Here is a 56,401-nt window from a genome sequence, read left to right as displayed (position 1 = left end):
GTGGAGCGCGGAGCCGCTGCGCGCCTTCGACCTTGCCGCCTTCAACGCCGGTGATTTCACCGCCGCCGCCGCGCCCGAGGCGCTGGCCCGCACCATCAGCCGCGTGCTCTATCCCGACGACACCACCGCGCAGGGCAAGGAACTGCGGCTGAAGCAGGAATTCTTCTTCACCGCCGCCTCGCTGCGCGACATCCTGCGTCGTTTCTCGGCCGAGAACAGCGACCTCTCCGCCCTGCCCTCGCGCGTCGCCATCCAGATGAACGACACCCATCCGGCCATCGCCGGCCCGGAACTGGTGCGCCTGCTGACCGACGAACGCGGCATGGAGTTCGAAACGGCGGTCGACACCGCCCGCGCCTGCCTTGGCTACACCAACCACACCCTGCTGCCCGAGGCGCTGGAACGCTGGTCGGAAAGCCTGATGGGCGCCGTCCTGCCGCGGCACATGCAGATCATCGAGCGCATCGACGACCTGCACGCCCGCCAGCACCCGACCCGCAAATCCTCGATCGTCGAGAATGGCGAGGTGAAGATGGGCGACCTGAGCTTCATCATGGCGCATCGGGTGAACGGCGTCTCTGCGCTGCACACCGAACTGGTGAAATCCACCGTCTTCGCCGATCTGCACGCCCTGCACCCCGAGCGGATCGTCAACGAGACGAACGGCGTCACCCCGCGGCGCTGGCTGAAGGGCTCGAACCCGGGCCTTTCGACCCTCATCACCGAGACCATCGGCGAGGGCTGGGAGGACGATCTGGAACGTCTGGTCGAGCTGGAACCCGCCATCGAGGACCGCGCCTTCCGCGACCGCTTCGCCGCGGTGAAGGCGAAGAACAAGGCGCATCTGGCGGACTGGGTCAAAGGCGAGATGGGCATCGCGCTGAACCCCGACGCCATGTTCGACGTGCAGATCAAGCGCTTCCACGAATACAAGCGCCAGCACCTGAACATCCTTGAGACCATCGCCCTCTGGCAGGAGATCCGCCAGAACCCGACCGCCGACTGGGCGCCCCGGGTCAAGATCTTCGGCGGCAAGGCGGCCCCGGGCTATGTCATGGCCAAGGAGATCATCCACCTCATCAACAACGTGGCCCGGGTGGTCAACGCCGATCCCCTGACCCGCGACCTGCTGACCGTGGTTTATCCGGCGAACTACAACGTCACCATGGCCGAACGGCTGATCCCGGCCTCGGACCTGTCGGAACAGATCTCGACCGCGGGCAAGGAGGCTTCGGGCACCGGCAACATGAAGTTCAGCCTGAACGGCGCGCTGACCATCGGCACGCTGGACGGTGCCAACGTCGAGATCCGCGAACTGGTCGGGCCCGAGAACTTCTTCCTCTTCGGCATGACCGCCGATGAGGTGGTCGAGCGCCGCCGCCATCCCGACCATGCCTCGAGCGCCATCGCCGCCAGCCCGCGCCTGAGCGGGGCCATCGACGCCATCGAGGCCGGCACCTTCTCGGAGGGTGACCGCGGCATGTACCGGATGATTACCCAGAACCTGCGGGCGCATGATTACTTCACCGTCTGCGCCGATTTCGACAGCTATTGGGACGCCCAGCGCCGCGTCGATCATGCCTGGTTCGACCGCGACCACTGGACCCGGATGGCGGCGCTGAACTGCGCGCGCTCGGGCTGGTTCTCGTCCGACCGGACCATCAAGGGTTACATGAATGACATCTGGAACGTCACCCCGATGATCTGACCGGCCAAGCCGTCGTCAATCCGTCAACAATGCCCCGGGCGCCCCGCGCGACCCGGGGCAAATGTTAACAAATCCATTGCCATTCCCCCGCAGAAGCGCAAAGAATCGCGCATGGTTTCTGCGTCTTCCCCCCTGCTTCGCGGTATCTCCTCCGACGATGTGACCGCTATCGCCGAGGGTCGCATCACCGATCCTTTCGCCGTTTTCGGCCCCCGCCACCGCGGCCGGGCCGGACTGCTGGTGGCCTTCGACCCGCATGCGGTGAGCATGGAGGCGATCACCCCCTCGGGCCCCGTCCCGCTGGCGCCGCAGGGGCATGGCGTCTTCGCCGGAGACCTCGGGCGGCGGCGCAAGTACCGGCTGGCGGCCAGTGACGGGACGCGGCGCTGGGAGTATGACGACGCCTATCGCTTCGGCCCGGTGCTGGGCGATCTGGACCTGCATCTGATCGCCGAGGGCACGCATCGCCGCCTCTGGCAGGCGCTCGGTGCCCATTCGATGAATCATGAGGAAACCCCGGGCGTGCATGTCGCGGTCTGGGCGCCGAATGCGCGCCGCGTCTCGGTCGTCGGCGGCTTCAACGGCTGGGACGGGCGGCGCCACCCGATGCGGCGGCGCGGCGCGGGCGTGTGGGAGATCTTCCTGCCCGGCCTGCAACCGGGCGAGGCCTATAAATACGAGATCGCCCCGCCCGAAGGCGCCCCCTTCCTCAAGGCCGATCCGCTGGCCCGGCTGACCGAACTGCCGCCCGCCACCGCCTCGCGCATCCCCGATCCCGGACACCGGCCCTGGGGCGACGACGCCTGGATGCAGACCCGCGCCGCCCGCAACAACCGCGACGCGCCGATCAGCATCTACGAGGTGCATCTGGGCAGCTGGCGCCACCGCGACGGCCGCGCGCTGACCTATCGGGAGGCGGCGGTCGAACTGGTGGATTACGTCCACGACATGGGCTTCACCCATCTGGAACTGATGCCCATCGCCGAATATCCCTTCGGTGGATCCTGGGGCTATCAGCCGACCGGGATGTACGCGCCGACCAGCCGCTACGGCAGCCCCGACGATTTCCGCGCTCTGGTCGAGGCCGCGCATGCCAAAGGCTTGGGCGTGCTGATGGACTGGGTGCCCGCGCATTTCCCCAACGATGCCCATGGCGTCGCGCATTTCGACGGCACCGCGCTTTACGAACATGCCGACCCGCGCGAGGGGTTCCACCCCGACTGGAACACCCATATCTACAACCTCGGCCGCAACGAGGTGCGCAACTTCCTGACCGCCAACGCCCTCTATTGGCTGGAGGATTTCCACCTCGACGGGCTGAGGGTCGATGCCGTGGCCTCGATGCTCTACCGCGATTACTCGCGCGGCCCCGGCGCCTGGATCCCCAACAAGGACGGCGGGCGCGAGAATTACGAATCCATCGCCTTCCTGCGCGAGATGAACACGCTGGCCTATGGCGAGGCACCGCCCGGGCTGATGACCGTGGCCGAGGAATCGACCGCCTGGCCCGGCGTCACCCAGCCGGCGCATCTGGGCGGGCTCGGCTTCGGCTTCAAGTGGAACATGGGCTGGATGAACGACACGCTGCGGTTCGTCGAACACGACCCGATCCACCGCCGCCACCACCACGACCTGATGACCTTCGGCCTGGTCTACGGGTTCTCCGAAAACTACGTCCTGCCGATCAGCCATGACGAGGTGGTGCACGGCAAGGGCTCGATGCTGGAAAAGATGCCGGGCGATCCGGCGGCGAAACTGGCCAACCTGCGGGCCTATTACGGCTTCATGTGGGGCCATCCCGGCAAGAAGCTCCTGTTCATGGGCTGCGAATTCGGCCAGGGGCACGAGTGGAACCACGATCAGGCGCTTGACTGGGGCGTGCTGGGGATCGAGGGACACGCGGGCCTGCAACGGCTGGTGCGCGACCTCAACACGCTCTACCGGGCCGAGCCCGCGCTCCATGCCCGCGACGCCGATCCCGGCGGCTTCACCTGGATCGACCGCGAGGCGCGGGCGGAATCGCTGTTCTCCTGGCTGCGGCTCGGCCATGACGGCCAGCCCCCCGTCGCCATCATCGCCAATTTCACGCCGGTGGAGCGTCGCTGGCGGCTCGGCCTGCCCCGCCCCGGCCGCTGGCGCGAGGCACTCAACACCGATGCCGGGCTCTATGACGGCGGAAACCGGGGCAATCTGGGCGCGGTCCTCGCCGATGGCCCCGCCACCGCCGGTCAACCGCACAGCGCCGAAATCACCCTGCCGCCGCTTTCAACCTTGTTCCTGATTCCGGAGGAATCGTGATGCCCAGTGCCCCGCAGCGGCTGTCCAGCCGGACCATGGCCTTCATCCTTGCCGGAGGGCGCGGCTCGCGCCTGCACGAGCTGACCGACAACCGCGCCAAGCCCGCGGTCTATTTCGGCGGCAAGACGCGGATCATCGACTTCGCGCTGTCGAACGCGCTGAACTCGGGCATCCGCAAGATGGCCATCGCCACGCAATACAAGGCCCATTCGCTGATCCGCCATTGCCAGCGCGGCTGGAACTTCTTCCGCGCCGAGCGCAACGAATACCTCGACATCCTGCCCGCCAGCCAACGGGTGGACGAGACGCATTGGTACGAGGGCACGGCCGACGCCGTCTATCAGAACATCGATATCGTCGACAGCTATGACATTGATTACGTTATCATTCTGGCGGGCGATCATATCTACAAGATGGATTACGAGGTGATGATCCGCGAGCATGTCGAATCGAACGCCGACGTGACCGTAGGCTGCCTGACCGTGCCGCGCGCTGACGCCCATGCCTTCGGCGTCATGGCCGTCGACCATTCCGGCCGCATCACCGATTTCGTCGAGAAACCCAAGGATCCGCCCGCGCTGCCCGACGATCCCGCGCGCGCGCTCGCCTCGATGGGGATCTATGTCTTCCGCTGGAAATTCCTGCGGCAATTGCTGATGGACGACGCCAACGACCCGGGCTCGAACCGGGATTTCGGCGGCGACATCATCCCCAATGTGGTCCGCAACGGCAAGGCGATGGCGCATCGCTTCGAGGAGAGCTGCGTGCGCCACAAGGCCGAGGCGACGGCCTATTGGCGCGACGTGGGCACCATCGACGCTTTCTGGAAGGCCAATATCGACCTGACCGATTTCGACCCGGAACTCGACCTCTGGGATCATGACTGGCCGATCTGGACCTATTCCGAATCCGTGCCCCCTGCCAAATTCATCCATAACGAGGAAAACCGCCGCGGCGTGGCGCTGAGTTCGCTGATCTCGGGCGGCTGCATCATCTCGGGGACCGAAGTGCGCAATTCGCTCCTGTTCACCGGGGTGCATTCCAATTCCTGGTCCTCGCTCGATCAGGCGGTGGTGCTGCCCTATGTGACGGTGAGCCGCCACGCCCGGCTGACCAAGGTGGTGATCGACCGTGGCGTGATGATCCCCGAGGGGCTGATCGTCGGCGAAGATCCCGCCGAGGACGCGAAATGGTTCCGCGTCAGCCCCGGCGGCGTCACGCTGATAACCCAGGCGATGCTGGACCGGCGCGCGGGCAAGGCATGAGCGCGAGCCCTGCCCGCCCGGTTCTGGCCGTCGCCTCGGAATGCGCGCCGCTGGTCAAGACCGGGGGCCTGGCCGATGTGGTGGGGGCCCTGCCCCAGGCGCTGGCGGCCCAGGGCTGGGCGATCCGCACGCTGATCCCCGGGTTTCCCCGGGTCATGGCGGCGCTGAAAAAGCCCAAGGTCGCGATGGCGCTGCCGGATCTGCTGGGCGTGCCCGCACGGGTGCTGGCGGCGCAGGTGGCGGGGCTGGACCTGCTGATCCTCGACGCGCCCGCGCTCTACGAGCGCGAGGGCTCGCCCTATCTCGACGCCGCGGGCCATGACTGGAGCGACAACGACCTGCGCTTCGCCGCTCTGGGCAAGGCGGCGGCGCTGATCGCGGCGGGGGGCATCCCCGGCTGGCGGCCGGAACTGCTGCATCTGCACGATTGGCAGGCGGGCTTCACGCCGGTCTACCAGAAGCTGCTGGGCGCGACCCAGCCCTCGCTGATGACGATCCACAACATCGCCTTCCATGGGCTGACCGGCGCCCATCGTCTGACCGCGCTGAAACTGCCGGACGAGGCCTTCACCCTCGACGTCGCCGAATTCTACGGCCATCTCTCGGCTCTGAAGGCGGGGCTGACCGGTGCCACGGCGATCAACACCGTCAGCCCGACCTATGCGCAGGAACTCTGCACGCCGGAATTCGGCATGGGGCTGGAGGGGCTGATCCGCGCCCGGGCCGCCGATATGTCGGGGATCCTGAACGGCATCGACACCCAGACCTGGGACCCGACCGCCGACCCGCTGATCGCCCCCTTCGCCACCCCCATCGCCAAGGCCGCCAATACCCGCGCGCTCAGGGCCGAATTCGGCCTTGCCCCCGCCGAGGGGCCGCTGGCCGTGGTCGTCTCGCGGCTTTCCGACCAGAAGGGGCTGGACCTGCTGCTGACCGCCCTGCCGGCGCTGGTCGGGAATGGCGGGCAACTGGCGATGCTGGGTTCGGGCGACCGGCGGCTGGAGAACGCCTGGCTTGCCGCCGCCGCCGCCCATCCCGGCAAGGTCGCGGTCCGCGTCGGCTATGACGAGGCGCTGTCGCACCGGATCTACGCGGGCGCCGATGCGGTGCTGGTGCCGTCCCGGTTCGAGCCCTGCGGTCTGACCCAGATGTATGGCCTGCGCTATGGCGCGGTGCCGGTGGTGGCGCGGACCGGGGGGCTGGCCGACACGGTGATCCACGCCAATGCCGCGGCGCTGGCGGCGGGCTGCGCCACCGGCATCGTCCACGACCCGCACAGCGCCGAGGCCCTGGCCCAGGCGCTGCGACAGCTCTGCGCGCTCTGGGCCGACCGCGCCGTCTTTCGCAAGATCCAGAAGAACGCCATGAAACACCCGGTCGGCTGGCAGGCGAGCGCGCCGCTCTATGCCGCGCTCTACGCCCGTCTCGCCGCCCTCCCGCAGGAGCCCGCATGAACCTGACCATCGAACGCGGCCGCCACGACCGCATCGGCGCCACCTTCGACGGCGACGGCGTGAACTTCGCCGTCTTCTCGGAACATGCCACGGCCGTGGATCTGTGCCTCTTCTCGCCCGACGGCATGCGCGAGACGCACCGCCTGCGGCTGCCCGAACGCACCGGCTATGTCTGGCATGGCCGGGTCTCGGGCCTGTTCCCCGGGCAGCAATACGGCTACCGGGTGCACGGCCCCTACGCCCCCGAGGAAGGCCACCGCTTCAACGCCAACAAGCTGCTCCTTGACCCCTACGCCAAGCGCCTGACCGGGCACCCGCGCTGGTCGGATGCGGTTTTCGGCTACAACCCCGGGGCCAAGACCCAGGATCTGACCTTCTCGACCCGCGATTCCGCGCGCTTCATGCCGAAATGCGTGGTCGAGGACCCGAGCTTTTATTGGGGCAACGACCGCCCGCCCGCCAAACCCGCCAACGAGACGATCATCTACGAGGCGCATGTGAAGGGGCTGACCCAGCTGTCGGGCGCGGTCAATGCGGGCAAGTTCCTCGGCGTCGCCTCGGACCGGGTGCTGGACCATCTGGTCGATCTGGGCATCACGGCGGTTGAACTGCTGCCCGTCCAGAGCTTCCTCAACGACCGCTGGCTGATCGAGAAGAAGCTGACCAATTACTGGGGGTATCAGACCCTTGGCTTCTTCGCGCCCGATCCGCGCTATCTGGTCAACGGCCAGATCAACGAATTCCAGCACATGGTCGCGCGGCTTCACGCGGCAGGGATCGAGGTGATCCTCGATGTGGTCTACAACCATACCTGCGAGGGCTCGGAATTGGGCCCGACGCTCAGCTTCCGCGGCATCGACAACCGCAGCTATTACCGCCTCGCCCCCTATCCGCGCCATTACATCAACGACACCGGCTGCGGGAACACGCTGAACCTCGATCACCCGATGGTGCTCAGGATGGTGATGGACAGCCTGCGTTACTGGGTCGAGGTGATGCATGTCGACGGCTTCCGCTTCGACCTCGCCTCGACGCTGGCGCGCGACGATGCCGGATTCCAGTCGAACTCGGCCTTCTTCGCGGCGATCCGGCAAGACCCGGTCCTGAACCGCGTCAAGCTGATCGCCGAGCCCTGGGACATCGGCCCCGGCGGCTATCAGCTGGGCGCCTTCCCCCATCCCTTCCACGAATGGAACGACAAGTTCCGCGACGGCGTGCGCCGCTTCTGGCGCCGCGATGCGCGCCCGGCGCCGGAACTGGCCGCCCGGATCACGGGGTCCGCCATCCAGTTCGACCATTCCGGCCGCGGCGCCACCAGCTCGATCAACTTCCTGACCGCGCATGACGGCTTCAACCTGACCGATCTGGTCAGCTACAACCAGAAGAACAACATCGCCAATGGCGAGGACAACCGCGACGGCCATTCCGAGAATTACTCGGACAACATGGGGCACGAGGGGCCGACCGACGATCCGCAGATCCTGCAGGCCCGGGCCCTGCGCCGGCGCAACCTGATGGCCACCTTGCTGCTGAGCCAGGGCACGCCGATGATCCTGGCGGGCGACGAGATGGGCCACAGCCAGCAGGGCAACAACAACGCCTATTGCCAGGACAGCCCGATTTCCTGGCTGGACTGGAGCCGGATGGACGGCGACATGCTGGCCTTCACCCGTCGCCTGATCCAGTTCCGCAAGAACCACCCGATCCTGCGCCAGAAGCTGTTCCTGCATTCCAAGGCGCGGTCCTCGGACGGCAAGGCCGATGTCCTCTGGTGGCACCCCGAAGGGCGGCGCATGACCCCCGCCGATTGGGAAGACCCGGCCTTGAGCCATGTCTGCGTTGAATTGCGCACCGCCTCGGGCACGCCCGCCTATGCTGATCTGGAGGATGCGATCTTCCTCGTCTTCAACGCGGGCGGGCAGCTTGACGTGACCCTCACCCCCGCCCCCGATGGCAAGATCTGGTCGCGCCGCCTCAACACCTATGCCCCGACCGCGCCTCATGAGCGGATCGGCTCGGGCAAGCTGGTGGTGCCCGCGCATTCCGTCTCGGCGCTGGTTCTGGAAGACATGCGATGAGCGACCTGGACGATGCCTGCCGTGCCCTTGGCCTGATCTGGGTCTACCGCGACGGCGCGGGCCGGATGCAGGAGGCGCCCGAGGAAAGCCGCCGCGCGGTCCTCGCCGCGCTGGGCCATGGCAATGCCGAAGCCGCGCTGCCGGTCACGCTGCAACGCTCGACCTCGCGGGCCATTCCGGCGGGGGCGCCGACCGATTGGGGCCCCGGCCCCTGGGTGATCCTGACCGAGGACGGCGGCGAGATCCGGGGCGAAGGCCCGCTGCCGCCCCTGCCGATGGGCTATCACCGCATCCTGCATCAGGGCTGGACCGTGCATCTGCTGGCCGAGCCCCCGCGCCTGCCGATGCCGCCGCGCCGCTGGGGCGTGACCCTGCCGCTCTTTGCTCTGTGGGAGGGGGCCGAGGCCGGGATGGGCACCTATCCGCAACTCGGCGCTCTGGCCGAGGGGCTGGCGGGCCACGGCGCCGCCTTCCTCGGCATCAACCCGATCCACGCGGGCTTTCCCGCCGATCCCGGCAATTACTCGCCCTACGCCCCCTCGCACCGCCGCCGCCTGAACACGATGCATGTCGAGACCGGGCTGAAACTGCCCGAAAGCGGGGCGCTGATCGACTATGGCCGCGCGATCCGCGCCCAGCGCGCGGCGCTGGAAGAGGCCTTCGCCCAGTTCCACGGCGACCCCGATTTCGAGGCCTGGCGCGGCGAGGGCGGCGCGGCGCTGGAGGAATTCGTCACCCATCAGGCGCTGAGCGAGGTGCATGGCGCCTATTGGGGCGGCTGGCCGCTGGCCTTCCAGGACCCGCGCAGCGCCGAAGTGCAGGCCTTCGCCCGCGAGCGCTGGCAGCGCCTCAGGTTTCACGCCTGGGCGCAATGGCAGGCCGAGACGCAGCTGCATGACGCGCAGATGCGGGCGCGTTCGGCGGGCATGAACTTCGGCCTTTATCTCGACATCGCGGTCGGCACGCACCCCCACGGGGCCGAGACCTGGGCCGAGCGGGGGTCCTTCGGGCAGGGCGTCAGCCTCGGCGCGCCGCCCGATCTGCTGGGCCCCTCGGGCCAGCGCTGGGGGCTGGCGCCGCTCCGCCCCGACGTGCTGCGCGCCACCGGCTACACCGCCTTCGCCCAGACGCTCCGGGCGCAACTCAAGTTCTGCGGGCTGCTCAGGATCGACCATATCCTCGGGCTTGAGCGCAGCTTCTGGCTGCCCGACGGGTTGCCCGGCCTCTACGTCACCATGCCGCGCGAGGAACTCCTCGCGGTCCTCAGGATCGAGGCCACCCGTGCCGGGGCCTCCGTCATCGGCGAGGATCTGGGCACCATCCCCGAGGGGCTCCGGGCCGCGCTCGACGCCTCGGGCGTGATGGGCTGCCGGGTCGCCATGTTCGAACGCGACTGGGAGGGCACGCGCGATTTCCTGCCGCCCGAGGCCTATACGCCGACCGCGCTCGCCTCGTGGGCGACGCATGACCTGCCGACCTGGGCCGGCTGGCGGCAGGGCCGCGACATCGACTGGCGCGCGCAGCTGGGCGAGGTGCCCGACGAACCCGCCGCGCGCGAGGCCCGCGCCGCCGAGGTCGCGGCCTTTGACACCCTCTCGGGCGGCGAGGACCTCGCCGCCATGCACCGCCACCTCGCCCGGACCGCCAGCCATCTGGTCGCCGTTCAGGGCGAGGATCTGGCCGGAGCTGTCGAACAGGCTAACTTGCCCGGCACGATCTACGAACACCCGAATTGGTGTCGCCGCCTGCCTTTGCCGCTATCGGGCCTCATTTCCGCCCCGACCCTCGACCAGACCGGCGCCATCATGGCCGAAGCCGGAAGGACCTGACGAATGACCGAGATCACCCGCATCGCCACCCAGCCCATCGCCGGCCAGAAACCCGGCACCTCGGGTCTGCGCAAGAAGACCCGTGTCTTCATGCAGGCCGGGTATCTGGAGAATTTCGTGCAGGCGATCTGGGACGGGATCGGCGGCATCCGGGGCCGGGTGCTGGTGGTGGGCGGCGACGGGCGCTTCTTCAACGACCGCGCCATCCAGACCATCCTGAAGATGGCCGCCGCCTCGGGCGCGGCCAAGGTCATCGTTGGCCAGAACGGGTTCCTGTCGACCCCCGCCGCCTCGAACCTGATCCGGGTGCGCGGCGCGGATGGCGGGGTGATCCTGTCGGCCAGCCACAACCCCGGCGGCCCGGACGAGGATTTCGGCATCAAGTACAACATGGCGAACGGCGGCCCGGCGCCCGAAAGCGTCACCGCCGCCATCTTCGCCGCGACCGAGGCGATCGGGCATTATGACATCCTCGAGGCCGGGGATCTGGACCTCTCCGCCATCGGAACGTCCCGTCTGGGCGCGATGGAGGTCGAGATCGTCGATCCGGTCACTGACTACGCCACGCTGATGGAGAAGCTCTTCGACTTCCCGGCCATCAAGGCGCTGCTGGCGGGCGGGTTCCGCCTGCGGTTCGATGCGATGCACGCGATCACCGGGCCCTATGCGGTGGAGATTCTGGAACGCCGGCTGGGCGCCGCGCCGGGCTCGGTGGTGAACGCCGTCCCGTCCCCCGATTTCGGCGGCGGGCACCCCGATCCGAACCCGGTCTGGGCCAAGCCGCTGATGGACGAGATGTACGGCGAGAGCGCCCCCGATTTCGGCGCCGCCTCGGACGGGGACGGCGACCGCAACATGATCGTCGGCCGCGGCGCCTATGTGACGCCCTCGGATTCGCTGGCGGTGCTCGCCGCCAACGCCCATCTGGCGCCGGGCTACGCGGGCGGGCTGAAGGGCGTCGCGCGCTCGATGCCGACCTCGGGCGCGGTGGACCGGGTGGCGGCGGGCATGGGTCTGCCCTGCTTCGCCACGCCGACCGGCTGGAAGTTCTTCGGCAACCTTCTGGACGCCGGGATGGCCACGCTCTGCGGCGAGGAATCGGCCGGGACCGGCAGCGACCATGTGCGCGAGAAAGACGGGCTCTGGGCGGTGCTCCTGTGGCTCAACATCCTGGCGGTGACCGGCAAATCGGTCGCGCAGGTGATGGAGGACCATTGGGCCGAATTCGGCCGCACCTATTATTCCCGCCACGATTACGAGGCCATCGACAGCGAGACCGCCAACCGGCTGGTCGATGACCTGCGCGCGGAACTGGGCGGGCTGATGGGCTGGACCCATGAGGGGCTGGTGATCGAGGAGGCCGAGGATTTCGCCTATACCGACCCGGTGGACGGCTCGGTCTCGGCCCATCAGGGCCTGCAGATCCGCTTCCGGGGCGGCGCCCGGGTGGTGCTGCGGCTCTCGGGCACCGGGACCGAGGGGGCGACGCTGCGGGTCTATCTGGAGCGCTTCGACGACAATGATTTCGGCCAGGACCCGCAGGCGGCGCTGGCCCCGGTGATCGCCGCGACCGAGGCGCTGGCCGGGATCGGCAAGCGGACCGGGCGCAGCGGGCCGGACGTCATCACCTGAAGCCGGGCACCCTGGCCCGGGCATGGGGCAGGCCCCTGCCCTGAGACGTCTCAAGGGCTTGGCGGGCCGCGTCAACCTTTGGGCAAGCCGACCCACGCGCCACGGCCGGTAGAGAGGCCCGCGGGGCTTGCCCCCGCCGGCGCGGCGAGTGGCCCCCCTCGCGGGGGTCCGAGCCGCGCCGCCCCGCCCGCCCCCTCAGACCGCGGGCACCCTGAGGACGATCCCGTCGATCTGCGGCCCCATTTCCAGCTGGCACGAGAGCCGCGAGCAAGCGAGCCGCGGCGCGTCGGTGGCGTCGAGCATCGCCTCCTCGAAATCCGAGGGGGCGCCCGCCGCCTCCTGCCAGCCGTCCGCCACATAGACATGGCAGGTGGCGCAGCTCATCGTGCCGCCGCATTCGCCGATGATGCCGGGCACATTGCCCGCCACGGCGGCCTCCATCAGCGAGAGGCCGGGCTTGACCTCCAGACCGATCTCGCGCCCGTCGGGCAGGATCCAGGTGGCTTTCATCGCGTCCCCCTCAGACGAACCAGATGGCGAAATCACGGGCGCCTTCGGGCGTCATGTCCCGGGTCTTGTCGACCTCGACCCGCTTCATGTGGATGTGGTGGGCGCAATAGGCCTCGCCCATCGCCGCGACCAGCGCGCCATCCGCCTCCAGATCGTCCAGCGCCCCGGTCAGCGTCTCGGCCACGCCGTATTCCGCGCTCTGGCCCATGAAACAATCGCCGGTCTCGGCCGGCGGCAGCGGGTAGCGCTGCTCGTACCCCAGCCGCGCGGCCTGCAGCACGGCGGCCACGGCGGCATAGGGATTGGCCGAGGCATCGGCCATCCGGTGTTCCAGCCGCGCCTTCTTGCCGCCCTCGCCCGAGACGCGTGACGTGACGCCGCGATGATCCTCGCCCCAGTTGCACCAGAAGCCGGACATGGTGGCCGGTTGCAGCCTTGCGTAGGAATTGACCGAGGGGGCGACCAGCCCCGCCAGCCCCTTGTGGTGGCGCATCCAGCCCGCGACACAGCCCTGCATCAGGTCGTTCATCGCCTCGATCCCGCCCGTCTCGCCCCGGGCAAAGGCGTTCTGGCCGTCCTTGCCCGCGAAGCTGAGGTTGATATGCATCCCCGAGCCGCCCCGGTCGAAGAAGGGTTTCGGCAGGAAGGTGAGGATCACCCCCTGGCGGAAGGCCACTTCGCGGGCCAGCTGGCGGAACATCACCATCTCGTCCACCGCATCCAGCGCCTCTTCGAAGGCGAGGGTGAATTCGTATTGCGGGGTATCGTATTCGGTGGTGACCAGTTCCAGCTTGAACCCCGCGGTTTCGGCCGTCTCCCAGATCGCATCGGTGAAGCCCAGCGGATCGTTGAACGGCCCGCCGCCATAGACATGCCCGCCCGGCACGTCATAGGGCTGAAGGCTGCCATCCTCGGCCCGGGTGAAGGCGAAGGCCTCCAGCTCCAGCCCGACTTTGGGCGTCAGCCCGTGCTTTTTCCACCCGGCGATCGCCTCTTTCAGCGTGGCCCGCCCGGCGATGGGGATCATCTGGCCGTGCCGGTCATAGAGATCGCCCGTGACCATATGCACGCCCGGTTCCCAGCCCGGGCGGATGTCATGGGCGTCCCAGCGCAGTTCCATGTCGGGCAGCCCCTCAAGGCAGGCGGTGCCGGGGGCGTCGACGATCAGGTCCTTGTCGTAATGGACCGCGAAACAGGGCTGGGCGAAGCGGGTCGCCCCCGAGCCGATCTTTTCCTGCGGCAGGTATTTGCCCCGCAGGATCGAGAGGTGATCGCACCAGACGGGGCGAAGGCGGTCGCGCATGTCGTTAACTCCCTGGTCTTTTTTGGTGCCGAGGGGCGGGTCGGCTTGGTCTTCGCGCCCCGTTTGACGTCGCGGTGTCAGGCCCTTGTCACATGGACCGGCAATTCCTTGATCCCGCCCACGAAATTCGAGCGCAGGAATTTCTGCGGCCCGGCCGGTTCGATGGACCTGATCCGGCGCGCGAGTTCCTGAAACAGCACCCGCACCTCCAGCCGCGCCAGATGCATGCCCAGGCACAGATGCGGCCCGCCCTGGCCGAAGCTCAGATGCCGGTTCGGCGTGCGGGCCAGATTGACGCGGAACGGGTCGTCAAACACCGCCTCGTCCCGGTTGCCGCTGATGAACCAGTACAGCACCTTGTCCCCCGCCCGGATCGTCTTGCCGTGCATCTCATGGTCGCGCGTCGCCGTGCGGCGGAAATAGAGCGCGGGCGTCGCCCAGCGGATGATCTCGTCGGGCGCGGTGTCCCAGATCGCGCCCTCCTGCATCTGGCCCAGAAGTTCCGGCTGATGCGCCATCGCCTGGATGCCCGCGGCGATGGAATAGCGCGTCGTGTCGTTCCCAGCCGCCACCAGCAGGCAAAAGAAATTGCGGAATTCCGTCTCCGAGATGGTGCTGCCGTCGGGCCCCGGTTGCAAGATCAGATGCAAAACGCCCTCGGTATCGCCGCGCGCCGCCTTGTCGGCCATCAATTGCTTTGCGTAATCATAGAGTTCCGCCCCGGCGGGCGAATTGAAGGGCATCAGCCGGTAGGCATCGGTCGTCATCCGGTCGAGCACGTGATCGGTGAAATCGGGGTCGGTATTGGCGATCAGCGCATCGCCCTTTGCCACCAGCCAGGGCAGGTCCGCGTCGGGCGTGCCGATGATGCGGCCCAGCATCCGCATCGGCAATTGCCGGGCGATGGCCTTGGTCGCGTCGAAGGTGCCTTGCTCCAGCGCCTCGTCCAGGATCTCGTCGCAAAGCTCGCGGATCTGCGCCTCGAACCCGGCGACGACCGGCTTGGAAAAGGCTTTCGCCACCTTGACCCGGGTCATCGAATGCTCGGGCGGGTCGGTCTCCTGAAAGGTGCGCCGCGCCAGGTATTCCTCGTAGCTCTGATCCTCCATCCGAATCCCCCGGGCCGAGGACATGAGATCCGCCTGCCGGTTCAGCGCCAGGATGTCCTCGTTGCGGGTGACCGACCAGAAGCCCTGCCCCTTGTCCCATTCGGTCCAGCTGAGCGGATCCTCGCGGCGCAGGCGGGCGAAAGTGTTGTGCGGCGGGCCGTCCATGAAGGTGTCGTGCGAGGTCAGATCGGCGTGGCCGTCGTCGGTCGGTGTCCAGATGGTCATGCGACTCTCCTTGAATGCCCCGCTCAATATGTATATTATTGGACTTGCAACGTATGCAAATGGAAAATTCATGCATATCGCCTTTCTCGACACCAACATCGACCGCTCCGCGCTGGCTGCCCGCCATGCCAGCGAAGTGGACAAATTCCGGGCGCTGATGGACCCGGTGGCGCCGGGCTGGCGCTATGAGGATTTCCGCGTGACCGAGGGGCATTTCCCCGAGGCGCTGACGGGGGTCGACGGGGTGATGATCTCGGGCAGCCCGGCCTCGGTCAACGATCCGACGCCCTGGATGGCACGGTTGGAGGCGGTGATCCGCGAGGCCGTCGCGGCAGGCGTGCCGGTGTTCGGCGCCTGCCTCGGCCATCAGGCGGTGGCCAAGGCGCTGGGCGGCCGGGTCGGCCGCAACCCGCAAGGCTGGGTTCTGGGCCGGGTCGAAAGCCGGATCGACGCCCCCGCGACCTGGATGGCGGGGGCCGGACCCCGGATCGCCCTGCATGCCGCCCATAACGAGCAGGTACTGGCCCTGCCCCCCGGCGCCCAGGTGCTGGGCGGGACCGAGACCACGCCCTATGGCCATCTCGCCTATGGCGCAGGTGTCTTCACCACCCAGTACCACCCCGAGCTGACCCGGGCCTTCATGCAGGATCTGATCGGGGAAATGACGGCCAGCCTTGAGCCGGCGGTCGCCCGCGCCGCCCGGGACTCCCTCACCGGGCCGGTCGGTGCCGCGCAGATGGCAGGCTGGATCGCCGCCTTCTTCCAACAGGCCCGGACCTGAAGGACGCCGCGCAAGCGCTCGACTCTGCTGGATCCGCTTTTACTCTCCATGATTATCATCATCATGGACAGTATTTCCTTGGACCAGGCCACGTTGGGTTCTCTCGTCTGGCAGCTCTCGACCCGCTGGCGGGTCGAGGCCGACCGCAGCCTTGCGCCGCTGGGCCTGACGCAGGCGCAATATAGCCTGCTGGCCGCGCTCTCGACGCTGCGCCGCAAGGGGGGCGAGCCCAGCCAGCAGGCGCTGGCCCAGGCATTGGGGTTGAGCGCGATCTATGTCTCGAAGCTGCTGCGGGCGCTCGAAGGCGCGGGCCTCGTCACCCGCCTGCCCGATCCCGGCGATGCCCGCGCCCGCCGCCTGTCGCTGACACCGCTCGGCGAGAGCCGCCTCACGGCCGCGCGGAGGACGGTCGCAGCGCTCGACCGGCAGCTCACCGAACCGCTGGGCGAGGCGGGCGGCGGCGCAGCACAGGCCTTTCGCATCATGCTGCGCAGCCTGCTGGCCCATCACGCCCAGATCGCGGACAGCCCCCCTAGCCCAGCGCCGCCAGCAGATCCATCGCCGTGACCTGATCGAATTGCACATGCTGGCGCATCGCCGCCTCGGCGGCCTCGGAATCGCGGGCGAAAATCAGCCCGGCGATGGCCCGATGATCGCGGGCCGAAGCCTCGATCGAGCCGGCATAGCGATAGCGCGCCCGGTAATAGGCCATCAATTTCCGGGCGTTGGTCTTTATCATGTCCAGCAGGAACGGGTTGCCCGCGCTCTCGGCCACCGCGGCATGGAAGCGCAGGTTCAACTGGTAATAGGCGTCGGGCTCGGCCTCGCCCAAGGTGGCGAAATGGGTCTCGCAGGCCTCCGTCGCGGCCTCCAGCGACCGGGCACCCGCCGCCGACAGCCGCCGCGCCGCCAGCCCCGCCGCCTGCCCCTCCAGCTTGGCATGGACCTCGAGGATCGCCAGGAATTCGGTCAGCGTCGGCTTGAAGACCACCGCCCCCTTGCGCGGCAGGCGCCGCACGAGGCCGGTCGCCTCGATCTGCATCAGCGCCTCCCGCACCGGGGTCCGCGAGACGCCGAAATGCTGGACCAGCGCCGCCTCCTCGATCTCGTCACCGGGGTTGAGGCGGCCGGTGTCGATCCAGTCATGCAGCGTCTGCAGGATGGTTTCGGTCTGGTTGGCCATGAAAAACACCCCCGGGTTGAGGCTATCCGTATACACACCGCCACCCCGTTTGTGCAATCCCGGACCCGCTCCTGCCCCCTTGCGCCAGCCTGCGCGCTTGGTTATTGCTGCGCCCACGGACAGTTGGCCGAGTGGTCGAAGGCGCACGCCTGGAAAGTGTGTAGGCGGGGAACCGTCTCGAGGGTTCGAATCCCTCACTGTCCGCCATCCCCCTCTCATCAGCGTTGACCCGGCAGCTTGGCTGTCAGGGTTTGTGATCCCGTTCAAGGGTTTGTCTGCTGGCCTTCAGGCAGACTCACCGACAGGTCACTGCGCGGGCGCGCGATCACGCCCTGCCGTCCAGCCGTTGCGACCAATCCTCGACCCGGCCGCTGGCGAGGCGGCGGCGGGCGTATTTGCGCCAGCCTTCGGCCAGAAGGTCCAGCGCCGCCATCCCCTGCAGCTCGGCCCGGTTCAGTCGGTCGACGTAGAGCGCGCGCCAGAGGCGGTGCAGCGTCCACTCGGGCCCGGGGCGCGGTCGAGGAAGAGGAGTGGACGCCCGGGCTGACCAGACCGGGCTGCAGCACGTGGTAATGCCAACCGGTGCGGCCGGTGGTCTGGACCCGCCGCGCCATGTCGGGCTGGCCGAAACGGTGGTTCGGCTTCCAGCAGGGTTGGCGGCCCTGCGACACCTGCAGGATCGCGGAGCCAAGGCGGCAGATGTCGCCGACCGCGACCTCGGCCTCGGTCAGGCCAAGGGTCGAGAGGTTCTCGCCGAAGGCACCCGGCCGGGCGAGCGGCGGCAGGGGGCCGCGCTCGGCCGCCCAGGTCGCGGAATGGTCGCGCGGGTAATGGTGGACGGCCTTCTCGACCCCGCCATGCACGCGGCGATCGGCCCGTTCGTCGCCCTCGAACCCATCGGCGTCCAGGTGCACAGGGCAGGTGACCGGCGTCTTGGCGATGCCGCTTTCGGCCTGACTGCCGGGCAGAAGCGCCACGCGGCCGGTGACGAGGGTCACGTCCCGCCCCGTCCGGGAGGGGGGTGTGGCGGTGGCGGTGGCGGGCATGCGCTTGTCCTTCGATGGGGAACCGGCCAGCGTCTGCCCGATGTCTGGCGCAGCCGCGGCGGGGGTGCAAGGGCTCGCCGTCCGGCTTACCCGCCGTCGCCCGCCAGGATCACCACCGAATCCGCCCCGGCCTTCCGGTCGCCGGCGATCCCGGCGTAGGCGGGGGAATGGGCGAAGCGCAGGGCCTCGGCCCGCGAGGGGAATTCGAGGATCACCAGCTTGTCGAAGGGCCAGTCGCCCTCGAGCCGGTCGACTGCTTCGTCCTGGGTGACGACGCGGCCCTGAAAGCGGGCGAACACCGCCGGGAAGGCCGCCTGATAACGGCGGTAGCGGACGCGGTCCCGGAACCGCAGCTGGGCGACGATATAGGCGGGCATGGGTTCTCCTGAGCGCCCCGGATCGGGGCCTCGGCCATGGTTTCCGGGTTGGCGGACGGGGGCGATTGAGAAGTTTTCAGGCCGGGCTGAGGGGGATTGCTGGCCCCAGGTCGCGGGGGATCGCCCGGCGCTGCCCGGCCGGGGTCGCGCCGGTCAGGCACCCTGCCAGGACGTCGCCTGTACCCGGCCGAGAGGGCGCTACCGCTGATCGACGTGCAGCGCGGTGTCGAGGATGCCGGTGGGGGGTGCAACAACCACGGGGGCCGAGGCTTGGGCGCTGCGACTCGGCCTCAGGCCACGGCAAGCCCGCCCGCGGCGCTGGCGCCTCGGCACGGGAATATCGCTCAGGGCGCGGGTCCGGCTCAACGGCCAAGGCTGCGCGACCCTCGGCGCGACCCGCAAGGGCTGGGGGGCGGCAAGGCTGCCGCCCCCTGCCGGTCAGAACGGCTCGGTCTGCGGGACCCAGGCGCCGCCCTCGATCCGGTCGATGGAGACCAGTTCGGGCATGGCGTGGTTGTTCTCGAACCCGGCCTCGGCATAGGTGGTGAAGTCCGAATGCCGGGTCTGGCGCGCGCCTTCGGTGAAGCTTTCGGCGGTCAGATCGGCGCCCGCGGCCTCGAGCGAGGCGAGGAACCACTTGGTGTAGGAATAGGCGTTGGCCGCGTTCTCGTCGGGGATGTCGCCATAGGCCGCCTGATAGGCATCCATGAAGGCCCGCGCGCCCGGATCGGTCGTGTCCGCGCTGTGCAGACGCCAGCCGCCGACACCGTAGAGCCCCTCGGTATCCGCCCCGCCCAGCCGCGCCACCACGGTCGAACGGCCCGGAATGGCGGTGAGCACGCGCACATCGTCCCAGCCAAGGCGCTTGACCTCGGCCATGACGCCGACCGTCTCGCGGGTGATGGTCGCGGCGACGATCGTGTCGACATTGGCCGCGCGCATCCGGGCGACCTGGCTGGAGAAGTCGATGTCGCCGGGCCGATAGGCGGCGGTCGCCGCCTCGGTCAGACCGGCAGCCTCCAGCGCCGGGGTGACGCCCGCATGGATCAGGTCGCCGAAGGGCCCTTCCATGTAGATCCCGCCCAGCCGCTCGACGCCCCATTCCGGCAGCATCCGGGTCAGGGCCGAGTTCATCGTGGTGTTGTAGTTCTGCACCGTGGTGAACAGCAGGTCCGATCCGCCCGCGACCTGATGCATGACCGAGGACGCAGCCCAGGGCGCGAAGACCACGGTCCCCGCCTGCACCGCCTGACCGATGGTCGCGGCATTGGTGCCCGAGCCGAAGGGGTTCAGCAGGGCAAACACCTCGTCCGAGCGGATCAGCTTTTGCACCGCGCGCACGGCAAGCTGCGGCTGCGAGCCGTTATCCTCGACGATCAGCCGGATCTGGCGGCCGTGGACGCCGCCCGCGGCATTGGCCTCGGCCAGCGCAAGCTCGGTGGCGTTGCGCAGCGCGGGCATCCCGGCCGCAGCCGGACCCGACAGGTCGAGATGCGTGCCGATGACGATCTCGTCCGAATGGACCCCGGCCGCCCGGGCCGGACGCAGGCTTGCGCCCAAAGCCAGAGCCGCGGCGCTGCCGGCCAGAATCTGCCGTCTGTTCAGTGTCATGAGAACCTCCCTGTTCAACTGGCGGAATGACATTCGGCCTTCTCCCTTCCCCGTCCTGCCGCCTCAGGAGGGGTACATGCCGTCGATAAGCGGTCGGTATTTCTGCGCGATGACCTTGCGTTTCAGCTTCATGGTCGGCGTCAGTTCCTCGTCCTCGGCCGTCAGCAACTGGTCGATGATGCGGAAATCCTTGATCTGTTCGACCCGGGCGAGGCGGGGATTGACCGCCTCGATCTCGGCCCGGATCAGCTGCACCACGCCCTCGGCCCGGGTCAGGCTGGCGAAATCCGTGTAGGGGATCGCCTGTTCCTGCGCGTAGCGGCTGACGTGTTCGAGGTCGATCATCACCAGCGCGGTCAGGAACCGCCGCCCCTCGCCGATCACCACCGCATCGGTGATGAAGGGGCTGAATTTCAGCTGGCTCTCGATCTGGGTCGGCGTGATGTTCTTGCCGCCCGCGGTGATGATGATGTCCTTGATCCGGTCGCGGATCGCCAGATAGCCGTCCGGGCTGACCTCGCCGCAATCGCCGGTCCTGAGCCAGCCGTCGGGCAGGATCGTCTCGGCGGTCTTGTCGGCCTGCCGCCAGTACCCGGCAAAGACATTGGGGCCGCGGATCTGGATCTCGCCCTCCTCGGCGATGCGGATCTCGGTGCCCCCGGCGGCGGTGCCGGCCCAGCCCAGCCGGATCCCGCCCGAAGGGGTGGAGGCGGCGAAACCGGCGGTTTCGGTCATCCCGAACGCCTCGCGCAGTTCAATCCCGATGGACAGGAACCAGCGGATCAGCTCGGGTGGCACCGGGGCGGCGCCGGTCAGCGCGCTGCGGCAGTTCTGAAGCCCCAGGAACACCTTGATGTTGCGGAAGGCCAGCCGGTTCAGCAGCGCGTCGAGCGGCCCGGGCCGCGGCGGCGCCGCCCCCGTGAGCCGGGCCTCGACCCCGGCGCGACCGCGTTTCAGCGCCGTGCGATAGGTCCAGCGGGCCGGGCCGGTGGCGTCACGCAGGAACAACTCCACCGCCGAATGCATCTTTTCCCAAAAGCGCGGCGGGGCGAAGACCACATGCGGCGCCACCTCGCGCAGATCGTTCTGCACGGTCCCGGCGTTTTCGGGGAAATGCACGATCAGCCCCAGCGCCAGCGGGTTGAAGACCGAGGCCATGCGCTCGGCGATATGGCAAAGCGGCAGGAAACTCAGCGACTTGTCGCCCGGTTTGGCGTCCAGATACTCGGTCGCCTTCTGCATCTGGAAGATGGCATTCGCGTTCGAGATCATCGCCCCCTTGGGCGCCCCGGTGGTCCCGGACGTATAGACGAGGAACGCCAGATCCGCCGAGCGCCCGGCGTCGATCGCCGCCTCGAACTCTGCCGCGCGGGTCCGGGCCAGGTCCATCCCCCGGGCCAAGAGGTCGGTCCAGAACAGGACATCGGGATCCGAGAGCTTGCGCAGCCCCTCGGGGTCGATCACCACGATCCTGACCAGCGCCGGGCATTCCGCCCGCACGGCCAGCGCCTTTTCCAGCTGTTCCTGGTTCTCGACGATCAGCACCCGGGTTTCGCTGTCTTGCAGGATGTAGCGCATCTGCTCGGGCGAGGCGGTGGGATAGATGCCGTTGCCGACGATCCCCATGGCCTGCGCGCCGATATCGGCGATCACCCATTCCGGCCGGTTCTCGGCCAGCACCGCCACGACCTCGCCCCGCCGGACGCCCAGATCGGCCAGCGCCAGACCCAGAGCGCGGGCCTGCGCGTAATACTCGGCCCAGGTCAGGCTCTGCCAGAGGCCCCGCCGTTTATGACGAAGGGCGGGCATCGCCGCCCATTCCTGCGCCCGGGCGCGGAAGACACCGGCCGGGGTGGCGTGACCGACAAAGGTCAGGGGATGCTCCATCATCGCGTTCATCGCGTTCATCGCCAGGTCCTCCGCCGCTTCCAGCGTTGCGCCGTGCCGCTCAGCCCCTCGGCCTCGCGCCCGCCGAGATAGGCCTCGCGCACGTCCTCCTTGCGCGAAAGTTCCGCGCAGGTGTCGGCGGCGACGATGCGGCCCAGCTCCATGATATAGCCGTCGTCGCCGTGCTTGAGCGCGACGGCGGCGTTCTGTTCGACCACCAGCACCGCGGTCCCCGTCTCGTCGCGGATGCGGCGGATGATGGTGAAGATCACCTGCACCAGACGCGGCGACAGGCCGAGGCTGGGCTCGTCCAGCATGAGGAGTTTCGGCGCGGAAAGATAGGCGCGCCCGATGGCCACCATCTGCTGTTCGCCCCCGGACAGCAGCCCCGCGTGCTGGCTGTCGCGTTCCTTGAGGCGGGGAAACCACGCCTGCACCTTCTCAAGATCCCGGGCCACGGCGTCGCGGTCGCGCCGGGCATAGGCGCCCATCATCAGATTGTCGCGCACCGTGAGGAAGGGATAGATCTGCCGCCCCTCGGGCACCAGCACGAGGCCCCGACGCGCCACCTCATCGGCGTCGAGGCCCTGCACCGGCTGCCCCAGGAACAATGCCTGCCCCTTGAACGGGTCGATGACGCCCGCCAGTGTGTTGAGCAGCGTGGTCTTCCCCGCCCCGTTGGCGCCCAGCACGGCGACGATCCGCCCCTCGGCCACCGTCAGATTGACGCCCTTCATCGCCGCGATCGGGCCGTACCAGGTTTCCAGATTCTGTACGTCCAGCAGCATGTTACGTCCCCAGATAGGCGGCGATGACATCGGGATGGCCCTGCACCTCGGCGGGCGTGCCCTCGGCCAGCATCTTGCCCTGCGCCATGCAGATCACCCGGTCGGCCACGGCCGAAACCAGCGACATGTCGTGTTCGATCATCACCACGGTGATGCCCAGTTCGGTGCGGATATCCTCGATCCAGAAGGCCAGATCGCGGGTTTCCTCGGGATTGAGGCCCGAGGCGGGTTCATCGAGGAACAAGAGTTCCGGCTCGGCGCAGAGCGCGCGGCCCAGTTCCACCACCTTGCGCACACCGTAAGGCAGGCCCGCCACCCGGGCGTTGCGCCAGGGCGAGAGGTCGAGGAATTCGATCACCTCCTCGGCCTTGGCGCGGTGGCTTTCCTCCAGCCTGGTCAGCGCGGGCGTGCGCAGGACCTGCTGCCACCAGCCGCCCGAGCCGAAGCGGTGACGCCCCAGCAGGAGGTTGTCGAGCACGGTGGCCGCGTCGAAGAGTTCGATGTTCTGAAAGGTCCGCGCGATCCCCAGATGCGCGATCCGCGCGCGCGGCAGCTGGGCGATGTCCTGCCCCTTGAAGCGGATCCGCCCGCGCCGCGCGTTGAAGACCCGCGTCACCAGGTTCAGCATCGAGGTCTTGCCGGCGCCATTGGGGCCGATCACCGCCAGAACCTCGCCCTTGTCGACCCTGAGCGACAGCCCGCCGATGGCGACCAGCCCGCCGAACGCGAGTTCCACCTCGTCGAGTTCCAGAAGCGCGGTCATCGGTTTCTCTCCGAACGCATGTAGCTTTTCTGGCGGCGGAAGGTGTCGCGGCGATACAGCGGGAAACTCTCGCCCAGCGCGCGCAGCTTCAGCCAGCGACCGTTCAGGCCCATCGGCTCGAACAGCACGAAGAAAGCCAGCACCGCGCCCGCGACGAAGATCTCCATCCCCGACTGGCGGGCCATGGCGTCCGGCAGCAGCGCCTTCAGCGCGGCGACGGCACGGGGCAGCAGGCTGATGAGGATCGCGCCGAGGATGGCGCCGCGCAGGCTGCCCATGCCGCCGATCACCACCATCAGCACCAGATCGAGCGACAGAAGCAGGGTGAAGGCGTCGGGCGTGAGGTAGCCGATGTGATGCGCCATCAGCGCGCCCGCCAGCCCCGTGACCCCGGCGGACAGGCCGAAGGCGCCGACCTTGACCCGCTTGACCGGGATGCCCAGCGCATAGGCCGCGGCCTCGGAATCGCGGACGCCGACGAAGGACCGCCCGATGCCCGACCGCATCAGGTTCAAGAGCGCCAGCAGCACCGCCAGCGTGAAGAACAGGCAGACGTAATAGAACGCGCGGGGCGAGGACAGCGACAGGCCCAACAGCTCGGGGTTCGGCACCAGCATGCCCATGAACCCGCCGGTCACCCCGCGCCAGAGGCCGATCACCTGTTCCACCACGATGGAAAAGGCCAGCGTCACCATGGCGAGGTACAGGCCCGAAACGCGGATCGCCGGGATCCCCACCACCAGCCCCGCCCCGGCCGAGATCAGCGCCGCCAGCGGCAGCGACAGGGCGAAGGGCAGGCCCTGGGTCATCAGCCAGGCATGGGCATAGGCACCGATGGCCACGAAACTGGCGTGGCCGAGGCTCACCTGTCCGGTGAAGCCGGTCAGCACCATCAGCCCCATGGCGGCGATGCACAGGATCAGCACATAGCCCAACTCGCCCAGCAGATAGGTCGAGGCGAAGAAGGGCACCGCCAGCAGGAGCGCGATCAGCAGGCCATAAAGCACGCGGTCGCTGGTGTGGGGCAGCAGCGCGAAGCCCTGTCGGTACTGCGTGTGATAGTCGAAGCGCATGGTTCAGACCCTCCGCCCATGGGCTTCGCCCATGATCCCGGTCGGGCGCAGGATCAGCACCAGGATCAGGACCAGATAGGCGGCGATGTCCTTGACCCCATGCATCAGGTAGACGCCCGCGTATTGCTCGATCAGCCCGATCAGGATGCCGCCGATCACCGCGCCCGGCAGGCTGCCGAAGCCGCCCAGCACGATCGCCGCCAGCGCCTTCAGCGTGATGAGCCACAGCGAGGTATCGACCAGCGTGATCGGCGCGAGGAAGATCCCGGCGACGGCGGCAGTGACCCCGGCCAGCGCCCAGACCAGCGAATTGACCCGCTTCACCCGCACCCCGTTCAGATGCGCCGCCAGCTGGTTCTGGCTGGCCGCCTGCATGGCGATCCCCAGCCTTGTGTAGCGGAAGAAAAGCCACAGCAGCGCCGCGATCAGCAGCACCGACCCCATGATGACCAAAGACAGATCGGCCACGGTGATGCCCAGGATCTCGGTCGAGGAACCGGTCCAGGGCGTGTCATAGCTTTGCGATTCCGTGCCGAACCCCATGCTGACGAGGCCCCGCATCATGAAGGCGATGGCGATGGTCAGCATGACGCCCGCGAATTGCGGCTGGCCGACGATCCGGCGCACCACCAGCGCGTCGATGCCGTAGGCCAGCACCCCCATGGCCAGCGCCACCAGCGGCAGCACCAGCCAGAAGGACAGCCCCGCCTTGTCGATCAGCGCCCAGGCGCTGAAGGCCGCGACCACCAGCAGGTCGCCATGGGCGAAGTTCAGCACCTCGGTCGCCTTGTGGATCAGCACGATCCCCAGCGCGACCAGCGCATAGATCGAGCCGACGGCGACGCCATTGGCGGTGAGTTGGGCAAAAAGTTCCAGATGGCTGCTCATGTTCCCTGCCCCGTTTCGAAAGTCACGTCCCAGGCCTGCAGCCGCTGGTGGCAATGGCCGCAGGTCGCGCGCGGCACGAAAGGCTTGCCGCAGGTCTTGTGATAGGGGCGGATCGAGCTTGGCTCGTGAAAGAGCTGCTCGCTGGCCCAGGTTGAAAGGAGCGTGATGTAGGGGAACAGCGCCCGGCTTGCCGGGGTCAGCAGATAGACCCGGCGCCGTCCGTCCTCGCGGTCCTGCTCGACCGTCAGCAGGCCCGCCTCGACCATCGCCGCCAGACGACGGCTCAGCAGCGGGGCGCTGATCCGCAGCACATAGGCCATCTGGTCGAAATGCCGGCAGCCCAGCACCTGCGCCGCCACGATCATCAGCGACCAGCGGTCGAGCCTGAGCGCCAGATGCGACATCGCCCCGTCCTTGACGGTCACCTTGGGCGCCCGGTCCGGCCCGCCGGTGTCATGCGGCAGATGCGGGTTCGGCTTCAGCCGCAGGTCCAGCTCGTGCATCGTCGCCGGCTCGCCGCAATGCTCGCAGACCAGCTGCGGCAGGAAGCGGTGGCCGCAGGTCTTGTGGATCAGCCGCGAGGGCAGCGCGATGCGGTTCTCGCCGAAGCGATGCTCCCAATCCCAAGTCATCAGCGTCGCCTCGTAGATCGCCATGCCCTTGCGGGTCAGGTGATAGGCGTAGCGCTCGGGCCGTTCCTGATAGAGCCGGGGCCTGAGCATATCCATCGCCACCAGCGCCCTGAGCCGGTCGGAAAGGGTCCGGCGGGGGATGTTGAGGCGGGTCTGGAAATCGTCGAAGCGCTTCACCCCGATGAAGGCGCCCATCAGGATCTGCATGGTCCAGCGGTCGCCGATCAGCTTCAGCGCATGGCTGAGCACCGAGGTCGACAGCGCGTCGCGCATCAGGTCCAGATCCTGCGTCTCGCTCATGCGATACGCTCGACGATCACGGCCGAGGCCAGCCCCGCCGCGCCACAGGCGGCGATCAGCGCCCGGCGGGCGCCGCGGCGGTCCAGTTCATCGAGCGCGGTGCCGATCAGCGCGGTCCCGGTCGAGCCCATGGCATGACCCAGCGCGATGGCCCCGCCGTTGACGTTGAGCCGGTCGGGCGGCACCTGCATGTGGCGGGCGAAATGCAGGGCAAGAGCGGCGAAGCTCTCGTTCACCTCGAAAAGGTCGATGTCGTCGGGGGACAGCCCGGCCTTGGCCAGCGCCACCCGCGCCGCATCGACCGAGCCGGTCAGCGCCAGCACCCGGTCGACCGACAGTTCGGCCATGGCCAGCAGCCGCGCCCTTGGCTTCAGCCCGGCGCGCGACGCGGCCGCCGCCGTGCCCAGCAGCACCGCCGAGGCGCCATCGGCCATGGCGGGGGAATTGCCCGCGTGGTGGACGTGATCCACCCTTTCCAGCCCGGTATGGGCCATGATCGCCGCGTCGAGCCCGTATTTCCCGCCCATCTCGGCAAAGGCGGGGGCGAGGGCCGAGAGGCTCTCGGCGCTGGTGCCCGCGCGCGGGGTTTCATCCGCCGCCAGCCCGCCGACCGCGACCAGCGAGGCGAAGGCGCCGCTGTCCCGCGCCGCCACCGCCCGGCGCTGGCTTTCCGCCGCATAGGCGTCACACTCGGCGCGGCTGAAACCCTCGGCCGTGGCCACCGCGTCGGCGCTGATGCCGATGGGGATCAGCCCCGCCGCCTTCTGAAACGCGACATCATGGGTGAGCGGGCCCTTGTCCGAGGCCATCGGCACCCGCGACATGCTCTCCACCCCGCCGGCGAGGGCCAGCGCATCCTCCGCCCCGGCCCTGAGTGCCGCGAGCCCCAGCGCGCTGAGGCCGCTCGCGCAATAGCGGTTGACGGTCAGACCCGGGACGCTGTCGCCATAGCCCGCCGCGATCAGGCCCAGCTTGCCGATGTTGGCGCCCTGCTCGGCCGTCTGGGTGACGCAGCCGAACACCGCATCGGCCAGCACCCGCCCGCGCAGATCGTGCCGCCCGGCCAGCGCCGACAGCGGCGCGGCCAGCAGGTCCACGGGTTTCACCCCCGCCAGCGCGCCCTTGGCATTGCCCCGGCCGCGCGGGGTGCGCAGGGCGTCGATGATGACAATATCCGACACGTTCTTCTCCCTGTCCCGTCCGAGCCTCAGGCGTTTTCGACGACGAAGCTGACCACGGTGCCGAAGCTGCCGCCGATGTTCAGCGTCTGGATGCGCTGCGCCCCCTCGATCTGCATGTCGCCCGCCTGCCCCGTCACCTGCCGCGCCGCGTCGCGCAGCATCCGCGTGCCGGTGGCGCCGACCGGATGGCCGCAGCCGATCAGCCCGCCCGACAGGTTCACCGGGCAGCGCCCGCCCGCCTCGATGCTGCCGTCCTCGATGGCCTGCCAGCTTTGCCCGGGCGCGGTCAGGCCCAGATGGTCGATGGCGATGTATTCGGTGGTGGTGAAGCAATCATGCGTCTCGACCCCGCTGATCGCCTCGATCCCGCCGATGCCGGCGCGGCGCCAGGCATCCTCGATGGTCTGGCGGACATGCGGGAAAACGTAGTCCCCCTGCCGCGCCAGCTTGTCCTTGAAGCGGAGCCCGGCGTTGTGGTGCCCCCAACCCGCGATCCGCGCCGCCCGGCGCCCGGTGCGGCGCGCCCATTCGGCGGCGAAGGCGGGCGAGGCCAGCACCAGCGAGGCCGCGCCATCGGTGATCTGCCCGCAATCCTGCCGCCGGGTGCCGGGCTCGATCAGCGGGTTGGCGTTGTCGTCATCGGTGAAGCTGAGCGCGTTGAAGGCCCAGCCGCGGGTCTGGGCCAGCGGGTTCTTTCGGGCATTGGCGTAATTCAGCTCGGCAATGCGGTTGAGGTGGCGGCGGTCGAGGCCGTAGCGCGCCTCGTATTCCTGCGCGGCGAGGCCGAAGACCGCGGGCCAGAGGAAGCGGCAGTCGATCTCCTCATGCCCCTGCCAACCGGCGGCGTTCTGGTTGACCGAGGCCACGTCGCCCTTGGTGTTCTTCAATTCCTCGGCGCCGACCACCAGAATGCACGCGTAGCGCCCGGCCTCGATCTCGGCCATCGCCGCCAGCACGGCGAGCGAGGCGCTGGCGCAGGCCCCCTCGTGGCGCATCGCGGGCACGCCCCAGAGCTCGGGCACCACCTGCGCCACCATCGAGCCCAGATGCGCCTGCTGGCGCTGCAATTCGCCGAAGGCGTTGCCGACATGGATGCTGCCGATCTCGGCCGGGCTGACCTGCGCATCCTCCAGCGCGTCCAGCACCGAGGCGCGGATCATGTCCGACAGGTCCAGCCCTTCGCGCGACCAGACGCGGGCGAAATCGCTTTGCGATGCACCAAGGATATAGGTCATGCCAGGCTCCGTTCGCGCCGGGCGGCAAGCCGCGCCTGCGCCGCGTCGTATTCCCGCGCCAACCGCTCGACGATCACTGCCGCGGGTTCCGTACCCTTCACCGCGCCGACCCCCTGCCCCGCCGACCAGACATCGGCCCAGCGCTTGCCCTTGAAGCTCTGGCTGCTGTCATAGGCCCGGCCCGGCGCGTCGGGCATGTTGTCGGGGTCCATGCCGTTATCGCGCAGCGAGGGTTTCAGCCAGCTGGCCGGTGTGCCGGTGATCCCGGCGCTGACCAGCAGATCCTCGATCTGGGCGGCCGCCAGCATGTCCTTGTAGGCCGCAGGCGCCAGACTTTCCTCGGCGGCGATGAAGGACGTCCCCATATAGACGTAATCCGCCCCCGCCGCGATGGCGCCCGCGATGCCCGCGCCGTCGCTGATGCCCCCGCCGACGATCAGCGGCCCGTCGAAGAAGGCCCTGACCGCGCTGATGAAGGCGAAGGGCGAGAGCGTGCCGGTATGCCCGCCCGCCCCGGCGCAGATGCAGGCCAGCCCGTCGGCCCCGGCGGCGATGGCCTTTTTCGCCAGCGCGACGCTGGTCACATCGGCGATGACCGTGCCGCCATAGGCATGCACCGTCTCGATGGCCGGTTTCGGCGAGCCGAGCGCGGTGACCACGAAGGGCGGCTGGTGCTTGGCGACCAGCGCCAGATCCTGCGGCAGCCGCGCGTTCGAGGAATGGGTGACCAGGTTCGCGCACCAGGGCCGCGTGCCGACCTCGGCCCTGATCCGGGTCATCCACTCGTCCAGCTGCTCGATGCTACGGCAATTGGGCGTGGGGAAGGCGCCGACGATCCCCGCCTTGCAGGCGGCAATCACCAGATCGGGGCCGGAGACGAGGAACATCGGCGCGGCAAAGACCGGCAGGCGCAGGGTGTCAGGCATTCGCATCTCTCACGGGGCGTCGGGATTGGGTCACGGCAAAGCGCGAGGCGACAAAGGCCAGCGTGGTCAGCGCGGCATTGCCCGCGCCGTTCAGGCCGGTGACGTGGTAATCGCTGTAGGCAGCGGCGAAATTGAGCGGCATGGCGCCGGTCAGGTTGATGGTCAGCTGCGCCCCGGCGCGGGCATAGGCGGCCTCGGCCCGGGCGATGAAGCCCTCGTCCCGGGCATAGAGGAAGCCGGTGATCCCGCCCTGTTCGCGCGCGTCCCGCGTCGCCTGTTCCAGCGCATCCTCGGCGCTGTCGCAGGCGATGACGAAGCCGATGGGGCCGAAGCGTTCCTCGGCGTAGAGGTCGCGCGCCTCCTTGCCGAGGCTGACAAGCAAGGGCGTGGCGGTCCGGGCATCGGGGAAATCGGGATGGGCATAGGGGCGGCTGTCCAGCAGCACCCGGCCCCGAGCCTGCCCCTCGCGCCGCATCGCCTCGATAAGCGCCAGAGTCCCAGCGCCCTGCACGGTGGCAAGGATCATCGCGGCGCGGCGCGGATCCTCGGTCAGCCGGGCGATGGCAGCGGCGAGCCGCGCCGCCACCTCGTCCCGGGCGACAGGCCCCTCGGGCGTGTCGATCCAGGGCGGCAGATAGACATTCTGCGGGCTGGTGCACATCTGCGCCGAGAACATGCACATGGTCGTCGCCAGCGAGCGGATCGCCGCGTCCAGATCCTCGGCCCCGGCCAACACCACGGTGTTGCAGCCCGAGGTCTCGGTGAAGGCCAGCGCCGGATGGGCATTGGCCTCGACCCATTGGCCGAAACGGGCCGAGCCGGTGAAATCAACGATGGCGCAATCCTCGTGCTTTATCAGCACCTTGCCCAGCGGCGCCACCAGCGTGTCAAGGCAGAGCGTCACCAGATCGGGATCGAACCCCTGTTCGGCCAGCAGCGCCCGGAACACCCGCACGGTGATCGCCATCGGCAGCACGCTCGCCGGATGCGGCTTCACGATCACCGCATTGCCGGTCGCGAGGCTGGCCAGCATCGAGGGCCAGGCGTTCCAGGTCGGGAAGCTGGCGCAGGTGAAACAGACCGCAACCCCGCGCGGCACCAGACGGTAGGTCTTGTCGAGCGCGATCTCGTCCGGGCCGAAGCGGCGCTGCCAGCGGGCTTGCGGCGCCACCGCCCGCATCGCCTGCTCGGCATAGACCAAAGCCTCGATCCCGCGGTCGAGCGCGTTCACGCCCGATCCGGCATAGGCCATGTTGTAGCTTTGCCCGGCGGTATGCATCACGGCATGGACCAGCGTGAACAGATGCTCGCGGTAAAGCCGGTCAAGCCCCTCCATCAAGAGGTTCAGCCGCGTGTCGATCCCGGCCCCGGCCCAGCCCGGGATCGCGGCCCGGGCGGCGGCAAAGAGCCTATCGGGATCGGCCTGCGGATAGGTAATGCCGAGGGGGGCTTGCGTATAGGGCGAGATTTCCTCGCCCGCCTGCCCGGTCACCCCCGGCAGATCCAGCGCGAAGGGCTGGCCGAGAAGCGCCTCGAACGCGGCCTTGCCGGCGGCGGCGGCCGCTTCGCCCTGAGGATACAGCTTCGGCATCTCGGGATAGGGAGACCAGCAGGCGCGGTCGGCACAGGCCTGACGGGCGCGGGCCAGAAGGGCGGAATGGTCGAACATCAGCGCCTCCACCGCAGCCGGTGATGGCGCGGGCCTTCCTGGGCCGAGAGGGTCAGCCGGTCGCCCTCAAGGTCGATCCGCCGCACCTGCTCGCTGCCCGGGAAATCGGGGTTCAGGCTGTGGGTCACGGCATGGACCACATGGGGGATGCCGTCGCGTTCCACGATCCGCCAGGTCCCGGCATAGTGGAAATAGCTCTCGAAAGCCGCGAGCCTTTCGGCATCCGGCGCCTTGCGCGGATTGCCGGTCGACCAGCGCGGCCGGTCGGCCCGGGCGATGCAGGCCGACATGAACCCATCTTCCGTGTAGCAGATCATCCCGGTCGGGGCCTCGCCGAAGGGATGCGTGACGCGCCCCTCCGTCTCGATCTCCCAGGCGAGCAGATGCCAGGTTCCTCCCAGATCCGGCATCAGGCCACCTGCGCCGCCGTCAGCTGGTCTTCGCGCACCCAGCAGGAATGGAAGCCATGCGGCACCCGCTGCGGCACGATCACCCGGGCGATCGGCCCTTTCGAGATGTCGCGGGCATCGGTGACCCAGACCTCGGAGCGGTTCGCCAGCCCGTTCCAGACGAAGCCCACGACATAGCCGTCGTCTTCCTCGGTCGCGCCGTCGCGGGGCGCGAAGGGCGCTTCCGAGAACCAGTACCCCTCGCCCGGATGATAGGCCACGGCCGCCCCGGTCTGCAGGTCGTACTTGGCCAGCCCCGCGAAATGCGGCTGCTCCAGCGTCCGCGGCCGCCCCATCAGCACGTTATAGGTGTAGCGGTTCTTCAGCCCCTGGAAGCGGGTGTTGATCATCGGGAATTCGGTATTCAGGATGTCGTCGACGATCCCTTCCCGCGTCATCCCGGTGTCGAGGTTCATGCGCCACTGGTAAAGCTCGTAATCCGTGCCCTGCGTGCCGATGGTGAACAGCAGCCGCTGCACATCCAGCCCGCCATCGTAGCCGCGCGGCATGGCATAGGGCGTGCCCAGCATCACCACCTCGCGCTCGCCCTGGGCGTTGACCTCTTCCCAGGCGTTCGAGACATGCAGCATGTAGCGCGGGTTGAACTCGAACCAGCGGATCTGGTCGGGGGTGCCGTGGCGCGGGATCACCGCGAAACGGGTCGGCCAGTCCTGATGGAATTCCAGCGAATAGCGGCCGCGTTGCAGGGCCTCGCGGTTATTCACCAGCGGGAAATCATGCAGGATGGTGAAGTTCGGCGTGATCGCGCAATCATGCGGCAGGCGCGGCCCGGGCAGTTCCACCGGCATGAAGGTCTTCAGCGCGCCATCGGCGCCGATCACCCCGTAATGCATGTAGGGATGGCGGTTGCCATAGGCGAAGAAGATGAACTCGCCCGTCGCCTCGTCGATCCGGCTATGGGCCGAGATCTGCAGGCCGACCAGCCGCGGGTCCTGTTCCAGCTTGCCCAGAGTCTGCAGGCTGCCCGGGTCGACGGTATAGACCGCGCCGCCGCGATACCACATCGAGTAGAGCTTGCCGTTGTGGAATTTCACATCGGTGTTGGCGGTGTTCTTCAGCGCGTCGTCCGGCAGCGCGCCGTCGGGCATGCGGTCCTTGAGCCCGGGCCAGAGCGCCCTGCCCGCCTCGCGCTCGGCCTTCAGCCCGTCGGTTTCCACCATCCGGTTGCGATAGGTGGCGCGGCCGCCCTGAAAGCGCACCGCATGCAGCATGCCGTCGCCGTCGAACCAATGGTATTTGCCATGCGGGGCATGGGCGGGCGACGGCCCGTTCCTGACATAGAGCCCGTTCAGATCCTCGGGCAGATCGCCGATGACCTCCAGATCCTGCGCCACGATCTCGTTGTGCATCGGCGCGAAGGGCCCCTGCATCGAGGCATTCTCGACCAGCCAGTCCTGGTTCGGGGGTATCGTCTCGAGTCCCATGGCTTTCTCCCTCAGCCCATCGCCGCCCGCGCCAGAATCCCGCCATCGCGGAAATCGGCGCCATTGGCCCAGCAGGAATGCGTCCCGCTGGCCATCTGATGCGGCAGTTGCAATTTGCAGACCGCGCCGCGTTCGAAGTCCCGGGCGTCGATCAGCCAGACCTCGGACTTGCCGGTCTTCTCGTTGATGACGAAGGTGACGAGGTAGCCGTCATCCTCCGCCGTGGCGCCGATGCGCGGCGCGAAGGGCGCCTCGCTGGCATAATGCCCCTCGGGCAGGGTCAGCTGCCAGCTTTGCCCCGTCTCAAGGTCGTGCTTCACATAGCCGTTGAAGATGAACCAGCCCGGCACCTGCACCGCGGAATAGGCGTAGCGATAGGGCCGCCCGGCGTATTTCTGGTTGATCATGCCGAATTCGAGGGTGCGGTCGTCCAGCCGTTCCTCGCGCGTCTCGCCGGTCTTGAGGTTGAAGCGCCAGCGATGCAGCCGCGTGCCCATCTTGTACTGGTCGAGGTAGGACATCATCCGCTCGTAGCCCGGCTGCGCCCCCTCATAATTGGTGGGCATCGGGTCTTCCTGGAAATAGCCATCCAGCACGATCTCGTCGCCCTCCTCATAGGCGTTGAGAAAATGCAGGACGAAGGTCGGCGTCGCCTCGAACCAGCGGATCTCCTCGGCCCCGCCCCGGCGCGGGATCACGGCAAAGCGCGACGGCCGGTCCTTGTAGAAGCGCACCACATGCTTGTCGCGCTTCAGAAGTTCCGGGTCCCAGTGCAGCGGGAAGTCGTTGAGGATCGCGTAATTCTGCGTGAAGGCCATGTCATGCGGCAGGCGCGGCCCGGGCAGCGGCACAGGCGTGTAATGCACCAGCCGGTCCGAGCGGTCGACCACGCCGTAATGCATGTAGGGCGCCGTCTTCGAGTAGTTGAAGAACAAGAGTTCCCCGGTCGCCTCGTCCACCTTGGTATGGGCCGAGATGCCGTGTTCGGGCGACCAGTCCGGCACGCCCTGCTGGTCGAGGGTCAGCGGATCCATCCGATACCCCTCGCCGCATTGGTAATAGGTCGAAAGCGCCTTGCCGGCATGGACCACCACATCGGTGCTGCTGGCGTCCTTCAGCGCGCCATGGGCGCCCCAGCCGGGGCGCTTGGACAGCGCGGGATCTTCCATCAGCCCGGCCCAGAGCCGCTCGCCGCTGTCGATCTCGGCGTTCAGGCCCTTGGTCTGGATAAAACGGTTACGATACTGCACCTTTCCATCACGAAAGGCCGCCATGTGGATCATGCCGTCCCCGTCGAAGGGATGGTAGCGATCCAGCGCCTGATGCAGCGGATTTTGCGTGTTGCGCAGATAGACGCCATCGATGTCACGCGGCACCTCGCCCTCAAGGAGGACGAGGTCATCGGCGTTCACCTCCTCGTGCAGCGGGGTCCAGGGACCTTGCAGATAAGGGTGATCGCCGGCCTCGATGGTGCCAGCATAGTTTCTGACCACGACAGGGGGCATGGTGTTCCTTCCGCCAGGCTCGAATCTTACTTACGTTCTTGAACTATTGATTCCGCCAAAAGGTGAGTCTGTCAATCATGGATTTTCAATCCGGGTCAAAGCGGCGGGGGCCCGCCCCGATCTTTCCCCCGGAAACGCACGAAGCCCGGCTGGCCACCGAGGGGCCGACCGGGCTCTAGGCCGCGAAGAGGTGGGGTCAGAGGCTGGGCATGTAGACCGGGCGCAGGGCGGCGATGGCAGCGCGCGCCTCGGGCCCCGGATCGCCATAGACCACCAGCCGCTCGGGCTTCAGCAGGCCGAAGAAGGCCCGCGCCCAGCGCCGGTTGAACCCCTCGACATGGCTCAGCAGGGCCGCGTCATCGGCGTAGCCCTCGAGGATATGGCAGCGGTTGCCCTCCTCGTTCAGATGCCAGTCGTAGCGCAGGCAGCCCGGCTCCTCGGCCCGCACGACCTCGCTCATCTCCGCCGCCAGTCGGCGCAGATCCCCGACCCGGGCGGGGTCGAGGCTGGTTTCCAGGATCCACAGAACGGCCATGATGCCCCCTCAGCGCGGCAGGTTGAACAGGTTGACCAGGAACAGCGACAGCGCCGGAAAGGCGATCAGGATCCCCAGCCGCAGGATATCCGCGGCGATGAACGGCGCGACACCGGCAAAGATCGTCGACAGCTTGGTCCGTGGCAGCATCGCCTTCATGACGAAGACATTCATGCCGATGGGCGGGGTTATCATGCCGATCTCGATCACCATGACGGTCAGCACGCCCCACCAGATCGGGTCGTAGCCATAGCCGATGATCAGCGGAAAGACGAAGGGGATGGTGATGACCATGCTGGAGATCGTCTCGAAGATCGAGCCCAGGATCAGGTACATGACCATCAGCAGCATCACCACCCAGATCCCCGGCAGGCCGGTGTCCTGGATACCGGCGACGATCAGCCGGGGCAGGCCCGAGATGGTCACCGCATAGGTGAAGATCGAGGCGCCGATGGTCATGAGATAGATCATCGAGGTGGTGGCCGCCGTCTCTTGCAGCGCCGACCAGAAGCGCGGCCAGGTCAGGCGGCGGCGCAGCAGCGCGATCAGGAAGGCGAGGAAAGCCCCCACCGCCGCGCTTTCGTTGACCGAGAAGATCCCGGCATAGATCCCGCCCGAGACCGCCGCCATCAGCAGGACCGCGGTCCAGCCGTCCTTCAGCGCGCGCAGCGTCTCGATCCAGGGCTGTTTGTCGCCGGTCGAGGCCAGCTCGGGCTTCAGCCGCACCAGGATCATGATCGTCACGATATGCAGCGCCACGGCCAGCAGGCCCGGCAGTAGGGCGGCCACGAACAGGGTCTTCACGAATTGCTCGGTCAGCACGCCGTAAAGGACCAGGATGATCGAGGGCGGGATCAGCATGCCCAAAGTGCCGCCCGCGGCGATGGAGCCGGTGGCGAGGCGCTCGGAATAGTTCCGCTTCATCATCTCGGGCAGGGCGATGCGGGTCATCGTCGTGGCGGTGGCGACGGAAGAGCCGCAGATCGCCCCGAACCCCGCGCAGCCGCCGATGGTGGCGACGGCCAGCCCGCCGCGGATATGGCCGATCAGCGCATAGGCGATGCGGTAGAGGTCGGCCGACAGCCCGCCCACCGTGGCGAAACTGCCCATGAGCAGGAACAGCGGGATCACCGCCAGTTCGGCGCTTGAGACCTTGCTGACCGTCTCGGTGCCGAACAGGGTCAGCGCCGGGCCGATATCGCCGCGGATCAGCCCGAAGGTGGCCACCCCGGCGATGCCCATGGCCACGCCGATGGGCACATGCAGCACGATCAGCGCGAACATCACGCCCATGCCGAGCAGGCCGATGAGATAGGGCTCCATGTCAGGCCTCGCCGTCTGCGGGATGGTCGGGGGCGCCATGGCCGAGGATCTCGGCCACCAGCACGAAGGTCTGGGCGGGAATGCAGATCCAGAAACAGGCGGCGGCGACCCACCACCAGGGGGCGACCGGCCAATGCAGGATCATGGTGTATTCCTCGGAGGCGGTGACGCGCTGGGCGTGCAGCGTGACATACCAAGCGATGGCCAGGAACATGGCCCCGGTGCAAAGCGCGCCGAAGACCTCGAGCGCGCGGTTCGCCCCCCTTGGCAGCAGCGCGCCCAGGAAGGCCACCTTGATCTGGCGCCGCTCCAGCAGGCCGGCGGGGAAACAGGCGGCGATGACGATGATGGTCATCAGTTCCGACAGGTCATAGGCGCCGCGGATCGGGCGGCCGGTGACCTCGCGCGTCAGGATATCGGCGACCGACAGGGCCGCCACGAACAGCAAAAACAGCACGCCGAGGATGGCGGCGGCGCGCGACACGATGAGGAAGGGCCTCTCGAGACGGTTCACTTGCGGGCTCCAGTCTGGCCAGGGAAAGCGCCGGGCCCGTCGCGGGGCCCGGCGGCGGCAGGCCTCAGCGGGCGCGGATGTCTTCGAGCTTGGCGGTATAGGCCTCGATCAGGCCCTCGCTGGCCGAGGCCGCGACCCGGTCGATCACCGGCTGCACGCGCCGCGCGATCTCGGCCTCGTCCTCGGCCGAGGGGACGACCAGCGTCGCGTCCGGGCTTTCGGCCCAGGCGGCGATATTGGCCTCGATGGCGGGGGCGTAGCTTTCGACCTGGCGGTCGACGATGAACTGGCCCGATTGCGCCAGCAGTTCGTGGACCCGGGGCGGCAGGCTGTCATAGACGCCGCGGTTCATCAGGATCGAGAAGACCAGCACGCCGAGGCTGCTTTCGTAGTGGTTATGCGCCACATCGGCCACCCGGAAGGTGCGCGCGACCGAGGCATCGGTCATCGCCCCGTCGATCAGCCCGCGGTCGATGGCCTCGGCCATCTCGCCCGCGCCCATCGAATGCGGCACGCCGCCCAGCGCCTCGATCACCTGGGTCTGGATCTGGCCCGCGACGCGGAAGCGCTGGCCCTCGATATCCGCCACGCTGGCGATGGGTTCGCGCGAATGCAGCATGTAGGCGCCCGAGGTATACATGGCGACGACGTAGTAATCCTCGTAGCCCCTCAGCGCGCCCTCCTGATAGAGTTCCAGCGCCGCCTGCGAACCCTCGGCGGTGTTGCGGGCAAAGCCCGGCAGCTCGAAGACGTCGAAATCGGGATAGACGCCCGGCGTGTAGCTGGGCACGGTCAGGCCGATATCGGCCACGCCATCCGCCACCATCTGCGCCTGCGCCAGCGGGTTGCGGCCCAAAGTCCCGCCCGCATAGAGCGTGATCTGCACGTCGTCCGCCGCGGCCTGTTCGTTGAACCAATCCACCCAGGGCTGGTAGACATGCTGCACCGTCGGCGAGGCCGCGGGCACGAAGACCGCGAAGGCCAGATCGCGGGCCGAGGCCCCGGTGGCAAGGGTCAGGGCCAGTCCGGCGGCAAGGCCGGTGAGTGTCGTCTTCATGGTGATCTCCTCCCAGGATCTTGAAGAAATGTCCGGGTCTTGGGCCCGGTCGGGTCGTCTGTCAGCCGCGCCCCACGACGAAGGCGGCGATGGTGGTGGTGGAACCGCCGATGTTCAGCAGGCCCACCCGTTCGGCGCCCTCGACCTGACAATCGCCGGCGCGCCCGGTCACCTGTTTGTAGCCGTCGAGCATCATCCGCACGCCGGTCGCACCGACCGGATGGCCCAGACCGATCAGCCCGCCCGAGGGGTTGATCGGCAACCGTCCGCCCGGTGCGATCACCCCCTCCTCGACGGCTTTCCAGCTTTCGCCGGGGGCGGTGATCTCGAAACTGTCGATGGCCGCGTATTCGGTCATGGCGAAGCAATCATGCGTCTCGATGGCGTCCAGCTGAAACGGACTGTCGATGCCGGCCCGGGCGAAGCTCTCGCGGATCGCCTTGTTCACATGCGGCAGCACGAAACGGTCGTTGCGGCTTTCCGCCAGCTTTTCCGACAGCATCATCGGCGCGGTGCGGTGGCCCCAGCCGTCGATCTTCGCCAGATCGGACAGCTCCAGCCCGCGCGCCTTGGCGTATTCCGCCGCCCGGCTGGCCGAGGCGAGGAACACCACCGCCGCGCCATCCGTGACCTGCCCGCAATCGTTGCGCCGGACCCGGCCCTCGATCACCGGATTGGCCGCGTCATCCTCGGTGAAGGAGCGGTCGGTGAAGTCCCATTTGCGGGTCTGGGCATAGGGGTTGCGCTTGCCGTTGGCGTAGTTGATCCGCGCGATCTCGCCCAGATGGGCGTAATCGACGTGGCCGAATTTCTCGGAATAGGCCTCGATCAGATCGGCGAAGGCGGCGGGCCAGACATAGGTGGCGTCCTGCCATTCGCGCCCGGCCCAGGCCGCGGCGCCCAGATGCTCGGCCGCCCGCTGGCCCGGCACGTTGCGCATGTATTCGACGCCCAGCACCGCCACCAGATCGTAGCGCCCGGCCTCGATCTCGGCCGCAGCCGCCAGCATCGCCATCGAGCCCGAGGCGCAGGCGGCCTCGTGCCGCTGGGTCGGAACGCCCGAAAGGTCGGGATGCAACGAGGCGATCATGCCGCCCAATTGCCCCTGCCCGCAGAACAGCTCGGCCACGAAATTCCCGACATGCACGGATTGCAGGTCGCGCGGTTCCAGCCGGGTATTCTCGAGCCCCTCGAACAGCACCTCGCGCATCATCGCATCGATGCCTAAGCCCTCGCGCGACCAGTTGCGGGCGAAGTCGCTTTGCGCGCCTCCGAGGATATAGACGGGCTCAGGCATGGATCTCTCCGGTTTTCTGGGATTCGGCCAGACGCTTGGCCAGCGCCTTGCGGTCGAGCTTTGCCAAGGGGGTGCGCGGCAGGGCGGGCAGGAATTCCAGCCGCTCGGGCCATTTGAACTTGGCCAGCCCCACCCGGTCGCAGAAATCCGAAACCTCGGCCAGGGTCAGGCTGCGGCCCGGGTGCATCACGGCGAAAAGGCAGACCTTCTCGCCCATGCGGGGATCGGGATAGGCCGCGACCGCCACTTCGCGCACCCCGGGCAGGGCCGAGAGGGTGTTGTCCAGCTCCACCGGCGCGATCTTCATGCCGCCGCGCACGATCAATTCCCGGGCCCGGGCGTGGAAGCGGATCAGCCCGCCGCAATCCGAGATCTGGAACAGGTCGCCCGAGGGGAAATAGCCGTCCGGGGTGAATTTCGTCCGGTCATAGCCCAGCCGCGAGTAATAGCCGGGCATCATCGCCGGGCCGCGCAGCTGCATCTCGCCCAGGCCCCCGGGCTCGGTGACGGCCGCGCCGCTTGCCGGATCGACCAGCCGGAAGGTGCCGCCATTGGCGGTGCGGCTGGTGGCGTCCCAGCCCTCGTCCCCGTCGCGGGGAAAGAAGCGGGCGCGCTCGCGCGGGTCGGGCACGCGGCTCGCGGCCGAACACATCTGCGCCCCCTCGTTCGAGCCGAAGAAATTCACCACCGGGATGGCGAAATGCTGCTCGAAGAAGACGAAAACCTCAGGGTCCGGAGGGGCCGAGCCGGTGCCCAGCGCGATCAGCCGGTGCAGCGCCGCCCGCAGCCCGGGATCGTCTGCCTGATCGCGCAGATAGGTCAGCAGCGTCGGCGCGACCATCGTATAGGCGATGTCCTCGGTCTTCAGCTGGTGCAGGAAGACCTGAAGGTCGAAGGGATGGTGCAGGAACAGGGCGCCTGCGGTACGCATCCAGCACATCATCAGCCCGCCCACCGCGGCCGCGTTCACGAAGGGAAAGGGCGCGAGGATATTGGCGCCGTCGGGCAGGTCCAGCAGCCGCCAGGCCCCCAGCGACGAGGCCATGAGGTTGTTGTGCGTCTTCGGCACCGCCTTGGGCACGCCCTCGGTGCCCGAGGTCCAGAAGACCGCGAAGGGCGCGTCGGCGTCGACCGTGACAGAGGCCAGCGGCGCGGGCGCCGGACCGTCGAGCGACGCCATGCCGTCGGGCAGGCCCGAACCGATGCCGAGGCGCAGCACGCTCGCAGGCAGCGCGCTCAGGCGCTCAGGATCGAAGGGCTGGCCCTTGAAGTGACCGATGGAGATGAAGGCGTCGAACCCCGCGACCCGGGTCAGATCGGCCAGTTCCGCGGCGCGGTAGGCCATGGAGACGGGACTCAGCACCGCGCCGATCCGGCTGATCGCCAGATAAAGCAGCAAGGTCTCGGCAATATTGGGCAATTGCGTCGCGACCAACGCCCCCTGCCCCAGACCCTGCGCCTGCAGATGGGCGGCATAGCGCGCCACCTCGGCCTCCATCTGGGCATAGGTCAGCCGCTTCGGCGCCCCTTCGAACAGCGTTTCGCGATTGGGCGCATCGACCAGCGCCAGCCGGTCGGGCACCCGGGCGACACTCGCCGCGACCATCTGCGGCAGGGTGATGTCGGCCCAATGCCCCTCGGCGCGGAAGCGGGCGTAATCCTCGGGCGGGAACAGGCTCATGCGCAGAGCCTCCGGGCGCGGGCCTTGGCGGCCTCGTATTCGCGGGCCAGCCGGTCGACGATGGCGGTGGCGGGCTCGATCCGTTCGATCTTGCCGACCCCCTGCCCCGCGCCCCAGATCCCCGACCAGGGCTTGACGGCCTCGTTCTGGCGGCCGGTGAAATTGAACTTGGCGACCTTGAATTCCAGATCCGCGGGGTCCAGCCCCTTGGCCACCATCGAGGGTTTCAGCATCGAGGCCCGGGCGCCGGTGAAAGCCCGCGTGACCAGGAGGTCGGTCGCATCCGAGGTCACGCACATCTGCCGGTATTCGGGGCTGGCGAGGTTTTCCTCGGCCGCCAGAAAGGCCGTGCCGATATAGCCGAAATCCGCGCCCAGCACCTGCGCCGCCAGGATCGCCTCGCCGGTGTTGATCGCCCCCGCCAGCGCAATCGGCCCGTCGAAGAACTGGCGCACCCGCTCGACAAAGACCAGCGGGCTCAGCTCGCCCGTATGCCCACCGGCACCCGAACAGACCAGCACCAGACCGTCGGCCCCGGCCTCGACCGCCTTTTTCGCCAGCGCGACCGAGATGACATCGGCAAAGACCAGCCCGCCATAGCCATGCACCGTGGCCAGCACCGGCTTGGGGCTGCCCAGCGCGGTGATGACGATCGGCGGCTGATGGATCGCCACCTGCTCCAGATCGCCCGGCAGGCGCGGCGAGGTGGAATGGGTGACCAGATTCAGGGCCCAGGGTGCATCCGCCTCGGTCAGCTGCGCGCCGATCTCGGCCATCCACGCGCCCAGTTCGGCGCTGGAACGCAGGTTCGGCGCGGGGAAGCTGCCGACGATGCCCGCCTTGCAGCAGGCCACCACCAGATCGGGACCCGAGACCAGGAACATCGGCGCGGCGAAGGCGGGCAACCGCAGGGCTGCCAGCCGGTCTTTCGGCATCATCGGGCGTCTTCCTTCGTGTTCGTCGCAATCCGGGACAGGAAATCGGTCACATGGCCAGCCACCATCTGCGGCGCCTCCAGCACCGCCATATGGCCGGTGCCGGGCAGCGCGATGCAGCGGCCCTCGGGCACCGCCTCGGCCAGGGCGCGGCCCGCCTCCAGCGGGGTCACGCCGTCCTCGCTGCCGCAGAGGACCAGCAGCGGGCAGGTCAGCGCCCCCAGATCCCCGCGCTGATCGGGGCGAGCGGCGAGCGCCTTCTGATGGGCGGTGAAGCGCGCCACGCCCTGCGTCAGCGCCATGCGGATCATCCGCGCGCGCAGCGCCGGGTCCGAGCGGCGGGCGGGAGAGACGAGCGTATCGGCGAGGCTGGCGCCCAGTGCCTCCATCCCCTCGCGCGCGGCCCAGCGGGCGACCTTGCCGCGCATCGCCGCCGCCTCCGGCGTATCGGCTGCGGCATTGGTGCCGATCAGCACCAGACCGGCCAGCTTGCCGGGATGGGTGAGCGCGATGCGCAGCGCCAGATAGCTGCCCATCGACATGCCGAGGAGGACGGCGCCGTCGGGGATCTGCGCCGCCAGCGACCGGGCCAGCGCGTCGAAATCCTCGCCCTCGGGCAGGGCCAGAACCCGCATGTCGACCGCCGCACCCCGCGCCTCAAGGACCGCGCGCAGCGGGTCGAACACCTCGGGCTCGCAGAGCAGACCCGGCAGGCAGACCAGCGTCGTCATGATGGCTCCCCCTCTTTATACCTATTCCTAGACCTTGATTCGCGAAGCCGTCAAGGCAAAACTCTATTTTTCAGAATGATGTTTTGCTGGATGGAACACAACAACCGGCAATTTTCGTTCAATCTCAAGCTCTCACCGCTTTACGGCCAGGGGCATAGGGGCACAGCAGGCCGTTTCACTTGACTTTGCGCCCCGGATTGCGACATATGGTCTAGATAAACACAAATGGAGGCCGCCATGTCCCTCGCCCCGCATCACGACCATGACGAGACCCCGCTGGCGGTGACGCGGGCCAATGTCCGCCTGCACGCCCCGGACGGCACCCCGCCCCCCGATGCGCCGGACTGGATCTGGCACTACGACCACCCCTATCTGCACGGCGGCTTCGCCCCCACGGATATCGAATACGAGGCCGAGGATCTGGAGGTCGAGGGCGAGATCCCGGCGGATCTGTGCGGCGCCTATGTGATGAACGGCCCCTCGCAGCGCTTCGAGCCGGTCAATTCCAAGTACCATTACTACGATGGCGACGCGCAGCTCAGGGCGATCTATTTCCGGGACGGCAAGGCCAGTTTCCGCCAGCGCTATCTGCGCTCGGGCGCCTTTCTGGTCGAGGAGATGGCGGGCCGCGCCATCTGGCCGGGCCTGGCGGGGCCCTATGATTTCCGCCTGCCCGGCTCGCCGATCAAGGATGTCTCGAACACCGATGTCATCTTCTACAACGGCAGTCTTCTGTCGTTGTGGTACATGGCGGGCGATCCCTACACGGTCGATCCGCTGACGCTGGAAACCACCGGGCGCGAGACGCTGGGCGGCAAGCTGCACCATTCGGTATCGGCGCATTCGAAGACCGATCCCTTCTCCAAGGAATTGTTCTTCTTCAATTATCAGGACGAGCCGCCCTACATGTCCTATGGCATGGCGGATGCGAGCGGCAATCTGGTCTTCGATATCGACATCGACCTGGCCGGGCCGCGCTCGCCCCATGACATGGGCCTGACCGAGAGTTACGCCATCCTGCACGACCTGCCCTTCTATCACGACGTCGACCTGCTGAAGAAGCACAAGCGCCGGGTGATGGGCTTCCACCGCGACCAACCCGCCCGCTTCGGGCTGATCGACCGCTTCGGCCGTTCGCAGAAGGTCCAGTGGTTCGAGGCCGAACCCTGCTACATCCTGCATATCGCCAATGCCTGGGAGGAGGGCCCCTGGGTCCACATGATCGGCTGTCGGCAGGAAGACCCGATGCCGGTCAAGGATCCGGCCGACCATCACCTGGCCTCGATGATGGCCTACAGGCGGCGCTCGCATATCCTTTACCGCTGGTCGTTCAACACCCGGACCGGCGAGACGCGCGAGGGGCCGATCGACGACCGCAACACCGAGTTTCCGACCGTCAACGCCCATTTCATGGGCCGCAAGACGCGCTATTCCTTCAACCAGATCATCCCCATGCCGCAGGAGGGCTCGCTGGAAGGGCGCTGCCAGACCTTCAACGGCCTGCTGCGCTATGATCTGGAGACGGGCGCGACCCAGCGCTACGATTACGGCGAAGGCGTCTATGGCTCCGAGGCGCCGGTCGCCCCGGCGCAGGGCAGCGGGCGCGACGGGGCTGAGGGGCGGGCCTATCCGGTCAGCTTCATCACCGATACCAACGATTGGTCCTCGGCCTGCCTGATCTTCGATGCCGAGGATATCACCCGGCCCATCGCCAAGGTGAAGATCCCGCGCCGCATCTCGATCGGCTTCCACACCACCTGGGTGGATGGCGCGGATATCTGGGGCGCGTGAGGGGCCGTCGCCCCGATGGACAGAGGGGGCCGGGCATGCTTGGGTCGCGCAAGGAACCTGCCCGCGTGCCTGGACTGATGCCCGACCCGATGCCCGACGCCCCCGCCCTGCCGGAAGGCCCGCCCGCGACCTCGTTGCGGCGGGCTTTGCGGATTCTTTCCGATCCCTGGACCATGCTGATCCTGAAGGAGGCCTTCAACGGCACCCGCCGCTTCAGCGCCTTCCAGCGGGCGCTGAACATCCCCAAGCAGACCCTGTCGCTCAGGCTCACCGCGCTGTGTCATGAGCAGATGCTCTACCGCCGCTTCCCAGCGCCGCAATCGGGCGGCACGCAGGCCGCGCCCGAATACGCGCCCACCGCCAAGACCTTCGATCTGGCCGATGCCATGTATGCGATCTGGCTCTGGCACCGGGCCAATCCGGGGGTCGAGGAGGTGCTGCCCTTCGACATCATCCACAAGAGCTGCGGCCACCTGCTGGAGGCCGATTACTGCTGCACCGCCTGCGGCGGCCCCGCCCATTCCACCAGCGTCACCATCCAGCGCAGCCAGCCCGAGCAGGTCGAGACCGAGCCCCGCCCCCGCCTGGCGCGCCGCAACGACGCCAGTTTCACCGCCACCTCCTCGCAATCGGGGGGGATGGTGGCGGCCTCGCTGGTCGGCGACCTGCCCTGCAACGAGATCCTGTTCCTGCTGTTCCAGGGCCCGCGCCATCCGCTTGCCATCACCCAGGAGCTGGCGCTGGGCGCGCCGGTGGTGCGCGACCGGCTGGACAAGCTGAAGGCGCTGAACCTCGTGCGCGAAGAGGTGCAGGGCCGGCGGCTGGTCTATCACCTGCTGCCCCGGGCCGAGGGGTTCTTTCCCCTGCTGCTGGCGATTGCCGATTGGGGCGACCGCTGGTGCAACGATGGCCAGCCCCCTCCCGATCCCCGGATCCATGCCTGCGGCGCGATCCTGCGCGGCCGCTACCGCTGTCGGCATTGCGCGGAATGGGTCAGCCGCGACCAGCTGGAGCTGCGCTTCCATGGCTGAGGCCCGGGGGCGCTTGTGTTCCGATTGACGGAACATTATTCTGAAAAGTCGTGAAGCCCGGAGATCCCATGCAGCATGACGCCGAGCAGACGACCGAGGGCGACAGCCCCCTCGACGAAGGCAGCGACCCGAAATTCGTCACCGCCCTGGCGCGGGGCCTGTCGCTGCTGCGCGCCTTCCGCCCGAACGAGGTGCATCTGTCCAACAACACCCTGGCGCAGCGGGCGGGCCTGCCCAAGGCGACGGTCACCCGGCTGACCTATACGCTGTGCAAGCTGGGCTATCTGGTGCAAGCCGAACCCAGCGGCGAATACCGGCTGGGTCCGGGGGTGCTGACCCTGGGCTATGGCGTCCTCTCGGGGATGGAACTGAAGGAACGCGCGGCACTGGAACTGGCCGAGGTCTGCAAGGGCGAGAACGTGAACGTCGCCGCCGCGCTGGGCGAGCGGTATGGCCAGTCGGTGGTCTATCTGGCCACCCATCGCTTCCCGAATTCGGTGTCGATGGTCTTTCACCTTGGCGCGCAGGTGCCGCTTTTCCATTCCTCGATCGGCCGGGCGATCCTGATGGGCCTGCCCGGGGACGAGCAGCTTTCGCTTCTGGACGAGGCGCAGCGGACCACCGACAGCGCCGAGGATCGCACCCGGCTGGCCCAGGGCCTGACCCGCGCCCGCGAGGATTTCGCGCGCTGGGGCTTTTGCACCTCGTTCGGGGAATGGCGCAAGGAAATCAACGGTGTGGCCGCGCCGGTCCGGCCGGTGCAGGGCCGCTCGCTCTATGCGATCAACGTCGGCGGCTTCGGCTTCCTCAACCCGCCCGAGGATCTGCTGACCCAGTACGCCCCCCGCCTGCTGCGCGCGGCCCGGGCCCTGTCCTTGAGGCCCGAGACGGATGAGTGAGACCAAGGCCCTGCCCGTCGCCCGCGGCGGTTTCCTCGCCTCGCTGGGGATCGAGCGGGTGCATTTCGCCGAGGGCATCGCGCGTTTCGCGCTGGATGCCGAGGCGCAGCACATGAACCGGCTGGGCATCCCGCATGGCGGTGTCTATGCGACACTGCTGGACAGCGCCCTGGGCGCGGCGGGCTGCTGGGCGGGCAGTCCCGACACCTTCCGCCCGGCGGTCACGCTGACGCTGACGGTCAATTTCGTCGGCCAGCCGAAGGGGCGGCGGCTGATCGCCGAGGGGCGGCGGGTGGGCGGCGGACGCTCGATCTATTTCGCCGAGGGCGAGGTCCGCGACGAGACCGGCGCGTTGGTGGCGCAGGCCACCGGCTCGTTCAAGGTGGTGACGGCGCGCTAACCGGCCAGCGCCGCCACCAGCTCCGCCTTGCGGATCTTTCCGGCTGCGGTCATCGGCATCGCCTCGACCACCACCAGATGCTGCGGCCGCTTGTAGGCGGCAAGGCGGGCGGTGAGCCAGTCACTGACCGACGCCGCCCCGGTCCCCGGCGCGAGGGTGACGAAGGCCAGCACCTCCTCATTGTCACCCACGGGACGGCCAGTCACAGCCGCCTGCAGCACGCCCGGGCAGGCCAGCAGCACCGCTTCAACCTCGACCGGGTAGACGTTGAACCCGGACCGGATAATCAGCTCCTTCGCCCGTCCGACCAGATGCAGCGCGCCGTCTTCCTCCTGCCGCACCAGATCGCCGGTGCGCAGAAAGCCGTCGTCGGTCATCGCCTCGGCCGTCAGGTCGGGCGCGCGGTAATAGCCCCGCATCACCCCCGGCCCCCGGACCAGCAACTCGCCCACCCCCGTGGCATCGGCACGATCCAGCCGCACCTCCAGCCCCGCAAAGGGATGACCGACCGAGCCATCCGCCCGCCGCGGCCCCTGCGTGGTCGAGGCGATGCCGGGCCCGGCCTCGGTCATGCCATAGCCGTTGTGCAGCGGCAGGCCGAAGACCGCCTCGACCCGGGCCTTCAGCGCCGGATCGAGCGGCGCACCGCCGCAGCCCAGCTGCCGCAGTCGGGGCGCCACGGGCTTGCTGCCGGCAAGCTGGGCCAGCAGCTGGCGGTAGACCTGCGGCACGACCGAAAGCACGCTCGCCCCCTGCGCCAGCCCCTCCAGCAGCCCCTCGACGCTGAACCGCGCCATCAGCCGGACCGAGGCGCCCGCCTGCAACCCGGCCAGAAGCCCGGTGGCCAGCGCCATGATATGGGTGGCGGGGATCGCCAGCAGCAGCTGGTCCCCGGGGCCGAGGCCGCGCATCTCGGCGGCGATTTTCGCGTTCCAGATCAGGGCGTTATGGCTCAGCATCACGCCTTTGGGCTGGCCCGTGGTCCCCGAGGTATAGACCAGCGCCGCGACCTGTTCGGCCGGGCTGTCGGCGACCGGTTCGGGCCGCGACGGGGCGAGGCTGGCGGCAAGTCCCAGCGCCCCCAGCCGCCCGCCGATTTGCGCGCCGCTTTCCCCGGCATGGGCCCGGGCGGCGGGCGAGGTTGTGGTGTAGAGCGTCACGCGCGGCGCGGCATGCGCCTGCAGCGCCGCCAGTTCCGGTCCGGTCAGCCGCGCATTGACCGGGACGAACCAGGCGCGCAGCCGGGCCGTGGCCAGGGCGATGATGGCCACGGCGGCGCTGTTTTCGGCCACCAGCATCACCCGCTCGCCCGGCCCGACCCCCAGCACCCGCAACGCCGCCGCAGCCTCCGCCACCGTATCGCGCAGCGCGCCATAGCTCAGAATCTGTCCGTCGGCTTCGATCAGGGCCGGATCCGTCGCCGGATGCATACCGATCAGCTCATCCAGCCAAGCCACCATCATCGCCCTCCCCTCATGCTGGCCGCGAGACTAGGCGAGCCGGGCGGCCGGGGTCAAGCGTTCGGAATGGCGTACCGACAGTCGAAACAATGCGGCCCTGTAACGGTCCCGATCCGGCAGGCCCCCCGCGTCGCGCCGAGGTCCGGCCGCGTCCTCTCAGACGATCACCCCGGGGCAAAAGGAAAAGGGCGGCCCGAAAGCCGCCCCGTCCCGTATCCTGCGGTTGGCCGCAGATTACATCATGCCGCCCATGCCGCCCATGTCGGGCATCGCCGGGGCCGAACCCTTGGGCTCGGGCTTTTCGGCGATCATCGCCTCGGTGGTGATGAGGAGGCCAGCGATCGAGGCCGCGTCTTCCAGAGCGGTCCGGGTCACCTTGGCCGGGTCGATCACGCCGAACTTGAACATGTCGCCATATTCTTCGGTCTGGGCGTTGAAGCCGAAGTTCACGTCCGAGGATTCGCGCACCTTGCCGGCCACCACGGCGCCGTCGACGCCCGCGTTGTCGGCGATCTGGCGCAGCGGGGCTTCCAGGGCGCGGCGCACGATGGCGATACCCGCGTTCTGGTCGCTGTTCTGACCGGTCATGCCTTCGAGCGACTTGCCGGCCTGAACCAGCGCCACGCCGCCGCCGACGATCACGCCTTCCTGCACGGCCGCACGGGTCGCGTTCAGGGCGTCGTCCACGCGGTCCTTGCGCTCTTTCACTTCGATCTCGGTCATGCCGCCGACGCGGATCACGGCAACGCCACCGGCCAGCTTGGCCAGACGCTCTTGCAGTTTCTCACGGTCGTAGTCCGAGGTGGTTTCCTCGATCTGCTGACGGATCTGGGTCACGCGGGCCTCGATCTCGGCCTTCTCACCGGCGCCATCGACGATGGTGGTGTTGTCCTTGTTGATCGAGATCTTCTTGGCAACGCCGAGCATGTCGATGCCGACATTCTCCAGCTTCATGCCCAGATCTTCCGAGATCACCTGGCCGCCGGTCAGGATGGCGATATCCTGCAGCATGGCCTTGCGGCGATCGCCGAAGCCCGGCGCCTTGACGGCGGCGATCTTCAGGCCGCCACGCAGCTTGTTGACCACGAGGGTGGCCAGCGCTTCGCCTTCGACGTCCTCGGCGATGATGAGGAGCGGCTTTTGCGACTGGATGACGGCCTCGAGCAGGGGCACCATCGGCTGCAGCGACGAGAGTTTCTTCTCGTGCAGCAGGATGTAGCATTCTTCCAGATCGGCGATCATCTTGTCGGGGTTGGTGACGAAATAGGGGCTCAGGTAGCCGCGGTCGAACTGCATGCCCTCGACCACTTCGACTTCCGTCTCCATGCCCTTGTTCTCTTCGACGGTGATGACACCCTCGTTGCCGACCTTCTGCATCGCGTCAGCGATGAAGCGGCCGATCTGGGCCTCACCGTTGGCCGAGATGGTGCCGACCTGCGCGACTTCGTCCGAGTCGGCGACCGGGCGGGCGGCGGCCTTGATGGTCTCCACGACGCGGGCGGTAGCCAGATCGATGCCGCGCTTCAGGTCCATCGGGTTCATGCCGGCGGCGACGGCTTTCATGCCTTCGCGGACGATGGCCTGAGCCAGAACCGTGGCGGTGGTGGTGCCGTCACCGGCTTCGTCGTTGGTGCGGGAAGCGACTTCCTTCACCATCTGCGCGCCCATGTTCTCGAACTTGTCCGAGAGTTCGATTTCCTTGGCGACGGTGACGCCGTCCTTGGTGATGCGCGGGGCGCCGAACGACTTGTCGATGACGACGTTACGGCCTTTGGGGCCCAGCGTGGTCTTGACGGCATCGGCGAGGATGTTCACGCCGCGCAGGATCCGGTCGCGGGCATCGGTCGAGAATTTGACTTCTTTGGCAGCCATGGTGGGTGCTCCTTAAGAATTTCGTGGAAAGAAGGGGGACAGGCTCAGGCGAGAATGCCGAGGATGTCGCTCTCCTTCATGATCAGCAGCTCTTCGCCGTCGATCGAGACCTCGGTGCCCGACCATTTGCCGAACAGGATGCGGTCGCCGGCCTTGACCGACATCGGGATCAGCTCGCCGGAATCCTTGCGCGCGCCTTCGCCGACCGCAACGATCTCGCCCTCGGCGGGCTTTTCCTTCGCGGAATCGGGGATGATCAGACCGCCCTTGGTCTTCTCGTCGCTGGCAACGCGGCGGACCGTGACACGGTCATGGAGGGGTTTGAAAGCCATCTGTGAACACTCCCTAGGGTTCAGTGCGAATGGGTCTTAGCACTCACTCGGGGCGAGTGCTAACGACGCCCTAGGTAGGCAGTGCTTTTCTGCCTGTCAACACTTGAAACCGAGGAATTTTTCACAGTCGGGGCTCAGCCCCGAAGATGCCGCGATGCAGCGTGAAACGCCGCCCAGGCGCCGGGGCACAGCGCCTCGATCTCGGCCTCGGTCAGCGGCGCGCCGCCCGGGGCGACGGCGCGCATCCCGGCCCGGTCCGCCATCAGCAGCGCCACCGGCTCCTTGCGGCCCCAGCCCAGCAGCCGGGTCTTCAGCCCGTCGACGCCGACCGAGGCCCGGCTCAGCGCCGCCACCATCGTGCCTCTGGCCTCGACCGGGCTTTCCATCACCACGCGGCTCATCGCAGCCTCCAGACGAAGCGCGCCAGCACCGGCAGCAGACGCGCGGGGATGACCGAGAGGGCGATCTCGCCCTCGCCTTCCAGCGCCTGCCTATCAAAAAGCGGCACCAGACGAAACCCGCGCCAGGGCAGCGCGATCAGGATGCCGCTGGCCCGGCCCCAGAACTCGCCGGTCAGCGCCGGATCGCCGAGGCCGATCCGCGCCTCGCCCCTGAGCCGGTCGATGCGCAGGCAGCCCAGCGCCTCAATCCCGGCCCGGGCGCCCGCGCGCAGCATCCTGGCCGAGGGACGGCGCTTTTTCTTTGCCGGTCTGGCCGGTTCGGGCTTCGGCCTCGGCGGCTTGCGCGCCCGCGTGCTGTCGACCAGCGCCACGGGCAGCAGGCCGCCCAGAAGGCCCAGCTCCACGCGCAGCCGGGCCGGATCGCTGGAGGCCTCGGCCCGCAACCGCAGCGGGGCCAGCAGCAGCACCGCCAGCCCGGCCAGCGCCCACAGCATCATGCCTCGGGCTTGCCCTTCGCCTTCATCACCTTGGCAACCGTCGAGCCCAGGGCCTCGGCCATCGTCGCCATGTCGCCGCGCACCGGCTCGACCCGGGCGCCGCCCGCGTCGATGATGATGGCGCCGACCGGGCGGATGCCGCCGCCCGCCGCCGTGCCCATGCCGTTGCCAGTCTGGCCCGCGACCCCGCCGGTGCCGCCGCCCGCGCCGAAGCCGAAGCCGTAGCTGACGATGGGAATCACCGTCGCGCCGTCGCGGTCGATGGGATCGCCCAGCACGTTCTTGGCGTTGAGCAGTTTTTCCAGCTCGTCCACCGTGCCCTTGAGCAGTTTCACCACGTCGTCCATGCGCCTCTCCTGTGCTGACGGGTCATTCTGGCGCATCCCGCGCGGCGCCGCCATGACCTGTGTCACTTGCGGGCACCGACGCGCGGCGCTACGCCGTTGCCATGTCCTTCGTCATCTCCCCCCTGCCGCTGCGTCGCGGCATTCTGGCGCTTTGCGCCCTGCCCGCCGCGGCCGAGGCGCGGGCGGCCGTTCTGGATTTCGCCCCGGCGCTGATCCTGTCGCTGACGCCGGACGCCGAACTCTCGCGGCTCGGCGCTGCCGACCTGCCGGAATGGTGCGCCGCCGTGGGGATCCGCCGCCTTTCCTTTCCGGTCGAGGATTTCCAGACCCCTCCCGAGGGTGCCGATTGGGCAGCACTCAGCGCCCCCGCAACCGCGGTGCTGAGGGACGGCGGCCGGGTGCTGGTGCATTGCCGGGGCGGGTTGGGTCGGTCCGGGATGGTGGCGCTGCGGCTGATGGTCGAGGCAGGCGAGGCGCCGGACGCTGCCCTTCTGCGGCTGCGCGCGGCCCGTCCCGGCGCGGTCGAGACCGAGGCGCAGGAACGTTGGGCCGGGGCCTGACCCCATCGGGCTTGCCTGCCGGAAAGCGGACCCGGCCACCTGATCCCCTGAAATCTCTCAACCGGCGCCCCTGTCCCGGGCATGGGACAGCCTATCCCGGCAGCGCCCCGTCCCAGTCGGCCAGCCCCTTCCGCCCCGCCTCGGTCAGGCCGTAAACCCCGGTCGAGACCCGGGCGAACCAGCCGTAATGATTGTCCGCCATGATCCGCGTCGCCCCCGGCACGCCGGTATCGCGCGCCACCGCCGCGCCCTTGGCCGCGCCATATTCCGCCAGATAGGCCGCACAGCGCAGCGCATCCTGCCGGTAGCCCGTGACCAGCCCGTGCCGCGTCGCGCCGCCCGCGTTCGGATCGCCCTGACGGCGGGTGAATTCCTTTTCTAGCCGCGCCCGCTTCACCTTGGATCCGCGCGGCGCATAGGGGCCGGGCTCGGCCAGAACCTCGACGAAACCGTCCCGCCCCCGCACCGTGATGAGCCCCATCCCCAGTCTGCGGCAGAGCGCGGTGTTCTCGGCCAGCATCCGTCGCGCCTGCCGCCCCTCGGGCCTGAGCACCGCCAGATAGACCTGCGGCGAGAGCGCGAGCCGGGCGATCCCCTGATGATAGAGCGTCAGCGAGAACTTGAGCTTCATCTCGACGATGACCGGATCCGGCCCGCCCATCGCCACCAGATCCGCCGCGCCGATCTCGCCCTTGACGGTCAGGCCCCGGCCCTCGAAATGCGCCTTCAGCGGCGGGTAGAGATCGGCTTCGCGCATCACGGACATGGCACCAGATAACCCGGGCCGGAACCGCAGGGAAAGCCCCGGCGTTGTGCCCTGATGCTGACCACGCTCATCGTCCTCGCCCTGGTTGCCGCGGCGCTCCTGATCGGGGCCGCCTGGGGGCTCTGGGCGCCTCTGCCCGAAAAGCTGGAAGGCTTCCTGATCGCGCTGGCGGGCGGGGCGCTGATCGTGTCGATCATGTCGGAACTGGTGGAACGCGCGGCGCCCGAGATCCCGTGGCTGCTGCTGGCGGGCAGCCTGATCGCCGGGGCCTGCGCCTTTGTCGCTCTGGACAAATTCGTCAAGCGCAAGCTCGGCGCGGAATCGGGCGGAGGGCTGCTGGTCTCGGTCACGCTGGACGGCATCCCCGAGAATCTGGCGCTGGGCGTGGCGCTGATCGGCGCCTCGGGGCTGGAGGTGGCGGCTCTGGCGGGCGCCATCTTCCTGTCGAACCTGCCCGAGGCCGCGGGCGGCGCCAAGGGCATGCTGGAGGACGGCTATCCGAAGGCCAAGGTCTTCGCCATCTGGGCGGCAACCGCGGGGCTGCTGGCCGGCGCCGCGCTTCTGGGCAACCTCGCGCTGGCGGGCGTGGCGGCGCCGGTCCTGGCCACGATCCGGGTCTTTGCCGCCGGGGTGGTGGCCGCCTCGCTGGCGATCGAGGTCTTCCCCAAGGCCTATGCCCAGGACCGCTACGCCACCGGCTTCGCGGTGGCGCTGGGTCTGGTGGCGGCGCAGGGGCTGGGGCAGCTGGCGGGCTGACCCTGCGACCGCGGCGGCTAGTGACAAGCCCTGCCCCCGCGCCTATAAAACGCGCGCCAAATCGCCCCAGCCTGCGCATTCACGGGAAATCCTCATGACGATCCAAGTTTTCGGCCACAAATCGCCCGACACCGACTCGACCGGCTCGCCCATCGCCTGGGCCTGGTATCTGACGCACAAGGGGACGCCCGCCAAACCCGTGCTGCTGGGCGAGCCGAACACCGAGGCCGCTTTCGTGCTGCGCCACTGGGGGCTGGAGAAGCCCGAGATCATCCGGGGCGTCGAGGCCGGGGCGCCGGTCGTCATCGTCGACACCAACAACCCGGCGGAACTGCCCGCCGACATCAACAAGGCCGATATCCGCGCCATCATCGACCACCACAAGCTGGTGGGCGGGCTGGAAACCAAGGGCCCGATCGACATCACCGTGCGGCCGCTGGCCTGCACGGCGACGATCATGGCCGACCTGATGGGCGACGATCTGGCGGCCGCGCCGCGCAGCGTGAAGGGCGCGATGCTGTCCTGCATCGTCTCGGACACGCTGGAATTCCGCTCGCCCACCACCACGCCGCATGACAAGGCCGTGGCCGAGGCGCTGGCCAGGGATCTGGGCGTCGACCTGCACGACCTGGCCGCGGCGATGTTCGAGGCGAAATCCGACGTCTCGGCCTTCTCGGACGCGGAACTCCTGCGGATGGATTCGAAGGAATACACCGTCGCCGGCAAGGAGCTGCGCGTCTCGGTGCTGGAGACCACCGCGCCGAAGGTGGTGCTGGACCGCAAGGCGAGCCTGATGGACTCGATGGTCGGCGTCGCGCAGGAAGACGGCGCCGATCAGGTGCTGCTGTTCGTGGTCGACATCCTCCGCGAGGAAGCGACGCTGCTGGTGCCCAACGCGCTGGTCAAGGAGATGGCCGAGAAGAGCTTCGGCGTCACCGTCAGCGGCGATACCGTGGTGCTGCCGGGCGTGATGAGCCGCAAGAAGCAGATCATTCCCGCGCTGACGCTGTGACGGGGCACGCGGGGGGCCAGCCCCCCGCACCCCCCGCCGGGAGGGTTTTGCACCCTCCCGGCCCCACCCGCAGGATATTTTCAGAACAAAGATGAAGGGGCGCGGGTTCGACCGGCGCCCTTTTTCCTTTGCCGCGCGCGGGTTGTTTGCCCGGAGGCCCGCGGGTAGGTTTCGGCGAAACAAGACTGCGGGGGCAAGGGCATGGCGGGCACGAACTGGCGGGCGGTGGTCCTGGCCTATGCCATCGGCGTGATCGGCGCGGTACAGGTGGGGCGGCTGGCGCCCGCCACCGAGGATCTGCGCGAGGGGCTGTCGATGAGCCTTGCGAGCCTGGGCTGGGCGATCTCGACCATCACCCTGCCCTCGGCGCTTCTGGGGGTGGCGGCGGGCATCTGGGTCGGACGGCGGGGGGCGCGGAGCGCGCTGTTGCTGGGGGCGGGGCTGCTGGCCCTGGCGGCGCTGGCGGCGAGTGCCGCGCCCAATGCGCTGCTGCTGACCTTGCTGCGCGGGATCGAGGGGATCGGCTATCTGGCCATCGTCGTCGCCGCGCCGACGCTGATGGCCGAAGAGGCGCGGGGCCGTGACCAGCAGGCGGCACTGGCGCTCTGGGGCACCTTCTTCACCTTCGGGCTGAGCCTGGCGGCGATGGCGGGCGGCACGCTCTCTGTCGCCTGGGGCTGGCGCGGCTGGTTTGTGGCCAATGCGCTGCTGGTGGCGGGCGCGGCGCTGATCGCCCTGCGCGCCCTGCCCCGCGCACCGGAGGGCGTGGCCGCCCCGCCCGGCCCTGCGCCGCAGCGCGGGCGGCTGGGGGCGGCGGCCTGGCTGCTGGGGGCGGCGTTTCTGGGCATGACGCTGGTCACGCTGGCCCTGATGAGCATGATGCCGAGTTTCCTGATCGAGATGCGCGGCTTCACCCAGGCCGAGGCCGGGCGGGCCACCGGGCTCGTGGCGCTGGCGGCGATTGCCGGGAGCCTGTCCTACGGGCTGATCGGCAGCCGGATCCGGCCGCGCCTGCTGATCGGGCTGGCGGGGGCGCCGCTGCTGCTCTGCGCCC

Annotated in this window: 51 protein-coding genes, 1 tRNA gene and 1 pseudogene (2 of these 53 only partly in view); 18 read left to right on the top strand and 35 right to left on the bottom strand. The window is 68.5% G+C overall.

All coding sequences use genetic code 11. The annotated features are described in order from the left end of the window. The 7 genes from DDE23_RS04890 to DDE23_RS04860 form a co-directional block, all read left to right on the top strand. Positions 1-1,708, top strand: the 3' portion of a protein-coding gene (locus DDE23_RS04890; RefSeq protein WP_107750860.1) for a glycogen/starch/alpha-glucan phosphorylase. Its footprint begins 668 nt before the window's first position; the window shows 1,708 of its 2,376 coding nt (coding positions 669-2,376); the start codon falls outside the window, past its left edge; the stop codon is at positions 1,706-1,708. Positions 1,709-1,819: 111 nt separating this feature from the next. Further along, a complete protein-coding gene (gene glgB, locus DDE23_RS04885) occupies positions 1,820-4,006 on the top strand; it encodes a 1,4-alpha-glucan branching protein GlgB (RefSeq protein ID WP_107750709.1) in 2,187 nt (728 codons plus the stop codon). Next, positions 4,006-5,271 (top strand): glucose-1-phosphate adenylyltransferase, encoded by a 1,266-nt coding sequence (gene glgC, locus DDE23_RS04880; protein WP_107750710.1) that lies wholly within the window; start codon positions 4,006-4,008, stop codon positions 5,269-5,271. The genes glgB and glgC overlap by 1 nt, the downstream gene beginning before the upstream one ends. Beyond that, positions 5,268-6,725: a glycogen synthase GlgA gene (gene glgA / locus DDE23_RS04875; RefSeq protein WP_107750711.1), complete on the top strand. Its 1,458-nt coding sequence runs from the start codon at positions 5,268-5,270 to the stop codon at positions 6,723-6,725. The genes glgC and glgA overlap by 4 nt, the downstream gene beginning before the upstream one ends. Continuing rightward, positions 6,722-8,803, top strand: a complete 2,082-nt coding sequence (gene glgX, locus DDE23_RS04870) for a glycogen debranching protein GlgX (protein WP_107750712.1) — start codon at positions 6,722-6,724, stop codon at positions 8,801-8,803. The genes glgA and glgX overlap by 4 nt, the downstream gene beginning before the upstream one ends. Continuing rightward, positions 8,800-10,632 (top strand): 4-alpha-glucanotransferase, encoded by a 1,833-nt coding sequence (gene malQ / locus DDE23_RS04865; protein WP_107750713.1) that lies wholly within the window; start codon positions 8,800-8,802, stop codon positions 10,630-10,632. Before glgX ends, malQ begins: the two co-directional genes overlap by 4 nt. A 3-nt stretch (positions 10,633-10,635) precedes the next feature. Then, entirely contained in the window at positions 10,636-12,264 is a 1,629-nt protein-coding gene (locus tag DDE23_RS04860; RefSeq protein ID WP_107750714.1) for an alpha-D-glucose phosphate-specific phosphoglucomutase, read from the top strand. 195 nt (positions 12,265-12,459) lie between these two features. On the opposite strand, the gene DDE23_RS04855 is transcribed toward DDE23_RS04860, so the two are convergent. The 3 genes from DDE23_RS04855 to DDE23_RS04845 form a co-directional block, all read right to left on the bottom strand. Beyond that, entirely contained in the window at positions 12,460-12,774 is a 315-nt protein-coding gene (locus DDE23_RS04855; protein WP_107750715.1) for a 2Fe-2S iron-sulfur cluster-binding protein, read from the bottom strand. 10 nt (positions 12,775-12,784) lie between these two features. After that, entirely contained in the window at positions 12,785-14,077 is a 1,293-nt protein-coding gene (locus DDE23_RS04850; protein WP_107750716.1) for a type I glutamate--ammonia ligase, read from the bottom strand. 77 nt (positions 14,078-14,154) lie between these two features. Further along, positions 14,155-15,411 carry a cytochrome P450 gene (locus DDE23_RS04845; protein WP_107750717.1) on the bottom strand — a complete coding sequence of 419 codons (1,257 nt, stop codon included), beginning with the start codon at positions 15,409-15,411 and terminating at the stop codon, positions 14,155-14,157. Positions 15,412-15,481: 70 nt separating this feature from the next. Here DDE23_RS04845 and DDE23_RS04840 point away from each other — a divergent pair, with 70 nt between their 5' ends. Both DDE23_RS04840 and DDE23_RS04835 read left to right on the top strand, forming a co-directional pair. Next, on the top strand, positions 15,482-16,192 hold the full coding sequence (locus DDE23_RS04840) for a type 1 glutamine amidotransferase (RefSeq protein ID WP_157957974.1): 711 nt from the start codon (positions 15,482-15,484) through the stop codon (positions 16,190-16,192). Between the two features lie 48 nt (positions 16,193-16,240). Next, on the top strand, positions 16,241-16,759 hold the full coding sequence (locus DDE23_RS04835) for a MarR family winged helix-turn-helix transcriptional regulator (RefSeq protein WP_202863215.1): 519 nt from the start codon (positions 16,241-16,243) through the stop codon (positions 16,757-16,759). Here the strand turns inward: DDE23_RS04835 and DDE23_RS04830 are convergent. After that, on the bottom strand, positions 16,725-17,375 hold the full coding sequence (locus DDE23_RS04830) for a GntR family transcriptional regulator (RefSeq protein ID WP_107750862.1): 651 nt from the start codon (positions 17,373-17,375) through the stop codon (positions 16,725-16,727). The two genes, DDE23_RS04835 and DDE23_RS04830, sit on opposite strands and share 35 nt — an antisense overlap. 117 nt (positions 17,376-17,492) lie before the next feature. Between DDE23_RS04830 and DDE23_RS04825 the strand changes: the two genes are divergently transcribed. Continuing rightward, positions 17,493-17,582 (top strand) — tRNA-Ser (locus tag DDE23_RS04825). A 118-nt stretch (positions 17,583-17,700) separates the two neighbouring features. Here the strand turns inward: DDE23_RS04825 and DDE23_RS04820 are convergent. From DDE23_RS04820 to DDE23_RS04705, 24 genes and pseudogenes are all read right to left on the bottom strand, one after another. Then, positions 17,701-18,421: pseudogene (locus DDE23_RS04820) on the bottom strand (MOSC domain-containing protein). A gap of 86 nt (positions 18,422-18,507) precedes the next feature. Beyond that, entirely contained in the window at positions 18,508-18,798 is a 291-nt protein-coding gene (locus DDE23_RS04815; protein ID WP_107750719.1) for a DUF1330 domain-containing protein, read from the bottom strand. Positions 18,799-19,236: 438 nt separating this feature from the next. After that, the gene (locus tag DDE23_RS04810) at positions 19,237-20,409 is read right to left on the bottom strand and encodes an ABC transporter substrate-binding protein (protein ID WP_157957973.1); all 1,173 of its coding nucleotides are present in this window, start codon (positions 20,407-20,409) and stop codon (positions 19,237-19,239) included. Positions 20,410-20,472: 63 nt separating this feature from the next. Beyond that, positions 20,473-22,317, bottom strand: coding sequence for an AMP-dependent synthetase/ligase (locus tag DDE23_RS04805; protein WP_107750721.1), 1,845 nt, complete (start codon positions 22,315-22,317; stop codon positions 20,473-20,475). Then, the gene (locus tag DDE23_RS04800) at positions 22,314-23,084 is read right to left on the bottom strand and encodes an ABC transporter ATP-binding protein (protein ID WP_202863214.1); all 771 of its coding nucleotides are present in this window, start codon (positions 23,082-23,084) and stop codon (positions 22,314-22,316) included. The genes DDE23_RS04805 and DDE23_RS04800 overlap by 4 nt, the downstream gene beginning before the upstream one ends. Before the next feature lies 1 nt (position 23,085). Next, a complete protein-coding gene (locus DDE23_RS04795) occupies positions 23,086-23,847 on the bottom strand; it encodes an ABC transporter ATP-binding protein (RefSeq protein WP_107750723.1) in 762 nt (253 codons plus the stop codon). Further along, entirely contained in the window at positions 23,844-24,920 is a 1,077-nt protein-coding gene (locus DDE23_RS04790) for a branched-chain amino acid ABC transporter permease (protein ID WP_107750724.1), read from the bottom strand. The genes DDE23_RS04795 and DDE23_RS04790 overlap by 4 nt, the downstream gene beginning before the upstream one ends. Before the next feature lie 3 nt (positions 24,921-24,923). Next, a complete protein-coding gene (locus DDE23_RS04785; RefSeq protein WP_107750725.1) occupies positions 24,924-25,808 on the bottom strand; it encodes a branched-chain amino acid ABC transporter permease in 885 nt (294 codons plus the stop codon). Continuing rightward, positions 25,805-26,740 (bottom strand): winged helix-turn-helix transcriptional regulator, encoded by a 936-nt coding sequence (locus DDE23_RS04780; protein WP_107750726.1) that lies wholly within the window; start codon positions 26,738-26,740, stop codon positions 25,805-25,807. The genes DDE23_RS04785 and DDE23_RS04780 overlap by 4 nt, the downstream gene beginning before the upstream one ends. After that, positions 26,737-27,921 (bottom strand): acetyl-CoA C-acyltransferase, encoded by a 1,185-nt coding sequence (locus DDE23_RS04775; RefSeq protein ID WP_107750727.1) that lies wholly within the window; start codon positions 27,919-27,921, stop codon positions 26,737-26,739. The genes DDE23_RS04780 and DDE23_RS04775 overlap by 4 nt, the downstream gene beginning before the upstream one ends. Positions 27,922-27,947: 26 nt before the next feature. Continuing rightward, the gene (locus tag DDE23_RS04770) at positions 27,948-29,156 is read right to left on the bottom strand and encodes an acetyl-CoA acetyltransferase (protein ID WP_107750728.1); all 1,209 of its coding nucleotides are present in this window, start codon (positions 29,154-29,156) and stop codon (positions 27,948-27,950) included. Next, positions 29,153-30,082 (bottom strand): NAD(P)H-dependent flavin oxidoreductase, encoded by a 930-nt coding sequence (locus tag DDE23_RS04765; protein ID WP_238149903.1) that lies wholly within the window; start codon positions 30,080-30,082, stop codon positions 29,153-29,155. Before DDE23_RS04765 ends, DDE23_RS04770 begins: the two co-directional genes overlap by 4 nt. Beyond that, positions 30,075-31,751 carry an aldehyde dehydrogenase family protein gene (locus DDE23_RS04760; RefSeq protein ID WP_202863213.1) on the bottom strand — a complete coding sequence of 559 codons (1,677 nt, stop codon included), beginning with the start codon at positions 31,749-31,751 and terminating at the stop codon, positions 30,075-30,077. The genes DDE23_RS04765 and DDE23_RS04760 overlap by 8 nt, the downstream gene beginning before the upstream one ends. After that, positions 31,751-32,161, bottom strand: a complete 411-nt coding sequence (locus DDE23_RS04755; RefSeq protein WP_107750730.1) for a lipocalin-like domain-containing protein — start codon at positions 32,159-32,161, stop codon at positions 31,751-31,753. Before DDE23_RS04755 ends, DDE23_RS04760 begins: the two co-directional genes overlap by 1 nt. Next, complete coding sequence (locus DDE23_RS04750) at positions 32,161-33,645, bottom strand: carotenoid oxygenase family protein (protein WP_107750731.1); 1,485 nt, start codon at positions 33,643-33,645, stop codon at positions 32,161-32,163. The genes DDE23_RS04755 and DDE23_RS04750 overlap by 1 nt, the downstream gene beginning before the upstream one ends. 11 nt (positions 33,646-33,656) lie before the next feature. Next, complete coding sequence (locus DDE23_RS04745) at positions 33,657-35,150, bottom strand: carotenoid oxygenase family protein (RefSeq protein ID WP_107750732.1); 1,494 nt, start codon at positions 35,148-35,150, stop codon at positions 33,657-33,659. Positions 35,151-35,346: 196 nt separating this feature from the next. Continuing rightward, positions 35,347-35,685: a putative quinol monooxygenase gene (locus tag DDE23_RS04740; protein ID WP_107750733.1), complete on the bottom strand. Its 339-nt coding sequence runs from the start codon at positions 35,683-35,685 to the stop codon at positions 35,347-35,349. Positions 35,686-35,694: 9 nt separating this feature from the next. Then, the gene (locus DDE23_RS04735) at positions 35,695-37,008 is read right to left on the bottom strand and encodes a TRAP transporter large permease (protein ID WP_107750734.1); all 1,314 of its coding nucleotides are present in this window, start codon (positions 37,006-37,008) and stop codon (positions 35,695-35,697) included. Between the two features lies 1 nt (position 37,009). Then, positions 37,010-37,522 carry a TRAP transporter small permease gene (locus tag DDE23_RS04730; protein ID WP_157957972.1) on the bottom strand — a complete coding sequence of 171 codons (513 nt, stop codon included), beginning with the start codon at positions 37,520-37,522 and terminating at the stop codon, positions 37,010-37,012. Positions 37,523-37,586: 64 nt separating this feature from the next. After that, the gene (locus DDE23_RS04725) at positions 37,587-38,579 is read right to left on the bottom strand and encodes a TRAP transporter substrate-binding protein (protein WP_107750736.1); all 993 of its coding nucleotides are present in this window, start codon (positions 38,577-38,579) and stop codon (positions 37,587-37,589) included. A gap of 61 nt (positions 38,580-38,640) precedes the next feature. Further along, a complete protein-coding gene (locus DDE23_RS04720; protein ID WP_107750737.1) occupies positions 38,641-39,876 on the bottom strand; it encodes an acetyl-CoA acetyltransferase in 1,236 nt (411 codons plus the stop codon). Further along, on the bottom strand, positions 39,869-41,557 hold the full coding sequence (locus tag DDE23_RS04715; protein WP_107750738.1) for a class I adenylate-forming enzyme family protein: 1,689 nt from the start codon (positions 41,555-41,557) through the stop codon (positions 39,869-39,871). The genes DDE23_RS04720 and DDE23_RS04715 overlap by 8 nt, the downstream gene beginning before the upstream one ends. Further along, positions 41,554-42,495, bottom strand: a complete 942-nt coding sequence (locus DDE23_RS04710; protein WP_202863212.1) for an NAD(P)H-dependent flavin oxidoreductase — start codon at positions 42,493-42,495, stop codon at positions 41,554-41,556. The genes DDE23_RS04715 and DDE23_RS04710 overlap by 4 nt, the downstream gene beginning before the upstream one ends. Next, entirely contained in the window at positions 42,492-43,223 is a 732-nt protein-coding gene (locus tag DDE23_RS04705; RefSeq protein WP_107750739.1) for an alpha/beta fold hydrolase, read from the bottom strand. The genes DDE23_RS04710 and DDE23_RS04705 overlap by 4 nt, the downstream gene beginning before the upstream one ends. Positions 43,224-43,460: 237 nt before the next feature. On the opposite strand from DDE23_RS04705, the gene DDE23_RS04700 reads away from it, so the two are divergent. From DDE23_RS04700 to DDE23_RS04685, 4 genes are all read left to right on the top strand, one after another. After that, positions 43,461-45,014, top strand: a complete 1,554-nt coding sequence (locus DDE23_RS04700) for a carotenoid oxygenase family protein (RefSeq protein WP_107750865.1) — start codon at positions 43,461-43,463, stop codon at positions 45,012-45,014. A gap of 65 nt (positions 45,015-45,079) precedes the next feature. Then, complete coding sequence (locus DDE23_RS04695) at positions 45,080-46,045, top strand: winged helix-turn-helix transcriptional regulator (RefSeq protein ID WP_157957971.1); 966 nt, start codon at positions 45,080-45,082, stop codon at positions 46,043-46,045. 68 nt (positions 46,046-46,113) lie between these two features. Further along, positions 46,114-46,944, top strand: coding sequence for an IclR family transcriptional regulator (locus tag DDE23_RS04690; RefSeq protein WP_107750741.1), 831 nt, complete (start codon positions 46,114-46,116; stop codon positions 46,942-46,944). Further along, positions 46,937-47,344, top strand: a complete 408-nt coding sequence (locus DDE23_RS04685; RefSeq protein WP_107750742.1) for a PaaI family thioesterase — start codon at positions 46,937-46,939, stop codon at positions 47,342-47,344. The genes DDE23_RS04690 and DDE23_RS04685 overlap by 8 nt, the downstream gene beginning before the upstream one ends. On the opposite strand, the gene DDE23_RS04680 is transcribed toward DDE23_RS04685, so the two are convergent. The 6 genes from DDE23_RS04680 to DDE23_RS04655 form a co-directional block, all read right to left on the bottom strand. Continuing rightward, entirely contained in the window at positions 47,341-48,807 is a 1,467-nt protein-coding gene (locus DDE23_RS04680) for a class I adenylate-forming enzyme family protein (RefSeq protein ID WP_202863211.1), read from the bottom strand. The two genes, DDE23_RS04685 and DDE23_RS04680, sit on opposite strands and share 4 nt — an antisense overlap. Positions 48,808-49,038: 231 nt before the next feature. Next, the gene (gene groL, locus DDE23_RS04675) at positions 49,039-50,676 is read right to left on the bottom strand and encodes a chaperonin GroEL (RefSeq protein WP_107750743.1); all 1,638 of its coding nucleotides are present in this window, start codon (positions 50,674-50,676) and stop codon (positions 49,039-49,041) included. Between the two features lie 44 nt (positions 50,677-50,720). After that, entirely contained in the window at positions 50,721-51,008 is a 288-nt protein-coding gene (locus DDE23_RS04670) for a co-chaperone GroES (protein ID WP_107750744.1), read from the bottom strand. 134 nt (positions 51,009-51,142) lie between these two features. After that, entirely contained in the window at positions 51,143-51,409 is a 267-nt protein-coding gene (locus DDE23_RS04665; RefSeq protein ID WP_107750745.1) for a hypothetical protein, read from the bottom strand. Then, the gene (locus tag DDE23_RS04660; RefSeq protein ID WP_107750746.1) at positions 51,406-51,906 is read right to left on the bottom strand and encodes a hypothetical protein; all 501 of its coding nucleotides are present in this window, start codon (positions 51,904-51,906) and stop codon (positions 51,406-51,408) included. The genes DDE23_RS04665 and DDE23_RS04660 overlap by 4 nt, the downstream gene beginning before the upstream one ends. Beyond that, on the bottom strand, positions 51,903-52,253 hold the full coding sequence (locus tag DDE23_RS04655; RefSeq protein WP_157957970.1) for a GerW family sporulation protein: 351 nt from the start codon (positions 52,251-52,253) through the stop codon (positions 51,903-51,905). Before DDE23_RS04655 ends, DDE23_RS04660 begins: the two co-directional genes overlap by 4 nt. Before the next feature lie 101 nt (positions 52,254-52,354). On the opposite strand from DDE23_RS04655, the gene DDE23_RS04650 reads away from it, so the two are divergent. Beyond that, the gene (locus DDE23_RS04650; protein WP_107750748.1) at positions 52,355-52,813 is read left to right on the top strand and encodes a phosphatase domain-containing protein; all 459 of its coding nucleotides are present in this window, start codon (positions 52,355-52,357) and stop codon (positions 52,811-52,813) included. 91 nt (positions 52,814-52,904) lie between these two features. Here DDE23_RS04650 and DDE23_RS04645 read toward each other — a convergent pair whose 3' ends face one another. Then, positions 52,905-53,573, bottom strand: coding sequence for a DUF2161 domain-containing phosphodiesterase (locus tag DDE23_RS04645; RefSeq protein ID WP_107750867.1), 669 nt, complete (start codon positions 53,571-53,573; stop codon positions 52,905-52,907). 60 nt (positions 53,574-53,633) lie between these two features. Between DDE23_RS04645 and DDE23_RS04640 the strand changes: the two genes are divergently transcribed. From DDE23_RS04640 to DDE23_RS04630, 3 genes are all read left to right on the top strand, one after another. After that, the gene (locus DDE23_RS04640; protein WP_107750749.1) at positions 53,634-54,335 is read left to right on the top strand and encodes a ZIP family metal transporter; all 702 of its coding nucleotides are present in this window, start codon (positions 53,634-53,636) and stop codon (positions 54,333-54,335) included. Positions 54,336-54,429: 94 nt separating this feature from the next. After that, positions 54,430-55,347, top strand: a complete 918-nt coding sequence (locus tag DDE23_RS04635) for a manganese-dependent inorganic pyrophosphatase (RefSeq protein WP_107750750.1) — start codon at positions 54,430-54,432, stop codon at positions 55,345-55,347. A gap of 201 nt (positions 55,348-55,548) precedes the next feature. After that, positions 55,549-56,401: the 5' portion of an MFS transporter gene (locus DDE23_RS04630; RefSeq protein WP_107750751.1), read on the top strand. Its footprint extends 311 nt past the window's final position; 853 of the gene's 1,164 nt are visible here — the first part of the coding sequence; the start codon lies at positions 55,549-55,551; its stop codon lies off the right edge, out of view.

It is taken from the genome of Pararhodobacter aggregans (genome assembly GCF_003075525.1).
Taxonomy (GTDB): Bacteria; Pseudomonadota; Alphaproteobacteria; order Rhodobacterales; family Rhodobacteraceae; genus Pararhodobacter; species Pararhodobacter aggregans.
Note: the sequence above shows the minus strand (reverse complement) of the source record. Positions and strands in the feature narration are given on the sequence as shown.

Bases quoted from the DNA above. Each gene is read 5' to 3' on its own strand.
- glgB (WP_107750709.1), top strand. From the start codon at position 1,820: ATGGTTTCTGCGTCTTCCCCCCTGCTTCGCGGTATCTCCTCCGACGAT.
- glgC (WP_107750710.1), top strand. From the start codon at position 4,006: ATGCCCAGTGCCCCGCAGCGGCTGTCCAGCCGGACCATGGCCTTCATC.
- glgA (WP_107750711.1), top strand. From the start codon at position 5,268: ATGAGCGCGAGCCCTGCCCGCCCGGTTCTGGCCGTCGCCTCGGAATGC.
- glgX (WP_107750712.1), top strand. From the start codon at position 6,722: ATGAACCTGACCATCGAACGCGGCCGCCACGACCGCATCGGCGCCACC.
- malQ (WP_107750713.1), top strand. From the start codon at position 8,800: ATGAGCGACCTGGACGATGCCTGCCGTGCCCTTGGCCTGATCTGGGTC.
- DDE23_RS04860 (WP_107750714.1), top strand. From the start codon at position 10,636: ATGACCGAGATCACCCGCATCGCCACCCAGCCCATCGCCGGCCAGAAA.
- DDE23_RS04855 (WP_107750715.1), bottom strand. From the start codon at position 12,774: ATGAAAGCCACCTGGATCCTGCCCGACGGGCGCGAGATCGGTCTGGAG.
- DDE23_RS04850 (WP_107750716.1), bottom strand. From the start codon at position 14,077: ATGCGCGACCGCCTTCGCCCCGTCTGGTGCGATCACCTCTCGATCCTG.
- DDE23_RS04845 (WP_107750717.1), bottom strand. From the start codon at position 15,411: ATGACCATCTGGACACCGACCGACGACGGCCACGCCGATCTGACCTCG.
- DDE23_RS04840 (WP_157957974.1), top strand. From the start codon at position 15,482: ATGCATATCGCCTTTCTCGACACCAACATCGACCGCTCCGCGCTGGCT.
- DDE23_RS04835 (WP_202863215.1), top strand. From the start codon at position 16,241: ATGATTATCATCATCATGGACAGTATTTCCTTGGACCAGGCCACGTTG.
- DDE23_RS04830 (WP_107750862.1), bottom strand. From the start codon at position 17,375: ATGGCCAACCAGACCGAAACCATCCTGCAGACGCTGCATGACTGGATC.
- DDE23_RS04815 (WP_107750719.1), bottom strand. From the start codon at position 18,798: ATGCCCGCCTATATCGTCGCCCAGCTGCGGTTCCGGGACCGCGTCCGC.
- DDE23_RS04810 (WP_157957973.1), bottom strand. From the start codon at position 20,409: ATGACACTGAACAGACGGCAGATTCTGGCCGGCAGCGCCGCGGCTCTG.
- DDE23_RS04805 (WP_107750721.1), bottom strand. From the start codon at position 22,317: ATGAACGCGATGAACGCGATGATGGAGCATCCCCTGACCTTTGTCGGT.
- DDE23_RS04800 (WP_202863214.1), bottom strand. From the start codon at position 23,084: ATGCTGCTGGACGTACAGAATCTGGAAACCTGGTACGGCCCGATCGCG.
- DDE23_RS04795 (WP_107750723.1), bottom strand. From the start codon at position 23,847: ATGACCGCGCTTCTGGAACTCGACGAGGTGGAACTCGCGTTCGGCGGG.
- DDE23_RS04790 (WP_107750724.1), bottom strand. From the start codon at position 24,920: ATGCGCTTCGACTATCACACGCAGTACCGACAGGGCTTCGCGCTGCTG.
- DDE23_RS04785 (WP_107750725.1), bottom strand. From the start codon at position 25,808: ATGAGCAGCCATCTGGAACTTTTTGCCCAACTCACCGCCAATGGCGTC.
- DDE23_RS04780 (WP_107750726.1), bottom strand. From the start codon at position 26,740: ATGAGCGAGACGCAGGATCTGGACCTGATGCGCGACGCGCTGTCGACC.
- DDE23_RS04770 (WP_107750728.1), bottom strand. From the start codon at position 29,156: ATGACCTATATCCTTGGTGCATCGCAAAGCGATTTCGCCCGCGTCTGG.
- DDE23_RS04765 (WP_238149903.1), bottom strand. From the start codon at position 30,082: ATGCCTGACACCCTGCGCCTGCCGGTCTTTGCCGCGCCGATGTTCCTC.
- DDE23_RS04760 (WP_202863213.1), bottom strand. From the start codon at position 31,751: ATGTTCGACCATTCCGCCCTTCTGGCCCGCGCCCGTCAGGCCTGTGCC.
- DDE23_RS04755 (WP_107750730.1), bottom strand. From the start codon at position 32,161: ATGCCGGATCTGGGAGGAACCTGGCATCTGCTCGCCTGGGAGATCGAG.
- DDE23_RS04750 (WP_107750731.1), bottom strand. From the start codon at position 33,645: ATGGGACTCGAGACGATACCCCCGAACCAGGACTGGCTGGTCGAGAAT.
- DDE23_RS04745 (WP_107750732.1), bottom strand. From the start codon at position 35,150: ATGCCCCCTGTCGTGGTCAGAAACTATGCTGGCACCATCGAGGCCGGC.
- DDE23_RS04740 (WP_107750733.1), bottom strand. From the start codon at position 35,685: ATGGCCGTTCTGTGGATCCTGGAAACCAGCCTCGACCCCGCCCGGGTC.
- DDE23_RS04735 (WP_107750734.1), bottom strand. From the start codon at position 37,008: ATGGAGCCCTATCTCATCGGCCTGCTCGGCATGGGCGTGATGTTCGCG.
- DDE23_RS04725 (WP_107750736.1), bottom strand. From the start codon at position 38,579: ATGAAGACGACACTCACCGGCCTTGCCGCCGGACTGGCCCTGACCCTT.
- DDE23_RS04720 (WP_107750737.1), bottom strand. From the start codon at position 39,876: ATGCCTGAGCCCGTCTATATCCTCGGAGGCGCGCAAAGCGACTTCGCC.
- DDE23_RS04715 (WP_107750738.1), bottom strand. From the start codon at position 41,557: ATGAGCCTGTTCCCGCCCGAGGATTACGCCCGCTTCCGCGCCGAGGGG.
- DDE23_RS04710 (WP_202863212.1), bottom strand. From the start codon at position 42,495: ATGATGCCGAAAGACCGGCTGGCAGCCCTGCGGTTGCCCGCCTTCGCC.
- DDE23_RS04705 (WP_107750739.1), bottom strand. From the start codon at position 43,223: ATGACGACGCTGGTCTGCCTGCCGGGTCTGCTCTGCGAGCCCGAGGTG.
- DDE23_RS04700 (WP_107750865.1), top strand. From the start codon at position 43,461: ATGTCCCTCGCCCCGCATCACGACCATGACGAGACCCCGCTGGCGGTG.
- DDE23_RS04690 (WP_107750741.1), top strand. From the start codon at position 46,114: ATGCAGCATGACGCCGAGCAGACGACCGAGGGCGACAGCCCCCTCGAC.
- DDE23_RS04685 (WP_107750742.1), top strand. From the start codon at position 46,937: ATGAGTGAGACCAAGGCCCTGCCCGTCGCCCGCGGCGGTTTCCTCGCC.
- DDE23_RS04680 (WP_202863211.1), bottom strand. From the start codon at position 48,807: ATGATGGTGGCTTGGCTGGATGAGCTGATCGGTATGCATCCGGCGACG.
- groL (WP_107750743.1), bottom strand. From the start codon at position 50,676: ATGGCTGCCAAAGAAGTCAAATTCTCGACCGATGCCCGCGACCGGATC.
- DDE23_RS04670 (WP_107750744.1), bottom strand. From the start codon at position 51,008: ATGGCTTTCAAACCCCTCCATGACCGTGTCACGGTCCGCCGCGTTGCC.
- DDE23_RS04665 (WP_107750745.1), bottom strand. From the start codon at position 51,409: ATGAGCCGCGTGGTGATGGAAAGCCCGGTCGAGGCCAGAGGCACGATG.
- DDE23_RS04660 (WP_107750746.1), bottom strand. From the start codon at position 51,906: ATGATGCTGTGGGCGCTGGCCGGGCTGGCGGTGCTGCTGCTGGCCCCG.
- DDE23_RS04655 (WP_157957970.1), bottom strand. From the start codon at position 52,253: ATGGACGACGTGGTGAAACTGCTCAAGGGCACGGTGGACGAGCTGGAA.
- DDE23_RS04650 (WP_107750748.1), top strand. From the start codon at position 52,355: ATGTCCTTCGTCATCTCCCCCCTGCCGCTGCGTCGCGGCATTCTGGCG.
- DDE23_RS04640 (WP_107750749.1), top strand. From the start codon at position 53,634: ATGCTGACCACGCTCATCGTCCTCGCCCTGGTTGCCGCGGCGCTCCTG.
- DDE23_RS04635 (WP_107750750.1), top strand. From the start codon at position 54,430: ATGACGATCCAAGTTTTCGGCCACAAATCGCCCGACACCGACTCGACC.